A 55,004-nucleotide genomic window follows, 5' to 3' on the forward strand; every position below is an offset into this window, starting at 1 on the left:
CGAGTTGGCCGGGGAGTCAGTCATAAGTCGAAATACTAAGGCCTAGAAAAGGATTCTGCTTGACTTAGGGAAAATAGCTAGCCTGGAGGTTCACAGGTTGCGTCCAGAGTCTCTTCAGTGCCCTTGGATGACGAGGTGCCATTATCTAAAAGAAGCTCAAGAGAGAAACATTTAATCCGCAATCTCCCAACATCTGCCAAACGCAGCCGCTTAAGGAAGTTACAAGAAACAATGGACGATAGTAAAGAAGTAAAAGTCCTCGTCGTTGACGATGAGCCAAATATCGTGGAGTTACTCACCGTATCCCTGAAGTTCCAGGGATTCGAAGTATTTAGTGCTAACTCAGGCACCGAGGCGCTGCGCGTGGCCCGCGAAGTCAACCCCGACGCCTACATCATGGACGTCATGATGCCCGGCATGGATGGCTTCGAGCTCCTAGGCAAGCTGCGCCAGGAAGGCCTCGACGGCCCGGTCCTTTACCTGACCGCCAAGGACAGCGTGGATCAGCGCATCCACGGCCTGACCATCGGCGCCGATGACTATGTGACCAAGCCATTTAGCCTAGAAGAGGTCATCACCCGCCTGCGCGTCATCCTGCGCCGCGGCGCCAACGTGGACGACGTTAACAATGACGCCACCATCTCCTATGCGGATCTGACCCTCAACGATGACACCCACGAGGTCACCAAGGGCGGCGAGATCGTCGAGCTTTCGCCCACAGAGTTCAACCTTTTGCGCTACCTGATGCAGAACAAGGAAGTCGTGCTTTCCAAGTCCAAGATTCTGGACAACGTGTGGCACTACGACTTCGGTGGTGACGGCAACGTCGTCGAATCTTATATTTCCTACCTGCGCCGCAAGATCGATACCGGGGATACCCAGCTCATCCACACCGTCCGCGGTGTCGGCTATGTGCTGCGTATGCCGCGCTCCTAAGCGTCCTCAAAGTCCGAGAAACTAAAACCTAATGAGCACTTCTGATTCCGCGGCACCAAAGGTACCGCTTGATTCGCCTGAAGCGGTGGTAACTACGGGCGCTGCGGTTCCCGTCGGCGAGCCTGCTAAGCGACGCCGCGTGCAGCGACCCAAGGCGATGCCTTTGCGCACTTGGTTGCTCGTGCTCATGGTCTTGGTCTCTGGTCTGGGTCTTGCCGGTTCCTCGTTGGCTGTTTCCTCGATCATGACTGACGTCATGTACGCGAACGTGGACGAGCAGCTCAAAGAGGCCACCAATGGCTGGGTTCGCAACCTGAGCAACGATTCCTACGCGGGCGACTACTCCCGGCGTCCACCGACGGAATACGTTGTTTTGTCCTATCTGCCGGACGGAACCATTCTCTACACCGGCCCCAATGCCAGCATGCCGGACGCCAAGAAGCTCTATATCGATGACGAGCCGGCAACCATCAATTCAGTGGGAGATTCTGAAACCAAGTGGCGTGCCGTGGCCATCAAGCAAAACGGCACGGTCACCATCGTGGCCAAAGACCTGACCCGTGAGACGATCATGCTGCGCGGTCTCGCGATCGTGCAGATCATCATTACAGCGGTGGTCATGGGCATCATCGCTGTAGTCGGTATGTGGTTCATCCGCCGCGCGCTGCGCCCATTGCGAGTGGTGGAGAAAACTGCCTCGCAGATTGCGGCGGGAGACCTCGACAAGCGTGTCCCGGATTGGCCGCTACACACCGAGGTGGGCCAGCTTTCGGCCGCCCTCAACATCATGCTGGGGCAGCTGCAGCGTTCCGTGGTGCAGGCGCAGGAGAAAGAGGAACAGATGCGCCGCTTCGTGGGCGATGCCTCCCACGAGTTGCGCACCCCGCTTACCAGTTTGCGTGGCTACACCGAGTTGTATCGCTCCGGCGCCACGCAGGACGTGGACATGGTCTTTTCCAAGATTGATGATGAGTCCAAGCGCATGTCCCTGCTGGTTGAGGATCTCCTCGCGTTGACCCGCGCGGAGGGTTCGCGCCTAGACATGGGCACCGTGGATATGCTTGAGCTAGTGCTCTCAGCTGGTTCTTCGGCCCGCGCGGCCTTCCCTGGTCGCCAGATCGATGTGGTCAATGAGGCCGCCGATATCCCGCTGGTTAAGGGTGATCCTGACCGTCTGCACCAGGTGCTGCTCAACCTGGTCTCCAACGCGCTTCGCCACGGTGGCGAGGAGGCGAAGGTCAAGCTCACCATCCGCGAGGAAGCGGGGGAGAAAGGCACTGATGTGCTTATCGACGTCGCGGATGATGGCAAGGGCATGGCCCCCGAGGATGCCAGCCACATCTTTGAACGCTTCTACCGCGCGGATACCTCGCGTACCCGCGATACAGGCGGCTCCGGTTTAGGCCTGGCCATTGTGAAGTCCCTTGTGGAACAACACGGAGGCAGGATCTCTGTGGAGTCTGCGCTGGGCGAAGGCTCAACGTTTACGTTGCGCCTGCCCGCGCTGGCTGCCTAGCGGCGGCCTTCCTCGTCAGTGCCGAGGTGCTGACGGATGCGGGCTGCTGCCTCATCCATGGCGGCCGGGTCGGTGGCGTCGGCAGCATAAGCCTTGGCGAAGTCATACTCCTCCATCTTCTCGGTGGGGAAGAGGTGGATGTGGGTGTGTGGCACATCGAAACCCGCGATGATGTAGCCGGTGCGTGGGGTGTCAAAAGCGGTCTTGATAGCAGCGCCAATTTCCAGTGCCACCGCATTGAGGTGCGCCCACGTAGCTGGGTCAAGGTCAGTCCACTTATCTACTTCCTCGACTGGTACCACGAGGGTGTGGCCGTAGCGCAGCGGTTCGATGGACAAAAAAGCCACGCAGGTTTCATCGCGGTAGACAAAGCGACCTGGCAGTTCGCCATTAATAATCTTGGTAAATACAGAAGACATGGTGACTAGGCTACCGCCAGTTAAGATAGACGGCATGCGCATTCTCGTAATTGGCTCGGGCGGCCGCGAACACGCCCTGCTCAAAGGTCTCAAGGCAGATCCACTGACCACCGAACTTCACGTTGCCCCTGGCTCGCCTAATTTCGCGGACTTGGCCACCGTGCACCCTGCGTACTCCAAGGTTGATGACCCAGCTCAGATGCTTCAGCTGGCGAAGAAGATTGACGCTGAGCTCGTCGTCGTCGGCCCCGAGGTGCCGCTTGTGGCCGGCGTTGCCGACGAGCTGCGTGCCAACGGCATCGCCGTGTTTGGCCCCAACAAGTCCGCAGCTCAGATCGAGGGGTCCAAGGCTTTTGCCAAGGACATCATGAATGCAGCTGGCGTGAAGACGGCACGTGCGGAGCAGCTCGTGCCGGGCACTTCCGACGCCGAAATCGAGGCAGCACTCGACCGCTTCGGCCCGCCCTTCGTGGTCAAGGATGACGGACTTGCCGGTGGCAAGGGTGTTGTGGTCACCGATGATCGCGCTGCTGCCAAGGAGCACGTGAACGAGGTTCACGCGGCAGGAAACCCGGTCCTGCTCGAATCTTTCCTCGACGGCCCTGAGGTCTCCCTGTTCTGTCTCGTTGACGGCGAGACTGTAGTCCCGCTGCTGCCGGCACAGGACCACAAGCGCGCCTACGACAATGACGAGGGTCCCAATACCGGTGGCATGGGTGCATACACTCCGTTGCCGTGGCTGCCTGCCGACGGCGTGCAGCGCATCGTGGATGAAGTGTGCAAGCCGGTTGCCGCAGAAATGGTCAAGCGCGGCAACCCGTACTCGGGCTTGCTTTACGCCGGTCTGGCGTGGGGCAAGGAAGGCATTGCCGTCGTTGAGTTCAATTGCCGCTTCGGCGACCCAGAAACCCAGGCTGTTTTGTCCATGCTGGAGTCCCCGCTGGCGGAGGCGCTGAACGCCACCGCTACTGGCACGCTCGCGGAGCTGGACGAGCTGAAGTGGAAGGACGGCTACGCCGTTACCGTCGTCCTGGCAGCAGAGGGCTACCCGGCCTCCCCACGCAAGGGCGACGTCATCACTGGCCCAGGTCTGGATGACCCGAACAAGGTTCTCCACGCGGGCACCTCGCAAGCCGAAGGCTCGCCAGGTGTTGAAGAGGAAGTCGATGTCATCTCCAACGGCGGCCGCGTGCTCAATGTCTTGGGCCAGGGCGCCACGCTCGCCGAGGCACGAGCTGCCGCCTACGAGGTGCTAGAAGGCCTCAAACTGGAAGGCAGCTTCTACCGTCGCGACATCGGAAAGCGTGCCGAAGACGGCGAGATTTCTATCTAGCTTTTTCTAACGCACCCCCGTATAGCCCAGCTTGCTTCCAAAAGGTTCAGGCTGGGCTTTATACGTGGAATAATGTTTCCCGTGGCTGATAAGAAGAACATTTCCAACGTCCTGTCCTCTCGTTATGCTTCCGCTGAGTTGTCCAACATTTGGAGCCCGGAGCACAAGATCATCCTCGAGCGCCAGCTGTGGATCGCTGTCATGCGCGCGCAGAAGGATCTGGGAGTAGACATCCCCGCCGAAGCTATCTCGGCATACGAGTCCGTGATTGACCAGGTTGACCTCGAGTCCATTGCCGCTCGCGAGCGCGTCACGCGCCACGACGTCAAGGCCCGTATCGAGGAGTTCAACGCGCTAGCTGGCTACGAGCACATCCACAAGGGCATGACCAGCCGCGACCTCACGGAGAACGTCGAGCAGCTGCAGATTCACTCCTCCCTGCGCCTCATCCGTGATAAAGCCATTGCTGTGCTTGCGCGCATCGGCAAGCACGCCGCCGATTACCAGACACTGGTGATGGCAGGTCGTTCGCACAACGTTGCCGCCCAGGCCACCACCTTGGGCAAGCGCTTTGCTTCCGCAGCTGATGAAATGCTGCTGGGCATCGAGCGCGTGGAGTCCCTGCTCGCGCGATACCCGCTGCGCGGCATCAAGGGCCCGATGGGCACCTCCCAGGACATGCTCGACCTCATGGGCGGTTCCGAGGACAAGCTTGCTTCCCTGGAGACCGCAATTGCGGATCACCTGGGCTTCCACCGCATCTTCAACTCCGTGGGCCAGGTCTACCCACGCTCCCTCGACTTTGACGCAGTTTCGGCTCTGGTGGAGCTCGGCGCTGGTCCGTCCTCGCTGGCTACCACCATCCGCCTCATGGCCGGCAACGAGACCGTGACCGAGGGCTTCAAGGAAGGACAGGTTGGTTCTTCTGCAATGCCGCACAAGATGAATGCTCGTTCTTGTGAGCGTGTGTGCGGTTTCCAGGTCATCCTGCGCGGCTACCTGACCATGGTGGCCGATCTGTCTGGCCAGCAGTGGAACGAGGGCGACGTGTTCTGCTCCGTGGTTCGCCGCGTGGCACTTCCGGATGCATTCTTCGCTCTCGACGGCCAGTTTGAGACTTTCCTGACCGTCCTGGACGAGTTCGGTGCTTTCCCTGCCATGATTAACCGCGAGCTGGAGCGCTACCTGCCGTTCCTGGCCACCACCCGCATCCTCATGGCCGCCGTGCGCGCTGGCGTGGGCCGCGAGACCGCACACGAGGTCATCAAGGAAAATGCTGTGGCAGTTGCACTCAATATGCGTGAAAACGGTGGCGAGCAGGACCTCGTCGAGCGCCTTGCAGCCGATGAACGTCTGCCGATGAACGCAGCGGATCTTGAGGCCGCATTGGCTGACAAGCACGCTTTCATTGGGGCTGCTGAGTCCCAGGTTAATCAGGTTCTCACCCGCATCAACAACCTGGTCAGCGAGCACCCGAAGGCCGCCGCTTATACCCCAGGCGAGATTCTCTAAAAGCGAATTAGGATAAGACTCATGCGCCCAGAACTTTCTTCTTATAAGCACCTTGCATCAGGCAAGGTCCGTGACATTTATGACGTTGACGAGAACACCTTGTTGATGGTCGTCTCCGACCGCATCTCGGCCTACGACCACTCCCTGGACCCGGCTATCCCGGACAAGGGTCGTGTGCTGACCGCGACCTCGAAGTTCTTCTTCGACGTCATTGACTTCCCGAATCACCTCGCTGGCCCGCTCGATGACGAGCGCATCCCGGAGGAGGTGCTGGGCCGCGCCATGGTGGTCAAGAAGCTGGATATGCTGCCTTTCGAGTGCGTCGCGCGCGGCTACCTCACCGGCTCGGGACTTAAGGAATATAAGGAAAGCGGCACTGTCTGCGGCATCGAGCTGCCGGAGGGCCTCACCGAGGCCTCCCGCCTGCCGGAGCCGATCTTTACTCCGGCCACTAAGGCGGAGCAGGGCGAGCATGATGAGAACGTGTCTTTTGACGCGGTCGTCGCCAAGCTGGGCAAAGAGCGCGCGGAAGAGCTGCGCGCTGCCACCCTGCGCATCTACTCCGAGGCCGCCCGCATCGCGGAGGAAAAGGGCATCATCCTGGCCGATACTAAGTTCGAGTTCGGCATGGATGAAAACGGCACCCTCATCCTCGCAGACGAGGTGCTGACCCCGGATTCCTCCCGCTACTGGCCAGCCGATACTTATGAGGAGGGCAAGGTACAGCCTTCCTTTGACAAGCAGTACGTGCGTAACTGGCTGACCTCCCCGGAGTCCGGTTGGGATCAGGCTGCTGACACCACACCGCCGCACCTGCCTGACGACGTCGTCGAGGCCACCCGTGCTCGCTACGTCGAGGCTTATGAGCGTCTTTCGGGAAACTCCTTCTAAGGTTACTTCTAGCCGCAGATTGCGTAAAGTGGGGCGGCATGACTGAATTGACCCCGCCGATTGCCGCAAAACACCCCATCACCCGCGAGTTCCATGGCCGCAGCTTCGTGGATGATTACGAATGGATGCGGGATAAAGAATCCGCAGAAACGCTCGATTATCTGCGCGCGGAGAATGCTTATACTGAGCAGGAGACTGCGCACCTTAAAGAGCTGACTGAGAACATCTTCCAGGAAGTAAAGTCGCGCGTGAAGGAAACGGATATGTCCGTGCCTTCGCGCAGGGGCCAGTACTGGTATTACGGCCGCTCTGTCGAGGGCAAGAACTATGGCATTAGCTGCCGCGTTCCGGTGGCCGAAGGTGCTGACCCGTGGACCGCTCCCGTTATTCCAGAAGAAGGCGCGCCTGAGGGCGAGGAAATCCTCCTAGATGCCAACGAGCTAGCAGAAGGCACCGAATTCTTCGCGATGGGTGCTTCCACCGTCTCTGACTCCGGCAACCTTCTGGCTTATTCCGTGGATACCGCTGGCGACGAGCGTTTTTCTCTGGTCATCAAGGACTTGCGTACCGGCGAGCTGCTCTCCGACCGCCTCGAAGGCATCTTCTACGGTGCGACCTGGGTTGGCGACGACTACATCTTTTACACCACGGTCGATGATGCGTGGCGCCCAGATACCGTCTGGCGCCACAAGGTGGGAACTGAGCAGTCCGAAGACGTGCAGGTCATGCATGAAGCCGACGAGCACTTCAATATCGGCGTCGGCAGTATTCGCAGCGAGAAGTACCTGTTCATCGTCATCGGGTCGAAGCTGACCTCAGAGACCTGGGTGCTGGATCGCACGGACCCGGAAGGCGAATTCCAGGTTCTGTGGCAGCGCGAAGCAGGCGTTGACTACGACGTCGACTATGCCGAGATCGATGGCCAGGCCTATTGGTTTGTTACCCACAACGCCTCAGGCCCGAACTTCACCCTGGTCACCACGCCGCTGGCCGTAGGGGAGGACCTCGCACCGCTCCGCGAGCTCGATGTGCTGATTCCGCATCGCGAGGATGTGCGCCTGGAAGGCGTGGATACCTATCGCGACCAGGTCGTCGTAGGCTACCGCCGCGGCGGCATCGGGCGTGCCGCAATCATGGATGTACGCCATGGTTGGTCCGAATTTAAGGAATTAAACTTCAACGAAGAGCTCTACACCGTGAGCGTTGGCGGCAACCCAGAATGGGATGCGCCGGTACTGCGCGTGAGCTACACCTCCTTCATCCAGCCTTCGCAGCTTTTCGATTACCGCGTTGAGACTGGCGAGTACACCTTGCTCAAGGAACAAGAAGTCCCGGGCGGTTACAACAAGGATGACTACGTTGCCTACCGCATGTGGACGCAGGCTTCCGACGGCACCCAGATTCCGGTCTCCATCGTGCACCGCGCTGATCTTGACCGCACCAAAGCTAATCCGACGCTTCTCTACGGATACGGCTCTTATGAGACCAGCATGGACCCATACTTCTCCGTCTTCCGTCTGTCATTGATGGATCGCGGCATGATCTTCGCCATGGCGCACGTCCGCGGCGGCGGCGAAATGGGCCGCACCTGGTACGACGACGGCAAGCTTCTACAGAAAAAGAACACCTTCATCGACTTCATCGCGGTGGCCGATGACCTCATCGCGCGCGGCGTAACCACCGCAGATCAGATGGTGGCTGAAGGCGGCTCCGCCGGCGGCCTGCTGATGGGCGCGGTGGCAAACATGGCCCCGGACCGCTTCACGGCCATCCAGGCTTCTGTACCATTCGTGGATCCGCTGACTTCCGTCCTGAAGCCGGAGCTACCGCTGACGGTTATCGAGTGGGAAGAGTGGGGCGACCCGTACCACGACCCAGAGGTCTATGACTACATGAAGTCCTATGCGCCTTACGAGAACGTCACTGCGCAGAATTACCCGGACATTTTGGCGATTACCTCGCTCAACGACACGCGCGTGCTCTACGTGGAACCAGCGAAATGGATTGCCAAGCTGCGTGATACCGCAAAGGGCGGGCAGTTCCTCCTCAAGACGGAGATGGTTGCTGGCCACGGTGGCGTTTCAGGGCGTTATAACAAGTGGCGCCAGAATGCCTTCGAGTACGCGTGGGCCATTAACAAGGCCACGGGGTTGAAAGCCTAGAAGCTCTTCGCCGCGCGGACTCGCGGTGGCTGTGCGATAATTGCACTTATGCATGGCCACCTTCTAGTTTCGATTTCCAGCATCTTTTCTGACACGCGGAAACAAGCTAGTAACCTCATCAAAGAGCTCGACCGGGAAGAAATCCCGGTCTCTTTGCTGGTTGCACCACATATCGACGGCAATTGGCACCTGGCCAAGGATGACAAGACCTTAGGCTTTCTCAAAGAGCAGGAATCCGCGGGTAGGTTGCTCATCCTGAATGGCTTCGACCAAGCGGTGCAAGGCCGCCGCGCCGAGTTCGCTAACCTCGACTCGCACGAGGCCAATCTCCGTCTGAAGGGCGCCACGCGGCAGATGGCCAAGCTGGGCTTCGAGCCGAGCATCTTCGCACCTCCACGCTGGCGTATGTCGCCTGGCACCTTGGAGGTCCTGCCGAACTTTGCTTTCGATGTCGCGGCCTCCACGCGTGGCATCCACGAGTTGCGCTCGGGCAAGTTCCACCAGACCCGCAACCTCTCCTTCGGCGAGGGCTTCGGCGCGGCGAAGTGGTGGCGCCGCAACATTATTCGCGCAGCTGAGCGCTCCGCGCTGCGTGGCAACACCGTGCGTCTTTCCATCTCTGGCCGCAACCTGAATGACAGGAAAGTGGTATCGGACTTCATCAAGGCGGTTGACCGCGCCGCGAGCGCCGGCGCGCAGCCCGCGGACTATGGAGTCTTTTTGGCGAAGCGTTAAAAGCCTCCCGCGGAATTGCACGTCAAGCGTGCACCGAACGCACGCCGAACGCGCAAAAGCGTGCACCGAACGCGCTAAAGCGCACAATTTGCCAATTAGACTGCCGAATCCGCGCTAATTCAGGGCACTATTTGGCAAATTGTGCGTAAGGGGAAACGCTCCGGGGAAGACGCCCCGGAGGAAACGCTCCCGGGAGCCTAGAGCTTGAGGAAATCCCGGACCTGCGGTGGCAGGGCGTCGATGAGCTGGGGTGTCAGGAACTTCAGCGAACCGCCGAGCAACATTGCGATGCCGGGGACGGCAACCGCAAGGATCAATGCGATGATGCTGCCGGTGCTCGAACCAGAGCTAGAGCCGTTACTGGAGCTGGAGCCTTTGTTGGTGCCGGGCTTGCTGTCTGGGTCGGTGTCTGGTTCTTCGTCTGGGGTAGCGGCCGCCTCGCCCAGGCTGAATCCGACCTTGACCGGGTCGTGGTCGGAGGCGCGGAACGGGGAATCGTCGTAGAAGTCCACGATGTTGTAATTGCGGCGAGAGTACTCAAAGGCCACCGGCTCGTCGGCATTGATGTTCCACACCTGGGCGTCGGTTACCTTGCCGGATACAACCTCGTTTGCCAGGACGTGGTCGAGGGAACCCAACAGGCCAGAGAACTGGTAGGAGGCATCCGCGTGGTAGTCCTCAGCGGGAACGGTGTAGCCGCTGTCGCGGAAGACATCGATGGCATCGCCGTGGGTATAGGTGTTGAGGTCACCCATCACGAAGGTGGCCTTGTCCTGCCAATCTGGCTGCTTAGCCAGGTGCTCAAGAACGGCTTCGGCCTGTGCCTTGCGCACGTTGGGGTTGTTGCCCTGGCCGTCGCCGGTGTCGGCGTCACCCTTAACAACGGAACCCTTGGACTTGAAATGATTGGCCACGGCCACGAAGGTCTCGTCATCCGCGGCGTCGACTGGCGCGAACTCCTGCGCTAGCGGCTCACGGGCCGTTCCAGTGAAGCGGTCGTCGACGAAGATGCGGGATTCACCAACCGGTTTGACGCGTTCCCTTTTATAGATGAACGCGGTGCGAATGACGTCCACGGTGTCCGGCAGCTTCTCCGGGGAGGCCACGTAGGCCCACTTCTCGGAACCAGCGGCCGCGTTGAGCTCGTCGGTCAGGTGCGCCAAGGCTTGGTCGCGCTTGGACTTGTCGCCGGTGACGCCGTAGCCGTCTTCGATTTCAGAAAGGGCGATGACGTCGGCATCAAGACCGTTTACGGCCGCGACAATCTTGCGCTGTTGGTTCTCGAAGGCCTCCGCGGTATAAGCACCGCGGGTCGTGCCGCGCTTGACGGTGACTGGGTTGCCGTCCATGTCATCGTAGGAGCTGCCGCCGTACTCCTCGCCAAGGGAGGTGAAGTAGTTCAATACGTTGAAGGCACCAATGGTGTATTCTCCTTCGACGTCGAGTGCGTGCAGTTCCTTTTCGCGGGAGTCTTCCCAGGTAATCGGCAAATCGCTGCCTGCCGTATTGCCCGTTACCGGTGCGGTGGGCTGGTAGCGCCACTGTTCATGGGAGTAACCCACGATGACCGGGTGCTGGAAAGTTACCTGGTCAGTGGTGCGCAGGGACTTGATGGTCTGCGCGTTGTCCTGCGCGATATATGGCAGCGGGGTGGATTGGTCAGACTCGAGGTAGTTTTTCGTGCGGCCATCGTCCAGCGTGACCAGCTTGGCGGCGTTGGAAGCGGCGAGTTTCTGTAAGTCGGAGTCTGGGTCTGTCGACGGGTCATAAAGGTCCGACGGCTGGCGGAGTGCCTCAGTGCCCGGCGCCAGGCCTACCTCGCCATACTGGTTGAGCGCGTAGTTGTTGGTCACGGTGTGGGTGCCAGGCAGCACCAGCATGTGCTCGTAGGCCTCACGGGCGACGTCGCCTTCCGGCAGGGCCTCCAGTTCGAGCGCGGTGACCTCCGGCAGGGGAGCATCGAGCTTCTCGACGGCATCTGCGGTTAGCTGGGTGGCGTCAAAGAACTCCGAGACCTTGCCAGAAACCTGCACGGAATCCCCGAGCTGCGGATAAGCAGAGGCTTCCTTGCTACCCATGTAAATAAACAGCGCCGGGGAAGCAGCAGGAGCCTCGTTTCCGGTGCCGCCGGTCTGGATAGTGAAGCCGTTGATGCCGCCCTCGGACCACACGCCAGTGACGACGCCCTTGGTCGTGACGTTCTGGTCTTTAACCGGAGACTGAGCGCCGGTTCCCTGGATTTCTTCGATGCTTAGCTCGCGGCCGGGGTCTGCAGGCTGCGTTGGTTCCTCTGGCTCAGCGGGCGTGGTTGGTTCGTTTCCGGAAGGCGTAGGAGTTGGCGTGCCGACATGGAAATCGGCAGCGTTGTCGTCGGTATCGGTGCCCGCCTCATCGCGAGAGACTGACTCTGCATTGGAGGTGCATGGGGCAGGGGTGCCTTCTGCCAGCTGGGCGGAACCGTAACCGGCGAGGTCAACCTCGTTGCCGGAGGCGTCGTAAAGCTTGACCGATCCCTTCGAACCGGACAGGTTCAGGGAGGACTCCGCGTCTGGGGTAGGCAGTGGCGTGGAGCCGCCGTTGCCCTGGCCAGCCTGAATCAGGTAGTGCTTGCCAGCCGGAATCGCGCCGCTGAGAGCAGCCTTGCCGCCCGAGTTGCCACCGGCGGAAAAGTACTCGACGGACCAACCATCCAGCGAGACCGCGGCTTCGGTGGGGTTGAAGAGCTCGATGAAGTCGTGGGTAAAGGTCGCACCAGAGTTTCCGCCGCCGCCGTAAACCTCAGAAAGGACCACGGCATCACCTGCGGGGGCTGCATGGGCGGGGACGGTGAGAGTGGAGAAAGTGGAGATGAGCGCGGTCAAAGAAAGCGCGTGGAGAGAACGAGAGCGCATGAGAAACCTTGCAATAGGAGATATATGACCATTTGTTTCTAAGGCACCGCGTCGGGCTTGCCAAGCGTTCATCCCCCAGATGTCTTGGGGGTTTACCTGCATGCCCAAAAAGTTTGTCTTGCGGTTCATCGGGTGTTTACGTGGGCTTCGCGGGGCAGGGGCGTGCGAACTGCGCACAATTTGCCAAGCAAGCCCGGAAAATCAGCAAATTTGGGCGCACTATTTGGCAAATTGTGCCCACGCGAGGCCTCGGTGCCAGTAATCCTCCAAACCGAACCACCCCCAACCCGCCGCCCTATAGAATTGGTTTTCGTTCCCCGCGGGAAATACTGTGGGCACTAAGTCGACTACCGAGTTAAAACTTGAGCTTAAAGAAAACTGGAGGCACGATGGTTCAGCGCGTGTACGTGGAAAATCGCGAGGGTGGGCATGCCGCGGCATTGTCGAAAGAGTACGGCGTCAAAGTGCGCCTGCTCAACCGCTATGACGTAGAGGGCACCACGGATGAGGAGTTCGCCACCGCGGTTCAGCTGGTTCTCTCTGAACCGCAGGTAGACACAACCTATTCCACGTTGGACGAGGCCGGCGTCGACGGCGAGGTCCTCGCGGTCGAGCCGCTACCTGGTCAATTCGATCAGCGCGCGGACTCCGCTGCACAGTGCATTCAGTTCCTCTTTGAAAAGGAGCGCCCGCGCGTTCGCACCGCTGTGGTCTACGCAGTCGAGGGCACCATTCCGGAGGCCATGCGCGTAGGCCTCATCAACCCAGTGGAGGCCCGCGAGGCTTCCCTGGAACTGCCTGAGACGCTGGCACTGCAGGTGGCCACGCCCGCTGACGTGGAGACCCTCGAGGGCTTTACTGCGCTTTCCGACGCCGCCCTCCCCGAATTCGTCGCATCCCACGGCCTGGCCATGGACGCTGACGACGCCACCTTGATTCGTAACTACTTTGCTTCCGAAGACCGCGAACCCACCATCACCGAGCTCAAGGTAATCGACACCTACTGGTCCGATCACTGCCGCCACACCACTTTTGAGACGGTTCTCGACTCCATCACCTTCAACGAGCCAGCCGTCGAGGCTGCTTACCAGGACTACCTCGCAGCCCGCGAGTCCATCGGCCGCACCAAGCCGGTGACCCTGATGGACATGGGCACCATCGCGGGCAAGGTCCTGCGTGCCACGGGCAAGCTCGACGCCATGGACGTCTCCGAAGAGATCAATGCCTGCACCGTGCACGTCACCATCACCGTTGACGGCAAGGAAGAGCCATGGCTGCTGCTCTTTAAGAACGAGACCCACAACCACCCAACCGAGATCGAGCCTTTCGGTGGCGCCGCTACCTGTATCGGTGGCGCTATCCGTGACCCGCTGTCCGGCCGCGGCTACGTCTACGGCGCCATGCGCATCTCCGGCTCCGGCAACCCACTGGAGACCACCACGCGCCCGGGCAAGCTGCCGCAGAAGACCATCGCGCGCGTAGCCGCTGCCGGTAACTCCTCCTACGGCAACCAGATCGGCCTGGCCACCGGCCTCGTCGACGAGCTCTATCACCCGGGCTATGTGGCCAAGCACCTCGAGATGGGTGCAGTTGTCGCGGGCGCACCAGCCGCTAACGTGCGCCGCGAGGTGCCGGCCGCAGGTGACCTCGTGGTCTTGGTCGGAGGTGCAACCGGCCGCGACGGCATCGGCGGAGCCACCGGTTCCTCCAAGTCGCATACCGTGGAATCCCTGACCACCGCGGGCGCGGAGGTGCAGAAGGGTAATGCGCCGGAGGAGCGAAAGCTGCAGCGTCTGTTCCGCAACCCGGAATTCTCCAAGCTCATCAAGCGCTGCAACGACTTCGGCGCCGGCGGCGTCGCCGTGGCTGTGGGCGAGCTGGCTGATTCCCTCGAGATCAACCTGGACGCCGTCCCAAAGAAGTACGAGGGCCTCGACGGCACCGAGCTGGCACTGTCTGAGTCCCAGGAGCGCATGGCTACCGTGATTGAGGCAGGCGACGTCGACAAGCTCATCGCCCTCGCCAACGAGGAGAACCTCAACGCCGTGGTCGTTGCGGAGGTCACTGACTCTGGCCGCATGCGCATGCACTGGCGCGGCACCACCATCGTGGATCTCTCACGCGAGTTCCTCAACACCAACGGCGCGGACAAGCACGCCACCGCTGACGTCGCCCCTGCTGGTGATTGGCGCGGCGCGTCCCGTGAGTGGGCGCGCCAGGAGGACTTCAACGCGTCCTTCCTCGGCATGGCCTCCGACCTCAACGTTGCCTCCAAGCAAGGCCTCTCCGAGCGCTTCGACTCCACCGTCGGCGCGGGTACCGTGCTCATGCCTTTCGGCGGCACGCGTCAGGCCACCCCGATCCAGGCAATGGCCAACACCCTCCCGGCGCTGGGCGAGACCACCAACTGCTCCGTGATGTCCTGGGGCTACAACCCATACGTCACCGAGGCCAGCCCGTACCACGGCGCCTACCTCGCCGTTGTGGAGTCCGTGTCCAAGCTGATTGCCACCGGCGCCTCCTTCGATGAGACCTACCTGTCCTTCCAGGAGTACTTCGAGCGCATGGACTCTGCCTCCGCGTGGGGTAAGCCAACTGCTGCGCTGCTGGGCACCATCAAGGCCCAGCTTGGCCTCGGCGTCGCCGCGATCGGCGGCAAGGACTCCATGTCCGGAACCTTCGAAGAGCTGCACGTTCCACCAACGGTTATCTCGGTTGCCGTCAGCCACGACGACGCGGGCAACATGGTCCCTAACCACTTCAAGGCCGCAGGCCACCAGGTGACGCTGCTTTCGCCTGCGCTTGCCGACGTCTCCGATACCGCCCTCGCCGGCCTGCCTACCCCAGAGTCGCTGGTGGAGAACTTCCGTACCGTGACTGAGCTGCTGCGCTCAGGCAAGGTCGTCTCCGCGTACACCCCCGGCTTTGGCGGCCCTGCCGAGTCCGTGCTGAAGATGGGCCTGGGTGAGGGCATCGGCTTCGCCTTCGCTGACGACGCCCCTCTCTACGATTACGCCTACGGCGCCTTCGTCCTCGAGTGGGCAGAAGGCCAGGAGCCCGTTGCCGGCTCTGCCCTGGGTACCACCACCGCTGGCGGCTTCAGCTACCGCGGCGCGGAGGTCAGCTTTGCTGACGCTGAGGCTGCCTACTTGGGCACCCTGGAAGAGATTTACCCGACCACGGTGGAGCAGGCTGGCTCTGTTGACCTCGGCGCTGCTGCTAAGGGGGAGACGGTCGCACGGACCATCACCCCGACCTTCGGTGGGGCAAAGGCCACGGCGCTCATCCCGGTCTTCCCGGGCACCAACTGCGAGTACGACTCTGAGGCAGCGCTGCGTCGCGCGGGTATCGAGTCTGAGATTCTCGTGGTGCGCAACCGCACCCCTGAAGACATTGCTGAGTCCGTGGACCGCATGGCGGCTGCACTGGACCGCTCGCAGATGCTCTTCCTGCCGGGCGGCTTCTCCGGTGGTGACGAGCCGGATGGCTCCGCGAAGTTCATCACCTCCTTCCTGCGCAACCCGTCCCTGTCCGCAGGCGTGCAGGGCCTCCTCGACGAGCGCGGCGGCCTCATCCTGGGCATCTGCAACGGCTTCCAGGCGCTCATCAAGCTCGGCCTGGTTCCGTTCGGAGCCATCTCCGAGCCAGGCACTGAGACCCCGACCCTGACCTTCAACAGCATCGGCCGCCACCAGTCGCGCATCTCCCGCGTCCGCGTGGTCAACAACGATTCGCCATGGCTGTCCAAGGTCAATGAAGGCGACGTCTTCTCCGTCCCGATTTCGCACGGCGAGGGCCGCATCACCGCTGGTGAATCTGAGTGGGAGCGCCTCAAGGCTGCCGCAGTGACTCAGTACGTGGACGCTGCAGGCAACCCGCTGATGGATATCTCTGTGAACCCGAACGGTGGCCTCTTCGCCCTTGAAGGAATCATGTCCGAGGACGGCCGCGTCCTGGGCAAGATGGGCCACTCTGAGCGCATCTCGCCGTCGACGTACAAGAACGTGCCGGGCGAGTACGACATGTTGCTCTTTGAGTCCGCGGCGGACTTCTTCCGCAAGTAGTTCCGAGCCCGGCTGGTTGGGTCCTCCTGGTTGGGTCCCATTCCTTGGCTCCCTTTGCTAGCAAAGGGAGCCTTTTTCATCCCAAAACACAAAACTTCACTCGCAATAGGACCCAACCAATGGGACCCAAAGACGGGGACCCAACCGGTGTGGGAGCCTCAGAGCGAGCGATGGTCTGTGCTCAGCTGATCTTCATCTGTTGCTCGAACCAGCCGAAGGAGTGCGCGCCCTGGTCAGTGGAGACAGCTCCTGGGTCATCCGGTTTATGCGCTCTTGGCCGCCCTGTACACCTGGCAAGAGATAGAAGCTCGGGCGTGGCTGGTCACCACCGGGGAGCAGAGCATTGTTGGAGATCCCCTTGAACCCCTGAGGCTAGGCCCGTATAGTTACGGAAACGTAAGTTTAGTGTTGAGGCTAAATAGATTCCCAAAGTAAGGCTTTCTTGATGGCGATCCAACATAGGGTCACGACCCCCGACGAAAAATGCGAAAACGGCGCTTTAGAAAAACTCATTGAGCGCCGCTATTTCGTGGCAGACCGCGGCGAACGCCCACTAACGCGTGGGTGGGGTCATCTCTTCGCGGCTATTGCTTCCGTGATTGCCTCCACTGTCTTAATTACGTTTGCGTGGATGAGCATCTCGTGGGACCAGGCGCTTGCAGTGACCGTCTATGGCGTTGGGGTGGTGGGGCTCTTCGGCGTTTCGGCCCTCTATCACCGTTGGCCATGGCCCACCGCGCGGGCGGTGCGATGGTGGCGGCGCGCTGACCATGCCACCATCGCGGTGTTTATTGCTGCCACCTATACGCCGCTCTGTGCGATTGTGCTTGAGCCGGTCCAGGCTGCTTGGATACTGGGCATAGCGTGGGTTGGTGCAATTATGGGCGTCATCCTGAATCTGGTGTGGATTGACCACCCACGCTGGCTCGATGTGGTGGTGTACCTGACCTTGGGATGGTTGGTGTTGCCTTTGATTCCAATGTTGTGGACTGAGGCGGGGCCCGCTGTGGTGTGGCTGCTGTTCGCAGGCGGCGTCATCTATTCCGTGGGCGCGTTGGCCTATGGCTTTAAATGGCCAGGCCGCAACGCCCGGTGGTACGGCTACCACGAGCACTTTCACACGGCGACTATCGCCGCCGCCGTTGTACACATGGTCGCTGTCTGGATGGTCGTTGCGGCCTAACTAGTGGTGCGGCGCTTTAGTTAGTGGCGAAGCGGGTCTACGCCTGTCTCGGTGAGCATCGGAATGTTGGATACCTCGGAAGGCAGGCCGAAAGCGTCTACCAAGACCACCGACCAGGGCGCCAGGGAATCGACGAGGTCGTTGATGGCGGCGCGAGCAGCCTTCATACGGCCTGCGGGAAGCAGGTTGTGCTCCTGATACCAGCCGGCGTGCTCGACCAGCGTGGACAGAACGAACAGGTGACGTAGCTGCTCGAATACCTGGCGCGCCAGCGAACCCTCTTCCAGGCGCTCCTCTGCTTCGATCATGGCCTGGACCAGCAGGGTATCCACGCGGGCCCAACCAGCCGCGATGAGGTGGTCCTGGCACTTGTCCACGATGGCGGCCGCCTGCACCTTATCCGCCTTGCGGGCTGGCTGGATGCGGCGCACGAGGGAGAGGAGCACGGACTGGGCGCGATCGTCGATGAGCTTGGCCTGGTACACGGCGTCGAAAAGCGATGCCTCATTCGGGTTCACCAAGTCCACCAGCCCCTGCAAGCGAGTGGTGAAGCCGGTGCGGCGGCGGACCACTTCGGTGGCGGTCGTCGCGGCGTAACGCACGGTGTCCCATGGGGACATGTCGTTCATCGCGCGGCCATATGCCGTGAGTAGATTCTTGCCCACCATCTGGATGAGGACGGTGTTGTCGCCCTCGAAGGTGGCGAAGACATCGGAGTCGGCACGGTAGGTGGTCAGGCGGTTCTCCGACATGTAGCCGGCGCCGCCGCAGGCCTCACGGCATTCTTGAATGGTGCGGATGGCGTGCTGGGTTTGCGCTGCTTTGATGGCGCCGGCGAGGGACTCCATCTCGCGGGAGGCGAACTTCTGCTCCTCATCCGGGGTGGTCACGGACCATGTGCCGGACTCCTGCTGGTCGTTCATTTCCTGGTAGCGCTCCAGGATCTGATTGTGTAGCAGGTGCAGCGCATAGGTACGTGCGAGCGGGATGAGCAGGCGGCGGCGGTGCTGGCGGTGATCGATGAGACGCTTTTCGGAACCGGTTGCGCCTTCGAACTGGCGACGTCGGTTGGCGTAGCGCAGCGCAATATCCAACGAGGCTTCAGTCGCGGCACCGGCGGCGCCCGCCACGCCCATGCGGCCGCGGATGAGCGTGCCCAGCATGGTGAAAAAGCGGGCGTTGGGGTTCTCAATAGGGGAGGTGTACTTGCCTTTCTCGTCGACATCGGCGAAGCGGTTGAGCAGGTTCACGCGGGGGACCCGGACATTGTCGAAGCGCAATGTGCCGTTGTCTACGCCGACCAGGCCGCCCTTGTGGCCGTGGTCGCCCACGGTGACACCCGGCAGGGAGTTACCCTCTTCGTCGCGAATCGGCACGATGATGGCGTGCACGCCGTGGCTGCGGCCATCGCTGCCCGGGGTGTAGAGCTGTGTAAAGACCACTGCGGCGCGGCCGTCCTTTGCGGCGTTGCCGATGTAGTTCTTTACCGCGGTGTCCTTTGGAGTGTTGATGATGAACTCATCAGTCTCCGGATCATAGGTAGCGGTAGTCTCCAGGGACTGGACGTCAGAACCGTGACCGCGCTCGGTCATGGCGAAGCAACCAGGTAGTTCAAGGCTGCTTGCCTTTTCTACCCATTCGAGGTGGCGTTCGGTGCCCAGCTGGTCGAGTGCGCCTCCCCACAGGCCCCACTGCACGCCGGACTTGATGGCCAGGGAGCCGTCGGCCCATGCCAGGCCTTCCAGAGTGAAGGTGGAAAGAATCGGCTTGCCCGGACCGCCATAGTCGCGGCGCAGTCCCTTCTGGAAGCCGCCGAAGTCGCGGACCTTTGTAAGGTTGTTAAAGGTGTGCTCGCGCTGCTCGGCAACCGAGAGCTCAGGACGTGGGAAGAGGCTTGGATCGTCGATGAATTCGCGCAACTCGTGGCGGAAAGAGGCGTGTGGGCCGTCGAGAAGCGCTCCCAGCTCGGTGGCCACGGAAGGCTTCGGAGTGGTGGGCAGGCGGCCTGGGCTGCGCGGCTCGGCTTGGGCTGGTGCAGAACGGCCGTCGCCGCGGCCAGGGTTTTGTTCCTTGTTGGAGTCTCTGCTCAGAGTCTTGGTGAGTGCCATGATGGGTTTCCTTAATTGATTGGGGAGTTTGGGCAGGTGGTCTCGTTGGTGTTCTAGTGCTCGACGATGGCAGCCACGCCCTGGCCGCCGGCTGCGCAGATGGAAATCAGAGCGCGGCCGCCGCCGTTTTCTTCCAGAATCTTGGCGGTGGTGGCCAGGATGCGGGTGCCGGTTGCGGCGAACGGGTGGCCCGCTGCCAGGGAGGAGCCCTTTACGTTGAGCTTGGTGCGGTCGATGGGGCCGAGCGCGCCGGGCAGTCCGAGGCGCTCGCGGCAGTAGGTCTCGTCTTCCCAGGCGGTCAGCGTGGCTAGTACCTGGGAGGCAAATGCCTCGTGGACCTCATAGAAGTCGAAGTCCTGCAGGCTGAGGCCGTTGCGCTCAAGCAGGCGAGGAACCGCGTAGGTCGGTGCCATAAGCAGGCCGTCGCCGCCGTGGATGAAGTCCACTGCAGCGGTCTCGGAGTCCACCAGGTAAGCAAGCGGTTCGAGGTTATGCTGTGCGGCCCAGTCCTCGTTGCCAAGCAGCGCCACCGAGGCGCCATCGGTAAGCGGCGTGGAGTTGCCTGCAGTCATCGTGGCCTGGGTGCCGTGCTGTTGGGCGTCGCGCTTGCCGAAGACTGGCTTGAGTTGTCCGAGCTTTTCCAAGGTGGAGTCCGCGCGCAGGTTGGTGTCGCGGTTGACGCCCAAGTAGCCGGTGGTCAGGTCAGTAAAAAAGCCCTCTTCCCAGGCCTGGTGTAGCTTCTGGTGGGACTCCAACGCCAGCTGGTCTTGGTCGGCGCGGGTGACCTTCAACTCGCGGGCGGTGATGGCTGCATGGTCACCCATGGAAAGGCCGGTGCGTGGCTCGCCGTTCTGGGGCTGCTCGGGCGCCAGCTGTCCCGGGCGAATGGAGCCAATGAGCTGTGCACGCTGGGCCACGGTCTTGGTGCGGGAGAGGTTAATGAGGGTCCGGCGCAGAGAGTCGTTGACGGCGAGCGGTGCGTCCGAGGTGGTGTCGGTGCCACCCGCGATGCCGGAGCTGATGCGGCCCCGGGCGATGGCGTCACCGACGTGGATGGCCGCTGCCAGCGAGGTGCAGCATGCCTGCTGGAGGTCGATGGCTGGGGTAGTGGAGTCGAGCGCAGAACCCAGGACCACCTCACGGGTGAGGTTGAAATCGCGGGAGTGCTTGAGAACTGCGCCGGCGGCGACGAGTCCTAGGCGCTCGTCGTGCAGTCCATAGCGAGCGACGAGGCCGTCGAGCGCGCTCGTCAGCATGTCTTGGTTGGAGGCATGCGCGTATTCCTTGTTGGAACGAGCGAACGGGATGCGGTTGCCGCCTAGGATTGCTACGCGGTGCGAAGTGGTGGTCATTGCGACTCCTTGGTGGGAAATCCTTGCTAGGAACGTGCTAGGAAAAGTTTTCACTCAAATGCTCTACATCACAGGCTGAATGATATTGTTAGTTCTATCACTTAATTAACTAAACTTGCAAGCTACTTCATAAAGGCTTGCAACCTTGTTAAGGGAAGGAATTGAAATGCCAAAAATTAACTTCGCCGAGAAACTGATCAACTCCCCTGTCGCGGCCAAGGCAGGCGTGCCGCAGGGGTATCCATTGCGCCGCTTCACCCCCGGCGAGCCAGCTCTCGACGGCCCGGTTGTCATCGGCGCAGCAGGGGAGGGACGCATCGCCGCATTTCTTAACTCGCATTTAGCGGTGGACTATCAGCTGCTGTCCGTGACTGCGGGGTCCAAGCGCGCTGCGCTCGTCTTCGATGCTACCGAGATCCACAAGCCGGAACAGCTGCGCGAGCTCTACGACTTCTTCCACCCGCAGCTGCGCAACCTCACCGCCAACGCGCGCCTGCTGGTCATCGGCACCACCCCGGAGGCCGCCGATACCGTCGACGCCCGCATTGCGGCCCGTGCCCTCGAAGGTTTCACGCGCTCCCTCGCAAAAGAAATGCGGAAGGGCGGCACCGTAAATCTGGTGTGGGTCGACCCAGCAGCCACCGCTGAGGTGGAGTCCACCGTGCGCTTCTTCCTCTCTGGCAAATCTGCGTTTGTGGACGGCCAGGTGGTGCGCGTCAAGGCTGGTTCTAGCGGCGAGGACCATGATTGGTCCGCCCCATTGGCTGGCCGTTTAGCCGTGGTCACGGGCGCTGCGCGCGGCATCGGAGCCACCATCGCGGAGGTCCTCGCTCGCGATGGCGCAGACATTATTTGCATCGATATTCCGGGCGCCAGCGAGCACCTCAGCGCCACTGCCAACAAGGTGAAGGGCACGGCGCTGCCGCTCGACGTCACGGATGCCGGTGCCGCCGCGGCCATCGCCAAGCATGCGCAGGATCGCTACGGCCGCGCCATCGACGTTATCGTCCACAACGCCGGCATCACTCGCGACAAGCTGCTGGCCAACATGAACGAAGGCCAGTGGGATGCAGTGTTGGCCGTCAACCTCCTGGCACCGGTGCGCATCACCGAGGAGCTCATCGAAAATGGTGACCTCGCCTCGGGCGCAGCCGTTGTGGGCGTGTCCTCCATGGCGGGTATTTCTGGCAACCGCGGCCAGACCAACTACGCCACCACCAAGGCGGGCGTCATCGGGCTTGTCGACGCCCTCCAACCGCTCCTCGCCGAGTCCGGTTCCACTATTAACGCGGTGGCCCCTGGCTTCATCGAGACCGCGATGACCGCCGCCATGCCTACCGGCCCGCGCGAGATTGGCCGCCGCATCAACTCGCTGCAACAGGGCGGTCAGCCTGTCGACGTCGCTGAGACTGTGGCTTACTTCGCGGCCGCCTCCTCCGCGGCCGTTTCCGGCAATACCGTCCGCGTCTGCGGCCAGAACATGATGGGAGCCTAAATGACTGCGCTCAACGTAGTGAACCTGCCCGCCGTTCCGGAGCTCAGCGAGCTCTACCGCAAGCAGGTGACCAAAGCGGTTCCCGCCATGGTGCCGGGCCTGAAACCCAAACGCACAATCGATGACCCGGCAACCGCCTTCCGTGTTGATGACGTCTGCATCGATCCCGTCCACCTCGCCCGCTACTGCCCGGCAGTGGGATTCCGCCTTGGCAACGAAGCGCCAGTGACCTACCCCTACGCCCTGGCCTTCCCCTTAGCGGTGAAGGTAATGGACTCACCGGGTTTCCCATTCCCGGCGATGGGTATCGTGCACCTGTCCAACAAGATTGAACAGTTCCGCCCCCTCCATGTTGAGGACACGTTCACCATCGATGTCCACGCGGAAAACCTCCGCCCGCACCGCAAGGGTTTGGTCCTGGACATGATTACGTCCATCTACGTCGAGGGCGTGTTGGTCTGGCAGCAGACCTCCGCCTTCCTAGGCCCTGGCGCTAAGTTCTCTTCCTCCACCCCAGAAGTAGTTGCATCCCGCCCAGAAGCCACCCGCTTCCTGCCGCAGCCGCAGGCCCCAGCTGCCGGAACGAACCCCGTTTCGACCCTGCGCTTTAGCACCGAGTCCACCAAGGTCTATGCGGAAGCGTCCGGCGATAAGAACCCGATTCACACCTCACGGGCGGGTGCCAAGCTCTTTGGCTTCCCCAATACCATTGCCCACGGCATGTACACGCATGCCTCGATGCTCACCGCGCTGGAGGGGCGGCTCCCCGAAGCCGTCCGCGTCCAAGCCGACTTCTACAAGCCGGTCATTCTTCCCGCGGCCACTGCGCTCTTTGCCAGCGCGCACGACCGTGCGTGGACGCTCGAACTACGCAAGGCCAAGGACGTCGACAAGCTGCACGTGGCGGCCGCCGTTGAGTCGCTCAGCTAATCAAAACCTAGCTGGGCTCACCGCATGGCTAGTCTAGGTGCTGGTGCTGCGGTGCCACCACGAGAGGCTTCGGGGAGTACTGTCCGCGCAGGTTACGCAGAATGCCGGCGTGCTCCCACAGCGCCTTGTCTTCGGCCGTCTTCGGCGTGAACTGGCGTGCTGCAATCGGCTGCCAGTCCGCGTCCATCGCCATGTAGGATACCGTGGCGTGGATGGCGGTCTCCAAGTTCTGGCGTCCGCCGCGTGGGTTGCCCGAGCGCACGTGAATGGACATCTGCATTGAGCGGGCGTCGGTTCGCATCATGCGGGCGTCGACCTCGATGAGGTCACCGATGGAAATCGGGCGGTAGAAGCGAATGCCGCCGGCGTAGACTGCCACGGTGTGCTCGCCGGACCACTCCATGGTGCAGGCAGCGCCCGCCTCATCGATCCACTCCATTGCCGTGCCGCCGTGGACCTTGCCGCCCCAGTTGACGTCGGTCGGCTTGGCCAGGAAGCGGTTGATCATGCGCGGGGCGTCGGAAGGCCCGTCATAAGTCTGCTTCTCCATCTCTTCCTCGATGGCCTTGCGCAGCTCAATGCGGGATTCCGCGGCTTCCCACACGCGGCGGTGATCGTCGGAGGAAGGTTCAAAGGAAGGAACTGGGGTGGACTTGCCGGTTTCCGGGTCCTTGGCCACGAAGATGACCAGGCAGTCGCACGCGCGGGTGAAGATGCCGTCGCGCGGATCGGCAGATAGCACCTCGTTCACGATGTGCATCGAAGAACGGCCCGTCATTGCGATGCGCGAGCGCACCTCTACCAGGTGGCCCGAAGGGATCGGGCGAGTGAAGTGAATGTGTCCCACATAGGCGGTCACGCAGTACATTCCGGACCACTGCACCGCGCATGCGTACGCGGCCTTATCGATCCACTCCAGGACGCGGCCGCCGCCAATGCCCTGCGCGCCAGCGATGGTCATATCCGTTGGAGCAGCCATGAATCGAAGCGTGATCGATGGCGACTTCCCGGTTTCAGTATTCTCTTGTTCCGGAAGGGTAAGTGACATGCATAGAAAGTTATCAGGGAGGCCGAATTAGCGCATGAAAAATAAGGTAGACCCAGCGGCCACGCGCGCTGCCGTGGTGGCGGTCCAAGACTGGATAAAACACCCCGATGAGGTGGAAAAACCAGGTAGGGCATTGCTTGCCGACGCCGTCCGTCGCACCGCCCGCACCCTCGAAGCCGACGCGCCGGGGCACTCGGTGGAACTGCGGGTGCCCCCATTCGTGGCAGTCCAGTGCATCGAGGGTCCCCGTCATACCCGCGGCACACCACCCAATGTGGTGGAGACCGACGCTTTGACATGGTTGCAGCTGGCTACAGGCTTGCTCAGCTGGGAGGATGCCGTTAGCGCAGCTCAGGTGGATGCCTCTGGCTCGCGCTCAGGGGAAATCGCTGGATGGCTGCCCATCATTCCGTTAGTTTCTCCTGCCCACAACGACTAGGATTGCAGCCGTGGTAGCTGAACTAACTCCCCATATCGCCAATCTCGATGATCACAGCGAGACCGAACCGCGCGAGGAATGCGGCGTCTTTGGCGTCTGGGCCCCGGGCGAAGAAGTCTCGAAGTTGACCTACTTCGGTCTGTTTGCACTGCAGCACCGCGGCCAGGAGGCTGCCGGTATCGCTGTGGGTGATGATGACAGCATCGTCGTATTCAAAGACATGGGCCTCGTGGCCAACATCTTTGATGAATCCATCCTCGCGTCCCTGCAGGGCAACGTCGCCGTGGGACACACGCGCTACTCCACTGCGGGCGGTAAGGAATGGTCCAACGTGCAGCCCATGTTCGGCACCTCGCCGAGCGGCGTCGATATCGCGCTGGGCCACAACGGCAACCTAGTCAACTACCTTGAGCTGCGCGCTGAGGCAATCGAGCGAGGGCTCATTAAGCCGCATGAAGAGTCGGTTTCTGACTCCATGTGCTTGTCCATGCTGCTTGCCGACGGCGTGAGTGAGGACGTTAGCGTCTTTGAATCGGCGCGCGCCCTGCTCCCTCGTGTTAAAGGTGCATTCTGCCTGACCTTTACTGATGGCCACACTCTCTACGCTGCGCGCGACCCGCACGGCGTGCGCCCGCTGGTGCTGGGCCGTTTGCCAAAGGGCTGGGTCGTGGCTTCGGAGACTTGTGCGCTCGACATCGTCGGCGCGCAGTTCATCCGCGAGATTGAACCGGGCGAGCTCATCTCCATCAACGAGGCGGGTATCCGATCGGAGAAGTTCGCGGAGCCAACTCACCACGGTTGCGTCTTCGAGTACGTCTACCTGGCACGTCCTGATACCGACATCAAGGGCCGTTCGGTGAACGCGACGCGTGTGGAAATTGGGCGTCGTCTAGCGCGGCAATACCCGGCCCCAGATGCGGACCTAGTCATTCCTGTGCCTGAGTCTGGTAACCCGGCGGCCGTGGGCTATGCCCGCGAGTCCGGCATCACCTTCGCGCACGGCCTGGTGAAGAATGCGTACGTTGGTCGCACCTTCATTCAGCCCACACAGACCCTGCGCCAGCTGGGCATCCGTCTGAAACTGAACCCGTTGCGCGAGGTCATCGAAGGCAAGAGCCTCGTGGTGGTGGATGACTCCATCGTCCGAGGCAACACCCAGCGTGCGCTCATCCGCATGCTGCGTGAGGCAGGCGCTGCCGAGGTGCACGTGCGCATCGCCTCGCCACCGGTGAAGTGGCCGTGCTTCTACGGCATTGACTTCGCCTCCCCGGGCGAGCTCATCGCTAACGCCAACCCGTCTGATGACCCGGAAGTAGTCTGCAAGACTATCTGCGACGCCATCGGTGCGGACTCCCTCGGCTTCGTCTCCATTGAGGAGATGGTCGCCGCGACCGAACAGCCGCAACACGAGCTGTGCACCGCTTGCTTTGACGGTGTCTACCCACTCGGCCTCCCGGCCGGCAACCCGAACGCTGAGGCCGTGCGCTCCTTGCTCGGCTCTGAATCTTAAAAGACTTGAAGGACTCAACAATGAGCGAGAACACTTACGCCGCAGCAGGCGTCAGCATCGAAGAAGGCGACCGTGCCGTTACCCTGTTTGCCCCGCACGCAAAGCGTGCCTCCCGCCCGGAGGTCATGGGCGGTCTCGGCGGTTTCGCCGGCCTGTTCAAGCTGGGCGATTACAAGGAGCCGGTCCTGGCCGCGGGTTCCGACGGCGTGGGCACCAAGCTGGCTGTGGCGCAGGCCATGGACAAGCACGACACCATCGGCATCGACCTCGTGGCAATGTGTGTGGATGACCTCGTGGTCTGTGGCGCTGAGCCGCTGTTCCTGCAGGACTACATCGCTGTGGGCAAGGTCGTGCCGGAGAAGGTCGCGGAGATCGTGAAGGGTATCGCTGAGGGCTGCGTCCAGGCTGGCGCTGCGCTCCTCGGTGGCGAGACCGCTGAGCACCCGGGCGTAATGGATCCGGAGGAGTACGACGTTTCCGCAACTGCAGTCGGCGTTGTTGAGGCGGACTCCATCCTGGGCCCGGACAAGGTCCGCGACGGAGACGTCCTCATCGCCATGGCTTCCTCTGGTCTGCACTCTAACGGCTACTCCTTGGCTCGTTACGTCCTGCTGGAGCAGGCTGGCCTGCCTCTTGACGGTCACATCGAAGAGCTTGGCCGTACCCTGGGCGAGGAGCTGCTTGAGCCGACCCGCATTTACGCCAAGGACTGCCTGGCGCTGACCGCTGAGTGCAACGTTTCCACCTTCTGCCACGTCACTGGCGGTGGTCTGGCTGGCAACTTGGAGCGCGTTATCCCTGAGGGCCTGACCGCTGAGGTCAACCGCTCTACGTGGACCCCAGGCCAGATTTTCAAGACCATCTCCTCCGTGGGCAAGGTTTCCCTCGAAGAGATGGAGAAGACCTTCAACATGGGCGTTGGCATGATTGCGGTTGTCTCCCCGGAGGACCGCGAGCGCGCTATGGCCATGATGGCTGCCCGCCACGTGGATGCCTGGGAGTTGGGCACCATTCGCGCTGCTGGCGAGGGTGAAGCTCGCGTCATCATGAATGGTGAGCACCCGAACTTCTAAGCCCGTCCAACCACTTCTGCTTTCGGCCTTCCAGTCTCTGCCACATCGCGGTGGAGGAGGGGAGGCCGTTTGTGGTTTGCCATTTGGGGCGTCTGTCCCGCGGCAGCCAAATGCAGTCGGAGCCTAGTGTGGCTCCAAATGGTGAGGTTGCACTGTAATCACTGTGACTGCAGTGAGCTCCTGGGGCGGGTGACGCCTCACCTCACCATTTGTTCCTCACCATTTGGAAATGCCGGCCGAGGGAAGGCCGAGGGAAGGCCGAGGGAAGGTCGAGGGAAGAGCAGGGGCGGCTCAGGCAGACCAGGGAAGAGGCCGTGAAGAGCAGGACAGTGCGGGTAAGAGCAGGGCAACGCGGGAAAGAGCCGGACAGCGGCCAAAAGCAAAAGGCCGCAACCGCGCGAAGCGGCTGCGGCCTACAGCTGGAGTTCCAGCGGCGAAAAGGAAAGCGCCTTAGCGCTTGCCCTCGTCGTCTTGGTCGTCTTCGTCCCACTCGTCGACGTAGTCGGCATAAGGATCTTCGTCCTCATAATCGTGGGAGTTATTCGGGTTTTGGGAGGCGAGCTCCCGCTGGAGCGAATCCAGATCCATTTCGGGCGAATTGTACTTCAGCTGGCGTGCAACTTTGGTCTGCTTTGCCTTTGCGCGTCCGCGTCCCATGTGCATGACCCCCTTGAGGTGAGTAGGGCGTTCCAGGGATTCTTGGACGCCCCATCGGCTTAAATCTAAAAGTGAATCTTCCTGTTAGACACAATAGCCTGTGTGACGAAAAAATTCCGAACCACCCCCTAGTTATTGCAAAAGTAGTGGTATAACTCGCCTCTTTCGGCCATTGAGTTAGCGGCCACGCAGCTTTTCCACGGCCGCGCGCCCAGCCTTGGACCCTTCGTCGGTAGGCAAGGAGTCCTCTTCCACAGACGCGGCAACGTCGCCGATCGTTAGCGTTCCGCCCGTGAGCGCGGAACGCTTGATCAATGCCAGGGCAATCGGGCCATAGTCGCAGTCATCGACAATGGTGCCCAGTCGCCCCACACGGCGCCCGCCCAGTGTTACCTCGTCACCAATCGCAGGCCGGTTCGGAGCCGAGCCATCGAGGTAAAGCATCACCAGCAAGCGCGGGGAACGGCCGAGGTTCTCCACGCGGGCCACGGTTTCCTGCCCGCGGTAGCAACCCTTGTCCAAGTGCACAAAGGCCGGTCCCTGCGAGCGGCGAATCCAGTGCGGTACCTCATGCGCGATTGCTTTGTCGTCCAAGTCCGCGGCGAGCTCAGGTTCCAACGCGCGCACGCGCTCCGCGGTAAATGCCATCAACCCCACGAGGGTTCCGCCGGCTGCCTCCAGCTCTGCCACGGCCTCAGCGAGGCGCGAGCGCGGAATCAGGTGGTCGGTGCGATGGGGCCCGCGCCAGACGACCTCCCGGGAAAGTACCGCATCAGCCGGTGCGGGAAGCTCTCCGCCCAGCACAGTCACCACGGCTAGATCCGCCTCTTCCACGGTTACCTGGGACCAGAAGATCATCTTGGTCAAAAAGCTCAGCAGCGAATCGAACTGCGCTGCAGGCACGTCGAGATAGAAGGCATCCTCGACACGGGAGAGGTCTATCTGGTGGAGTACGTGGCCCTGTATATCGAGGTCGAGTGCGCCGGCGTGGAAGCCAGATGAGACGTCGTCTAGCTTCTGCGAAAGCAGATTGTTTAGGAACGTTGCGGCTTCAGGTCCCGCAACTTTGATGACGCGGCGCTGGGATCGGTCCACAATTGCGGAACCGGTCTCTACTGATCGCTGCTCCACGAGCGGATCGCCATAGTGCCAGGCGATACCGACGGCATCGATAAGCGTGGCGTCTTGGATTTCTGATGCGCCGGGGCGCTGAAGAAGTGGCGAAGAATAACTCACGGGTTCCGATGGTAGGGCATAATGAAAAATATGGAGTTCACGCCTCGAAAAGAGCCGGTCATCTACGTTGTTGAGCCTTATGGCGGCTCGGTGCGCAAGCATTTGCCGTCGTTGCCGCTCGTCTATTGGGATGACGCCGCAGTTACCCGGGGAGACGGAATCTTTGAGTCTCTGCTTATCCGCGATGGCAAGGCCGCGAACCTCGCGCGCCATGGCCAACGATTTATTAACTCGGCGCTGGCTCTCGAGCTCCCCGAGCCACAGTTGGAGAAGTGGGAAGAGGCCACCAACCTGGCTATCGCCGACTATTTCGGGCCTGATGGCCAAGGCGAGGCCAAGTGCACCTGGACCTATACCCGCGGGCGCGCCTCGACCGGACACCCCACCGCGTGGGTAGTGGTGCAGCCCATCGACGCCAAGATTATTGAGCAGCGTGCCAAGGGAGTGAAGGTCATGACCACCCCGCGGTTGTGGCAGGTGGCTGAGGAGCTTCCCGCCAAGACCCTGAACTACGCGGCCACAATGGCCACGCTGCGCCTGGCGCGAGGCAAGGGCTTTGAGGACGTGATCTTCACCGACCCGGAGACGGGCTTGGTGCTGGAGGGCGCGACGTCGACAGTCGTGGCGGTACGCGGTGACAAGCTGCGTACCCCGGCGGGCAAGGGAATCCTGCCGGGCACTACCCAGGCCGCGCTTTTCGAGTACGCCACGGAAAAGGGCTATCGCTGCAAGGCCAAGGAGATCACCCCTGGATACCTGGAGCGCTCTGACTCTGTGTGGTTGGTCTCCTCGGTACGTACCGCTGTGCGTGTGACCAACCTTGATGGGACAAAGCTAAAGGCCCCAGATAACGCTGCGGAAATCCGGGACCTCTTGGATGCTGCTCTGGCGCGTTAGCCTGCCACGCGGGTGAGCTCAGCGGACATGTAAGGGCGCATCTCGCCGTCGACCATGCGCTCGTCAACCCAGCCGAGGTTGTTGTTCGGCATCAAGCCGTACATGCGCTTGCCCGGGCCAAAGTTCTTCGGGCCCGTCTCCGTGACCATGGTGGAGGCGGATTCCAGCTGCCATGCACGCTCGTTGAAAGGCTCGCCGTAGAAGATTTCCACGATGCCGTTGGAGGAGGTGTAGGTCATTTCGATCTCGTCCTTGAGCGAGATGCGCCAGAAGCCGCTTTCACGGATATCCGCGCCGCTTGGCTTGCCTACGGAATTGATGCGCCAGGTGCGGGAGCTAAAGGTGAGGTAATTTTCGCCGTCGTGGCTCACGATGAGCTGCTGGCCAAAGCTGTACTGCTCGCCGGTGGTGTCATGTGCTTGGCCTTCGCCCTGCCACACGCCCACGAGGGGAAGGAGAGCCAGCAGGCCGTCGTGCAGGGAAGGACCCTGGCGCAGGTTAGCGGTCTCTTGCGCGAGTGGGTTCTCCACGATGTCTACTGCAGGGATATTGCGGGAAGCTGCGTCTTTCCACGCCTCCGCGGCGTGGTTTACGGCGTCGTTGCCGTTGATCTTCTGGGGGCTATTTTCGTTGCTATTTTCGCTCATGACGCACCAGCCTAGTCGTCTATGTAGGTCAACAACCACTAGGCTGGTTCGCTGTGCGAGTACTAGCAATTTCGAATCCGAACTCGACTTCTCAGAGCGATGCCTTGTTCCGGCAGGTCATTCCGCTGCTTCGCGACGTCGAAGGCGCTCACATGCGCATGCAGTTCACCCATTACGCGGGGCATGCGGAGGAGATCGTGCGCGGAATGACACGCACTGATTTCGACGCCATCGTGGTCTTTGGCGGCGACGGGACCGTTAACGAGGTGGTCAACGGCCTGTTGGGGCCGGCTGACCGAAAGGACCGTCCGCGACCTGAAGAGCTTCCTGTCCTCGGCGTAGTCCCCACCGGTTCCGCGAACGTCTTTGTGCGTGCACTGGGAATTCCCAATACCCCGGTGGAGGCGGCCCACGTCTTGGCTCGCCTCATGGAGCGCGACACCCGCCGCAAGATTCACCTGGGTACGTGGAACGACCGTTGGTTTGCGGTCAACGCTGGTTTTGGTTTGGACGCCGACGTTCTTGCCCGAGTCGATCGCGCACGAGAGATGGGCTTTTCGGCCACGCCGCTGCGCTACCTCGCGGTTTCCGCGCAGGCTTACCTGCGGGCGCGCGTCATCCCACCGGAGATTTCCGTGCACGCCGTCAGCCGGGCAGGCGAGCAATTCACCGCGCACAAGGTTCCGCTGATGTTTACCTCGAATACCAACCCGTGGACGTTCCTGGGCCCGCTTCCCGTGGTGACCAACCCGCGCAACTCCTTCGACGCGGGCCTGGGGCTATTTGGAGTGTCTGACTTGGGCGGCATCCATGCCTAGTGGGCATGCTGCACCTGATGGGCGTGGACCGTCGGCGCATGCTGTCCAAGATCACCCAGGCGCGTGCGCTGCAGTTCGATGATGCACAATCGGTTGATTTGGAGACGCCAACTCCGAAGCGCTTCCAAGCCGACGGCGAGTCCGTGGGCAAGTTCACCGAGGTGCACCTCGAATCGGTGGCAGATGCCATTGAGGTCTTCGCGCCCCTGCAGCCGCGCCCGCCCCACGAGCGGAGCGTGCGAGAGATTCTGCGCGACTTGATTCGCATCAAGTAGGCGCTGCCAGGCAACCGAGTCGCTAGTCCGCGAGCCACCCCCAGGGCTAGCTGCCCTCGTTAACCTTCTCCGCAGTGTCCTCCGCCTTTTGCTCGGCGTCCTTAACGGCCTTCTCCTCTGAGCCCTCTATTTCGAGAGGGGACAGCTGCGTGGACTTGAGCTTGATGTTGCGGCGTTGGACCTCGAAGGTGATCGAGCCGCCGTGGAGCTTGACGGACGTCGCCTGTGCAGGAAGTGGCAGCTCGCGGGTATCGAACTGGAGGGTAAAGGCCTTGATAAGGCGCGGGTCTTCGGTGTCGTAGACGTTCATGTGGAACTGCTCGCCGACCAAGCGTAGCGCCACCTTAGCGGTGGACTTCTTCGTATCGCCCGGCAGCGTGCCCGTCAGCTCAGCCTCTGCCGCGGTGCCTCCGATGGGGGAGATGTTGTCGGGGTTGGCAATCGAGAGATCCGTAATCCCTAACAAACGTCCGAGCGCTACGCCGTCGAGGCTGATACCGCGCGTGTACGTGGATACTGGTGCGCCCTCAAACTTGCCGCTGAAAACCTGCTGCGGCGTGATGGTGATGTCACGCATTGTGGTTGAGGCGTTGACCATGCCGAGCTTGGGTACCTCGACGTCGAGCGACTGCACCTCGAGATAAGGAATCTCCTTGGTTAGCGCAGCCAATGTATAAGGGATGCCGCCAATATAGACGTCGGGAGTGTTCTCCAGGCGCGAGACCGCCTTCGATTCCTGAGCCACTGTGTGCTCAGCGTGCATGGCCACTGCGGAGTCGCTAAGCCAAGCGATGCCGCCCACCAAGGCGACGACACCAAGGCGGACAATATGGCGGTTGATTTGGAGAACAGTCACCCCTCTATTCTTACCGCACGTACCCTGGTGGGCATGAATATCGAATCCCTGAATCTCACCCAAGACGCCGATCTCGCAGACAAGGTACGCGCTGGTGCCGAGCAAGCGCGCCGGGCAGATGGCATCGCGCCCTTGTCCGAGCAGTTCCTGCTTGGCCTGAGCGATGCGCGCTTGGAACACCAGCATTACCTCGCCAAGGAAGGCGAGCAGGTAGTCGGTATCGCCGCTGTGGCCGGGCAGGATGTGGAGCTTTTTGTTCACCCCTCTCATCGCGGGCACGGCCTGGGCCAGGACCTCATTGAACACGTTCGCGCCGCCCAGCCGCACGCCCAGTTCTGGGCGCACGGAAACCTGCCGGCAGCACGCGCGTTGGCGGCCCGCAACGATCTGCACCTGGTGCGACAGCTGCTGGTGATGGAGGTAAACGGGCAGAACCTGGCCAAGCACGCCGCGCTTGACGACGCCCCCTTTACCCACCTTAACTACACCGATTCCGTTCAGCGGTGGGGCAAGGACTGGGCGGAACAGGAATGGGTGCGCGCCAACAACGAGGCATTCTCGTGGCACCCCGAGCAAGGTGGCTGGGATCTTGAGCGCTTGCACCGTGGAATGGAGGCGGATTGGTTCGATCCGGCGGACGTCCAATTCATGTGGGATGAGGAGAAAACCTCACCTCAGGGTGCTCCAACGATGGTCGGATTCCACTGGACCAAATGGCACACAGAAGAAACTCCTGAGTTTGGTGAGGTCTACGTGATCGGTCTTTCGGAGGCTTATCGCGGTCAAAAGCTAGGCGGTCCATTGCTCCACGACGGCCTTCACCGCATGGTGGAAAAGGGAGCTGAGCGGGTAATTCTCTATGTTGAGGCGGATAACGAGCCGGCCGTGAGGGCGTATGAACGTTTGGGCTTCGAAGTTATTGAAGACCATTCCGTCTATTCGGATCGTGATTAGCCTCACGCGGATTGGGGACATGTTCACTTTTTGTTCACCTGAAACTACTACTGCGGTTAACCCGCTCCGGTTAGCTTTACATCCCGTGAGTTAACCGCGGTGTTGGTAATCATCTTTCAGCTCTTTCGCGAAATGCCAATGCGAAGTGCGGTTTCCTCGGACTAACAATCTCTGTTCTTCGTTGAAAGGTTTCCCCGTGACCCGCAACTTCAAGCGCACTGCTGCAATCTTCGGCATCATCGCCGCAACTTCCACCGGCCTCGTCGCCTGCTCTGAGTCCGGCTCCGGCTCTGAGGGCGGCTCTGAGGTCTCCGGTGACCTCACCGGCGAGGGTGCTTCTTCCCAGAAGAGCGCAATGTCCGTCTTTGAGAAGGCATTCCTGGCTGACTACCCAGACGCTAACTTCTCTTACACCTCTTCCGGTTCCGGCGCGGGTGTTGAGGCCTTCACCAACGGCACCGTTGACTTTGCTGGTTCCGACTCCGCTCTGAAGGAAGACAAGGGTGAGGTTGAGGCTGCCAAGGAGCGTTGCGAGGGCAACGACGCATGGCACCTGCCAACCACCATCGGCCCAGTTGCTATCGCTTATAACCTGGGTGACACCGAGGTCAACCTGAAGACCGAGACCCTGGCAAAGATCTTCAAGGGCGAGATCACCAAGTGGAACGACAAAGAGATTAAGGCTGCCAACGAGGGAACCGAGCTTCCTGACACCGACATCACCGTCATCTTCCGTTCTGACGAGTCTGGTACCTCTGACAACTTCCAGAAGTTCCTGAAGACCGCTACCGGTAACTGGGACGACGAGGGCAAGCAGTTCCCAGACGCTGTCGGTGAGGGCGCAAACGGCTCCTCCGGTGTTGCTGACCAGGTTGCTTCCATCGAGGGTGCAATCACCTACGTTGAGGCTGGCTACGCACACCAGAAGGAAGGCGACGGCGTTAAGATTGCCAAGATCGACTTCGGCAACGGCCCTGTAGAGCTCTCCAACGAGTCCGTCGGCGTTGCACTCGACAACCTGGCATTCAAGGAGACCGGCTCCGAGCACAACATGGTTGTTGACTCCGAGGCTCTCTTCGGTTCCGACACCGCTGGTGCTTACCCACTCATCCTCACCACCTACAACATCGTTTGCTCCGCTGGTTACGATGAGGAGACCTCCGCTCTGGTGAAGGCCTTCATGAACACCGTTCTGGAGAACCAGAACGCTGACCTCGAGGCTGCTGGCTTCATCCCAGTCGCCGGCGACCACCTTGACCGCCTGAAGGCTGCGGTCGAAGCAATCCAGTAATCCTCTGGGCCCATACACTGCTTGCCCCCAAATCCGTTCCACTGAGCGCCTTTGGGGGCTGCGGTATGTCTTATAATTTCCAAACTTTCCGTTGAAAAGGATTTCGTAGTCTCATGGCAGACAACAATCTCACCACGGCGCCGGTCGATGAGCAGGACGTAATCACAACGTCCCAGCCTGCACTCGGCACTGACGGTCCTGAGGTAGCTTCCGTTGCTACCGGCGCGGGCGTAAAGCGCCCCGGCGACCGCGTCTTTGAGTTCCTCTCCACTGCTTCCGCAACGCTCATCACGGTGATGATTGCGGCTATCGCTGCCTTCCTGATTTGGCGCGCAGTTCCTGCGCTCAACGTCAATGAGGGCGGATTCCTGGGATTCTTTACCTACGGTCAGCGTTGGGAAACCAACGACACCGACGCAATGAAGTTCGGTATCCCGACCATGTTCGGATCGACGATCCTCATCTCCGTCGTGGCTTTGTTGATTGCCATGCCGATTGCACTCGGTATCGCCATCTTCCTTTCCAACTACGCTCCGGCACGCGCGGTTAAGCCACTGGGCTTCCTCGTTGACATGCTCGCAGCAGTTCCTTCGATTGTTTACGGTCTGTGGGGCTGGCAGGTGCTCGGCCCAGCTTTGTCCGGTTTCTACACCTGGCTGCACTCTTGGGCTGGTGGCTTCTTCCTCTTCACGACGTACGACAACTCGCCGTCCTTCACTACCGGCCGCAACATCTTTACCGGTGGCATCGTGCTGGCAGTGATGATTCTGCCGATTATCGCTGCTACCGCACGTGAGGTCTTTGTCCAGACGCCTCCGGGCCAGATCGAGTCCGCTTTGGCACTCGGCGCGACCCGGTGGGAAGTTATCCGCATGACCGTTCTGCCATTCGGTATGTCCGGCTACATCGCAGGCTCCATGCTGGGTCTGGGCCGTGCACTGGGTGAGACCATGGCTCTGTACATGGTTGTCTCCCCGCTGATTGACTTCCGCTTCTCGCTCTTCGACGGAGGTACTACCTTCGCAACGGCGATTGCTCTAGCAGCTTCCGAGTTCGGTAACGAGATGCGTGCAGGTGCATACATCGCGGCCGGTCTCATGCTGTTCTTCCTGACCTTCGTGGTCAACGCCATTGCCCGTTCCATCGTGAAGAACAAGTAGGAGGAAGAAAACAATGTCTACTCCAGTAAAGACTCTGCCTCAGAATTCCGGTTCTGTCTTCCTCGATATCTCTGCAGGCCGCAAGACTGCCAACAACGTCGCCACCATCATCGTGTGGGCCACGATGATTCTGGCTATGATTCCGCTCGTCTGGGTTCTGTGGGAGCTCTTCTCCCGCGGTGCTGGTGCCATCCTCACCCCCGAGTGGTGGACCCTTTCCCAGCGCGGAATCCTCGACACCGAAGCTGGTGGTGGTGCACTACACGCCATTATCGGTACTTTCGTGCAGACGATTCTCGCGACGCTTATCTCCGTACCAATCGGAATCTTCACCGCTATCTATCTGGTGGAGTACTCCCGCGGTGGCCTGCTTAGCCGCCTGACCACCTTCATGGTGGACATCCTCTCTGGTGTTCCTTCCATCGTTGCTGCACTGTTCGTCTTCGCAATGTGGATTACTCTCTTCGGCTTCGAGCGCTCCGGTATGGCTGTGGCACTTTCTTTGGTTCTGCTGATGATTCCAATCGTCGTCCGCAACACCGAGGAAATGCTCCGTGTGGTCCCAATGGACCTGCGTGAGGCCTCTTACGCCCTGGGCGTTCCAAAGTGGAAGACCATTGCGCGAATCGTTCTGCCGACCGCCCTCTCCGGCATCGTCACCGGCATCATGCTGGCTGTGGCCCGTGTTATGGGTGAATCCGCTCCGGTTCTGGTCTTGGTGGGTTCCACCTCTTCCATCAACTGGGATGCAATGGACGGCGCTATGTCCTCCTTGCCGCTGATGATGCTCGACATGTACAAGTCCGGTGCACAGCCGGCTGTTCTGGACAAACTGTGGGGCGCTGCGCTCACCCTGGTCCTCATCATCGCAATCCTCAACATTGGAGCTCGCATCATTTCTGCGAAGTTCTCCGTCAAGAAGTAAAACGCCGTCCCACTTAAAACCTCTCAACAGGAGTATCTTTCAATGTCAAAGCTTGAGCTCAATGACGTGAACATCTACTACGGTGACTTCCACGCCGTACAGAACGTCAACATGCAGATCCCAGCACAGGCAGTCACCGCATTCATTGGCCCTTCTGGCTGTGGCAAGTCCACCGTTCTGCGTACCCTCAACCGCATGCACGAGGTCATCCCAGGTGCATCCGTGAAGGGTGAAATTCTTCTCGACGGCCAGAACATCTACGGCCCGAAGGTTGACCCAGTTTCCGTTCGCAACACCATCGGCATGGTGTTCCAGAAGGCGAACCCATTCCCAACCATGTCCATCGAGGACAACGTCGTGGCTGGCCTGCGTCTGTCTGGCGAGAAGAACAAAAAGAAGCTGAAGGAAGTCGCTGAGAAATCCCTGCGTGGCGCAAACCTCTGGGACGAGGTTAAGGACCGTCTGGACAAGCCGGGCGGCGGCCTCTCCGGTGGTCAGCAGCAGCGTCTGTGCATCGCTCGTGCGATTGCAGTCGAGCCAGAGGTTCTCCTCATGGATGAGCCTTGCTCCGCACTTGACCCAATTTCCACCCTGGCGGTGGAGGACCTCATCCACGAGCTGAAGGAAAACTTCACCATCGTTATCGTTACCCACAACATGCAGCAGGCAGCTCGTGTCTCTGACAAGACCGGTTTCTTCTCCCTCGAGGCGACCGGTAAGCCGGGCCACCTCGTAGAGTTCGATGACACCACCACCATCTTCAAGAATCCATCCAAGAAGGACACCGAGGACTACATCTCCGGTCGCTTCGGCTAAAGACACCAGTCTCACTTCTTGCTCGTTCCTGTGAATGAGTGGGGCTCTCGCACTCCTGCGGCTATATTGCTGCGGAATGCGAGGGCCCCTTTTATTCCCCGGATTGCGTGATACCGAATCCTGAAGTGTATTTAGACTTGCGTAGATAATTTATGTGCAAAACGCAGAAACCCGACTTATCCTCTCCATTTGCGGCTTGAAAAGGTCTAGTCGGGTTATTGCTTTTAGCGGCGGAACTGACGCTCCAATTCGGCCATGCGGGATTCGAATTCCTTATCCCGCTCCTCCTCGCTTAGCTTGGCCATGTATTCCTCTGGCGCCAAGCCTGTGGACAGGTAAATGATGCGGCCTGCCACAGCGACGCAGTGGTCCGCGAAGCGCTCGTAGTAGCGCGTCATTTGTGCGGTTTCAACTGCTTCGCGCACGCTTGCTTTCCACTCTCGTTGCGTTAAGTAGGAGAGGAGATAGTGGTTTATGTCGTCGACAGCGTCATCCTCAGAAGCCATCTTCAATGCGGTGTCGGGATCCGGCGTAACGAGGATTTCGCGGAGCATTTTACTCATGTCAGCGACGAGTCGGTAGAGCTCCTCGAAGTAGCCGATGCAGTCAGCAGGGAGGACGGACTCGGGGTGGCGGCGCCGCGCGGCGGAGGCGACGTGCTGCGCCAGGCGGCCCATGCGGTAGAGATCCTCGACGATGTAGATGGAGGAAACTACCTGGCGAAGATCCTTGGCCATGGGGTTTTCGAGGGCGAGGAGTAGCACTGCGCGTTCCTCGCAGCGAGTGCGAACCTCGTCGAGGTCATCGCGCAGCGACAGGGACTCCTCGGCCGACTGGAGTTCGGATTCTAGAAGGGCTTCGGAGGCTTTGGTCATGATGGTGTGGACGATGTCTCGCATGATGATGAGGTCATGTGAGAAGTCGTCGAGGTGTTCGCGATAAGCGGTACGCATGTCGAAAATAATAGACCAATTTTTGGTCTAGCGCTCGTTAAGGTTTTATTTATCCACCGGAGTGCATGATTTCCGCGCCCTCCGGCACGGTAGCGTCCTCTGGGTCGTCCAGCCAACCTTCCGGAAGGACCACCTTGGCGGGTGAGCCTTGACGCCCACGGGCGCCATCCGCGTCGTCGGCAAGCGCCTGCGAATTAGCCCACGGTGCCAATAGTTCCCGCAGGTTATCCACGGATTCGACGCGCGCCAGGCCCGAGCGAACCTCGCCGCCGACTGGGAATCCACGCAGGTACCAACCCACGTGCTTGCGGATATCGCGGCTTGCCTGGCGCTCGCCGTCGTGCTGTGCAAGTAACTCTGCGTGGCGAATCATAGTCTTCGTTACTTCGCCCAGTGTCGGCTCTGCCGGGATGGGCTCGCCGCGCAGCTCGGCGGATAGTTCTGCAAAGAGCCACGGGCGGCCCAAGCAGCCGCGACCGACGACGACGCCGTCGCAGCCTGTCTGCTCCATCATCGCGCGCGCATCGGTGGCCTTGAAGATGTCGCCGTTGCCAAGCACGGGAATGCCCGAGTCGGCGAGATGTTCCTTCAGGCGTGCGATCTCGTTCCAATCGGCATGACCCGAGTAGCGCTGCGCGGCAGTGCGTCCGTGGAGTGCAACCGCGGCTGCACCTTCCTCGACGGCGATACGGCCGGCGTCGAGGTGCGTATGGTGCTCGTCATCGATGCCCACGCGCATCTTTACGGTAACCGGGATGTCGGTTCCTTCAGTTGCCTTTACCGCTGCTGCGATAATGTTGCCGAAGAGGCGGCGTTTGTAGGGCAGGGCGGAGCCGCCACCACGACGGGTCACCTTAGGTACGGGGCAGCCGAAGTTCATGTCGATGTGGTCTGCCAAGTTCTCGTCCACAATCATCTTGGCTGCTTTGTATGTGTACTCCGGATCGACGGTATACAGCTGCAATGAACGGGGGTTTTCTTCCGGCCCAAAGGTGGTCATGTGCATGGTCTTTTCATTGCGCTCCACGAGGGCGCGCGCCGTCACCATTTCGCACACATACAGGCCTGAGACGGTGCCTGTTTTCTCTATTTCTTGTTCGCGGCAGAGCGTGCGGAAAGCCACGTTGGTCACGCCCGCCATAGGGGCTAGGACAACGGGGGAGTTGAGCTCGATTTTTCCGATTGCAAGATTCACGCAGCCAATTGTGCTCTTTTAGCAGGTTGGGTGGCAAGTTGTGGAAGACGGTGTGACGGGGGTGTGTAAGTTTGCGAAGATTTCGGTAAAACCTCAACAAGTTCGCTAATGTGGTGCATGTAACTCGCAGGGGTGGACCGTTACCTAGGTCTTTTCCCGTATAAAAAGGAGGATTTACCTTGTCCGATAGGATCGCATACGCGCCATTTAAGGACCTCGTTGTTTCGGCTGACGAGGCTGCAAAGTTTGTCAACAACGGTGACCGCGTCGGAATCTCCGGCTTCACCGGAGCTGGCTATCCAAAGGCGCTGCCGACCGCCATCGCTGAAAAGGCTAAGGCTGCACACGCAGCTGGCGAAGAATTCAAGATCGATCTCTTCTCCGGTGCTTCCACCGCTCCGGACTGTGACGGTGTTCTGGCGGAGGCAGACGCTCTGCGCTTCCGCTCCCCGTACAACTCCGATCCGATTCTGCGTAACAAGGCAAACGCCGGTGAGATTCTTTACCAGGACATCCACCTGTCCCACTCTGGCCAGCAGGTTGAAGAGGGCTTCTACGGTGACTTCCAGGTCGCAATCATCGAGGTTGTCCGCATCTTGGAAGACGGCAACATCATCCCGTCTTCTGCAGTGGGCAATAACCTGGAATACATCGAGGCTGCAGACAAGATTATTCTCGAGGTAAACACCTGGCAGTCCGAGAACCTCGAGGGCATGCACGACATTTACAAGATCGAGAAGCTGCCTAACCGCCAGCCAATCCCGATCACCAAGGTTGATGACCGCATTGGTACCCCGTACATTGAGCTGCCGACCGAAAAGGTCGTCGCAGTCGTTGAGACCAACGCTCCGGACCGCAACGCGCCATTTAAGGCTCCGGATGAGGTTTCCGAGAAGATCGCCGCTAACTTCATCGAGTTCCTCGAGGGCGAGGTTGCAGCTGGACGCCTGGAGTATGACAAGTTCATCATGCAGTCCGGCGTGGGTAATGTCCCTAACGCTGTGATGGCAGGCCTGCTGGAGTCCAAGTTTGAAAACATTCAGGCATACACTGAGGTCATCCAGGACGGCATGCTTGACCTTATCGACGTCGGCAAGATGACTGTCGCTTCCGCTACCTCCTTTGCACTTTCCCCGGAATACGCAGAGAAGATGAACGCTGAGGCAGAGCGCTACCGCAAGCACATCATCCTGCGTCCGCAGCAGGTCTCCAACCACCCGGAGGTTATCCGCCGCGTGGGTCTTATCTCCTCCAACGGCATGATTGAGGCCGATATTTACGGCAACATCAACTCCACCAACGTTGGCGGCTCCCGCATCATGAACGGCACCGGCGGCTCCGGTGACTTCACCCGCAACGGTTACATCACCACGTTCGTTTCCCCGTCTGTGGCAAAGGACGGCGCAATCTCCGCGATTGTTCCTTTCGTTTCCCACACTGACCACACCGAGCACGACACCATGGTCATCATCACCGAGTACGGTGTCGCTGACTTGCGTGGTCTCGCACCGCGTGAGCGCGTGGAGAAGGTAATCGCCGTGGCACACCCGGATTACCGTCCGATGCTGGAGGAGTACTTTGAGCGCGCGAAGGCGAACAAGTTCGTCCACACCCCGCACGATCTGAAGACCGCATTCGATTTCCAGATCAACTTCGCTGAGAAGGGCGACATGCGCGGCTAATGTGCCCTCGTTGCTCATGCTGATGCCCGTCCCGGAACCTTCGGGGCGGGCGTTTGCGCGTCAGTAGGCAATCGCGTGCCGCGGGGCTAGTGAGCACAGGGGCGAGGAAGTACCGTCACGCTGGGAGTGGCAAGCGCCGCCGAGGCGCCTGGCACGGGAGAGTGGGTGACGAGAATGACGGTGCGCTCTGCACGTGCGCCGGGCAGCGGCCCGCAGGCGAGTATGCGCAGCAGGGATGTGGCATCGGCATCAGCAATGTGCTCGGTGGGCTCGTCGAGAAGCAGGACTTGTGCATCGCTGCACAGCGCGCGGGCGAGCAACAGACGGCGACGTTGGCCAGCGGAGAGCGAGCCGGGGCCATCCGCGAGCACAAGATCTAAGTCGAGTTCGAAGTCGAGGGCGGCAAGCACGCGGCGCATGAGCTTCTCGCTGGCCGCGGGAGCGGCGACGCGCAGGTTCTCGCGCACCGACGTAGCGAAGATCCATGCGTCCTCCGCGCAATAATGACACGAGTTCGGCACGGTAACGGTGCCCGCCCGCGGGGTACGCAGTCCGGCAATGGTCTCGAGGAGCTGCGTCTTGCCCACCCCAGAGGGGCCACGCACGATGACGCGGGAATTTTCAGGGGCATGAAAGTCCCAGGTGGCCTGACCAAATTCGGTGCGCAACCCCGATACTGTGACTGCTGCGGTGCGCTCGCGCGGGATCTTTGTGTGGCGCGGGGTTGTCAGTAGCGTGGATACGCAGCGGAGAGAGGGCGCGGCCTCTACACCGGCGAGAGTTGCTGCCGCGAGTTGGCCGTGGGCCTCGAAGGCCGCGAGCGGCATGAGTACGAGCGCGCCCAACCACATTGGGTTGCCAGCATAGAAATGCACAGCGCAGACCAGCACGCCCCATGCCGCGAGCCCCGTAGCGAGGGTGAAGAGGCTGGTGGCGCGGGCCAAGGGGGCATCGGCAGCAACGCGTGCGGAGCTATCGCTTTCCGATGCCGCCGCGGCGTGGTCCAGCAGCTCTTCCGCGCGCCCCAAGGCCGTGAATTCGACGCGGTGTTCAAGTACGAGATCGAGGCGCTCGATGAAGCGGGCGCGCTCGCGGGCAGCACGGTTGCGGGTGGCAGCGCGAGCGACGAGCCCCGGCACGGCAATGCCGGTGACGAGGAAGGCCGCAAGCATGATCGCCGCTGCATGCAGACTCAGCAGCGCCGTGGTGATGACCGCGAGCACGCTCATGGCGGCGGCGGTACCGGAGGGGAGGAGCCCCCGCACGAGGAAATCGGTGATGGCGTCAGCGTCGCGGACAAGCCGAACGTGGGCGCGTCCGCGGCTGAAGGACGGGGACTCACGTTCGACGAGCGCGGTGAAGATGGCGCTGCGCAGACGCGTGAGGGCGCGAAGCGCCATGTGGTGCGCGTAGAGACGGTCGACGTAGCGGAAGAGAGCACGGGAGATGCCGAGCGCGCGCACGCTCGTCACGGCGACAGAGAGCACCAGCACGGGCGGCATCTGCCAAGCTCGGGTGATGAGCCAGCCAGAGGTGAGCGTGAGCGCTAGCGCCGCAGTGAGCGTTACCGTGCTGAGCGCGATGGCGGCGATGAGTTCGCGTCTGCGCACGCCAGCTGCGCGCAGGATGAAGCGGAGATCGGAGACGAAAGAAGAAGTCATAGCTCAATCACCTCGTCGGCTTTCGCGATAAGGCGCGGATCATGGCTGGCCACGAGCACAACAGCGCCCGCGTGTGCCCGCGCCTGGAGGGCCGCGATGACGTTGGTGACGAGCTCGGGGGAGAGGTGGGCGGTGGGCTCGTCGAGGAGATAGCACGGTGCGTCCACCGCGAGGGTGCGTACGATGCCCACGCGTTCGCGCTGGCCCGCGGAAATACCTGTGCCGCCGGTGGCCACGTCATGAGCGTGCCCCACCCCGAGCGGGACAGCATCCTGCGCGGCGGCGAGCGCGGAATCGGTGGCATCGGTGAGCGCCAGGTTCTCAGCGACCGTGCCAGTAACCAGCGCCGGGCTGGCGGCAAGATATGCGGAGCCTGGAGGCAGGCGGACGGTCCCGGTAACGGCGGCGTCTGGAAGTGCGCCCAGAAGAGCAAGCAAAACGGTGGATTTTCCAGAGCCGTTGGCGCCGCTGAGCACCGTGAGCGCGCCAGGCCGTGCTTTAAAAGTCAGATCCTGAGGCCGCATGCCATCACGGCCAGAGATACTCACGTGAGAGACCGAGACTTCCGAACCAGCCAGCGTGCGATATCCACCCGTGACCTCTGGCTTTGCGGCGGCGCTGTCGATGACCCCGAGGAGCATCTGGGCGGCTTCTAAGCCATCGGCCGCGGCATGGAAGCTGGAACCCACCGCGCGCACCGGGTTGAAGACCTCAGGCACGATGATGAGCACGACCAGCGCGGGGAGTAGCTCGATGGAGCCAGTGACGAGGCGCAGGCCGATATTGACGGCAACGAGTGCCACGGAGAGCGTAGCCAGAAACTCGAGCGCAAAGGATGATAGGAAGGCCAGACGCAGCACGCCCATCGTGGCCTTGGAATGGCGCTCGCCCAGACTTCCCACGGATCGCGTTGGCTGCTTGGTCGCGTGCAGCGCCCGCAGCGTGGGCGCACCTCGCACGAGATCCGCGAGCTGGCCGCCGAGCCCGGCGGTGACGGCTAGGCGTCGCTGCGTGTGTTGCGCGGTGAGCGCGCCGATGAGCACCATAAACGCCGGGATGAGGGGCAGCGTCACTAGAGCGAAGACAGCAGAGACCCAATCGAAATAGGCTATGGTAACAAGCGCCGCAGGGGTCGCGATGCAGACCGCCACGAGAGCGGGCAGAAACTGCGACAGATACGGCCGGAAGTCCTCCATGCCGCGGGTGAGCACGTGGCGCCACTGTCCGGACTCTTCTTGCACGACGCGTGGGTCGCGAGTAGCCAGGGCGCGCAGGGTACGCATGCGCAGCGCGTCGACGGTCTTGCCCACCGCGTGGGCCTGCGCGCGGGAACTCGCCCAGGCAGCGGCCGCATGGAGCAGTACCACCGCGAGTACTGCCAACAGCAGCGGCCACAGTTCACGAAGGTGAGCGTCGGACGTGATGGTTCGCGCGGCCACTGTGCCGATAAGCACGCCGCGCGCGATGACGAGCACAGTATCGAGCGCCTGAAAGCTGCCGGTACGCAGAATGAGGCCGCGCACTGGCGGCACGAGGCGCATAAGCCGCGGATCGAGGGGAGCAGCCATGGCTGGGCTCGCCTTAAGCGTCGACGCCGATGCGCGCGCGGAACTGCCAGTAGGTCCAGCCTTGGCCGATGAGGACGGCTGGCGCGAGCACCACCGCAGCCCACGTCATGATCTTCAGGGTGTACGGGCTCGCGGACGCAGTGTAAATATCCAGGCCTGCCACGTCCGTGACGGAAGGCAGGACGTTGGGGAAGAGCGCTCCGAAGAGCGCCAATCCCACCGCGATGATCGCCGCGGCGGTGCCGAAGAACGCCGTACGATCACGACCGCTCCACAGGCCCGCGAAGGCGGCGACGAGCGCGAGCGCGACGGCCGCAAGGGCAATCCAGGTCCAGGATTTGCCGAAGTTTAGCTGCATCCACACGAGGTAGATCGCACCGACCGCAAGTGTGGCGATGGCCAGCCAGCCCCGCGCGATGGCGTGGACTTGCGTGCGAACCGGTGCGTGGGTCTTGAGCCCCAAGAAGAGAGCGCCATGGAAGGCGAAGAGCAGCAGAAAGGCCGCGCCGCCCAGCAGGCCGCGCGGGTTAAGCAGCCCCAGGAAACCATCTATCACCGAGTCGACATGACCGGGGGACGAGAAAGCAACGCCCGCCACGATGTTGGTCATGGCTACGCCCCACAGTAGAGCGGGGAGATAGGAGCCGAGCGCGATGCCGATATCGCAACGTTTGCGCCAAGCGAGGGTGTCGACCTTAACGCGCCACTCAAGGCTGACGCCGCGGATAATGAGTGCAGTAACGATGAGTAACAGCGGCAAATAAAAGCCCGAGAAGAGCGTCGCGTACCACTCCGGGAAGGCCGCGAAGATGGAGGCACCAGCGACGATGAGCCAGACCTCGTTGCCGTCCCAGACAGGACCGATGGCGCGCACCGCGGCGGTACGGCGCGCATCGCTGTCCGCGGCGGATTCCCCGCGCAAGAAAGGCAAGAGCATGCCCACGCCGAAGTCGAATCCTTCAAGCACGAAGTAGCCCGTGAAGAAGAAGGCGATGATGATAAACCACACGGTGTTGAGATCCATGACTACTTCCCCTTCTTGTTCGTGGCACCGGCTGCAGCCGCGCCCGCAGCAGAATCGCTAAAGCTCAGAGGCTGTAGCTCAGTATCTTCACCCGGCCCATAAAGAGCCGCAGCCAGGTCTTTTTCATCCCCGTCGCGCAGGCCCGGCTGATTGAGCCCCATCACTGCGTAGCGGCGCATGAGCCAGAACCAGATGACGGCCAAGATGCCGTAGAGCAACGTGAAGACAATGAGACTCGTCCACACCACCCACTCCGGGTGATCGGAGGCGCCAAAGTCCACGATGAGGTGAATCTTTTCTGCTGAACCGGCGGCTTCCGGATTGGGAGCGACGATCCATGGCTGGCGGCCCATCTCGGTGAAGATCCAGCCCGAGAAGTTCGACAGCCACGGTGCGGGCAGCGCCAGTAGTGCCGCGCTGGACATCCACTTCGCCTGCGGCACGCGGTGGCTCCGCGTGGTCCACAGTGCGACGAGAGCCAAGATGACCGGCACCGCGAGGAAGCCGATCATGAGGCGGAAGGACCAGTACGTCACGAAGAGATTGGGAGTGTAATTGCCTGGCCCGTAGAGCGCTTCATACGTTTGCTGCAACTCGTTGACGCCGCGCAGCTCGACGCCGCTGAAGGTTCCCTTCGCCAGGAAAGACAGAACGTAGGGCACGTCGAGCATATGCACGGCGGTCTCACAGTTGTTCATCGAGGAAAACGACAAGATGGAAAATGCTGGGTCCATTTCGGTCTCGCACAGTGCTTCGGCGGAGGCCATCTTCATCGGCTGTTGGACGAACATGAGCTTGCCAAGGAAGTCACCCGTGAGCGCAACGGCTGCCGTACCGACCAGGATGACCCAGGAACCGAAGCGGGTGAGGCTGCGCCAGATTCCTGCTGCGTGCCCATGGGCATCGCCTGCGCGGGTCTCGCGCAGCATCCACCATCCGGCAACGCCGGCAACAAGCGTGCCGCCCAGGATCCAACCGCCGGCGACCGCATGTGGGAAGGCCTGTAGCGCGGTGGGGTTGGTAAGCAGTGCCCAGAAATCCGTGAGTGTTGCACGGCCCTTGACTTCGTCAAAAGCAGCGCCCACGGGGTGCTGCATGAAAGAGTTGGCGACGATGATGAAGTATGCGGAGACATTCACCGCGATAGCGACCGTCCAGATGGCGGCGAGGTGAGCCCATTTGGGCACGCGGTCCCAACCGAAGATCCACACGCCCAGGAAGACGGATTCGAAGAAGAAGGCCGCGAGTCCCTCGAATGCGAGCGGGGCGCCGAAAACATCGCCCACGAAGCGGGAGTATTCGGACCAGTTCATGCCGAATTGGAATTCCTGCACAATGCCGGTGACTACGCCCATGGCGAAGTTGATGAGGAAGAGATTTCCGAAGAACTTCGTGGCCCGGAACCATTCAGGGTTGCCGGTGCGGTGCCACACAGTCTGCATGATGGCCACCATCGGCCCTAGCCCCAGGGTCAGCGGCACAAAAATGTAGTGGTAGACAGTCGTAATGCCGAACTGCCACCTCGAGATATCAACGAGATCCAAAACGCACCCGTCCTTTAATTCCGAATGCGCGCCCCGCATTTTGTGCGGACGTGCGCATTAGTATCAACCCGTGGTGAAAATCCGCGGTTATTTAATATAGTCGCTCCGGAAGTGCGGATAGTTCCGGGCCATGAGCAAAAGCACATTATCGGCGACGTGTTTGCGTCACGCTGGTGTGTAACCCGGAGAAAATACCCACGTTCCGATTGGCTTCTTCTAGAACGAGACGGCCTTGAGATTGAAGCCGTTTGTGCCATTTTTTACGGCAATACTTCCGGCTGTATGTAGCGGGGCCGAAAACATGGGGGCGAATTTCAATCCAACGCGTGCTGCCGGTACACTAACTATCCATTGGGCCTTTAGCTCAGTTGGTAGAGCTACGGACTTTTAATCCGCAGGTCCCGGGTTCGAGCCCCGGAGGGCCCACAAAACGGCGTTTCCCCTAGAAGACTTACTTTCTAGGGGAAACGCCGTTTTCTAGCTCTGGCGAAGTTATCGAGCTAGCGAGAGGGTTTCTGACGCTTTGGTTCTAATGCGCACTAAATCGTGCAAAGAGGGCGAACGTCGTCTTGCCCGCCGTCGACCGGCGTGGTCAGGAAGGCACAGTCCCACCAACCGCGGTTAGTCACGATGAACTTTACGGTGGCCCATTGCTCTGGCGTTAGGTAGGGGGGTGCGGGAGAGAACGAAACCCGAAAGACGATCTGGGTCTCCGATAATGGTGAGGGAGTAGTCCTCGGCGAGGTACGTGACTCGGTAGTTGACCGGTCCGTTTTCGTTCTGGAAGGGAATTCCGGAGAAGTTTACGCGCAACGAAGCGTCACTACGCACACTTGCCGTGCCGTGGATTCCGGATCGCCCGCCCAGGTAGGTTCGGCAGGAATTGTCCACGGAATCGTGCGGGCGTCGATGACCGAATACTTCGCAACAGAGTTGGAGCCGCACTGTAGCTGCGCTGGTTGCGGCAGGGCAGCTACTTAGTACCAGGTTCCTTGAAACTTGTTTAGATTAACCTGACCGCCGAATTCCGGCAGAGGATTAGCGCTGCCGGGAAGGTTCTCTGCGGTGAACTGAGAGGAACCGCCGCCCAACCTGCCGCCGTCAAAAATATCTTGGGCCGAAGCTGGAGGGGCGTTGGCAAACGAGCTAAGCATGGCCAAAACGAGAACAGAAATTTTAAACGCATCGTTGCCCATCGAGGGCTCTCCTAGAGATGGAAAGAGTGGGTGTAGAACTGTCTAGTTCTTTACCAACTTGCGGATAGCCGTCATGGCCTCTTCTAGCTTCTCCTTGGCCAGTTCACCGTCTTCGGCGGCGGCACCGGCTACGCAGTGCTCAATATGGTCTTCGAGTAAGGCCAAAGAGGCATTTTCCAGCGCGGAGGTCACCGCGGAAATCTGCGTGATGATGTCGATGCAGTATTTGTCTTCTTCGATCATGCGGTGGATGCCGCGCGTTTGACCCTCGATGCGCTTTAAACGCGCCAAATACTTCGCTTTGTTTTTGCTATCTGCGTTATATCCGTGCACGTGAGGCTCATGGCAGGCGCAGGTATGTTGCTGGTCAGACATGGTTTTCTGCGTTCATCTAGGGGTTCCTTTCAGGGCGATTTTGTATCGTTCGACATCTCCAGTATATTTTTAAAACGTTGCTTCAAGGCAACGGGCCCCCATCGTCTAGCGGCCTAGGACACCGCCCTTTCACGGCGGCGGCACGGGTTCGAATCCCGTTGGGGGTACGAAGCTCTTTCGCTTCATACCGGTCTTTTTTAAGGCCACAATTCAATATGGCCCTGTGGCGCAGTTGGTTAGCGCGCCGCCCTGTCACGGCGGAGGTCGCGGGTTCAAGTCCCGTCAGGGTCGCCATATTGCAAGCCGGTTCCAGGATTGGGGCCGGCTTTTGTCATGTCCAAGTCCCATTCCGGTGGCGCAATTGTGTTCTGTGTCATGCGCTCTTTGCTTAGATCTTTAGTCGGTATCTGCGTGCAGTGTGTGCCTGAGATAATCGGTGAACAAGATAGGTATGGCAGTGGAGCACGACTAGGCCTGCTAGACGCGGTGGCTGCGCTGGTGCTTGCGCTGACTGGGGTTGCTACCTGGCCGACGCGTGCGGAGGGTGCTGGCGCGACGTCGGAAAGCGCGGCGTTAATTTTGGATGCATCGAGCTCGATGACATAGCCAGGGTCAAAGTCGACCTTCGAGCCAATGGGTTTCGATAGGCCGCAAGTCGCGACCAACGCCGCACGGTCAAACGAGACTCAACGCGAGACCTATGGCGAGGATCGTCCTAACTGACAATTTGAGCATCTCTGTTCGACGATCTGGAGCCTTCGTTGGCAACTGTGCAGGTTTCTTTTTCTTGGCCGAGCGCTGGTCGCGTTAGCCCCGCCGTGGAAGCAAAGCAGCGCCAAATAGCCCTAAAGAATTGTCCTGAAATTGCTGTTAAGGTGCGGATTTGTCTAGCTTTAAGAATGTTGTGTAGAGTAATTATTCGTGCCAGAGAGCACAGCAACAATAGAATATGGCCCTGTGGCGCAGTTGGTTAGCGCGCCGCCCTGTCACGGCGGAGGTCGCGGGTTCAAGTCCCGTCAGGGTCGCCGAAGTCCTCAGTGGCTTCTGGCCAGATAGCTCAGTCGGTAGAGCACACGCCTGAAAAGTGTGGGGTCGCCAGTTCGATCCTGGCTCTGGCCACAAATCAACCCCCTTCTTCAGAAGGGGGTTCTTTTGGTTTTGCAGAAATGGTTTAATGGGCCACATGACTACTTCTGTTGCACACCAAACTGACACCTCCCGCTTCGTAATTACCGTCGATGGGGAAGAGGCCGGCTTCGCGGAGTACGCCGACACCGCAGAAACCCGCGATTTCCACCACACCGTGGTCCACAAGGGCTTCCAAGGCCAGGGCCTGTCCAAACCACTCATCAAGGCCGCCCTGGAGGATGAATCAACCGCCGGCAAGCGTGTCATCGCCAGCTGCTCTGCCGTCGCGGGCTTCATCGAGAAGAACCCGGAATACCAGCACTTGCTCGAGAACTAAAACCTAAAAGTGGACCCCACGTTCGTCTGGGGCCCACTTTGCCGCGCTTGGCGACGTCGCAAAGCAACAGCTAGATGTAGTAGTCTGGGTCGACCAGTTTGATGCACTCGTCCTTCTTGCGCGGCCTATTTGTGGCCGGAATGCCGATGGCAATGTGCTGTGCCGGCACGTCCTTGGTGACGACCGCGTTTGCACCGATAGCGGAGCCCTCACCGATGGTGATAGGGCCCAGCACCTTGGCACCAGCACCGATAGTGACGTTGTCCTCAACGGTGGGGTGGCGCTTGGTCTGAGTAAGAACCTGACCACCCAGGGTGACGCCGTGATAAATCATGACGCCGTCTCCGATTTCGGCGGTCTCACCAATCACGATGCCCATGCCGTGGTCAATGAAGAAACGGCGGCCAATGGTGGCTCCAGGGTGAATCTCAATGCCGGTGAAGAAGCGGTTAATCTGCGCCAGAATTCGTGCAGGGCCACGCCATCCGCGCTTCCACATCCAGTGACAGATCCGGTGAACCCAAATCGCGTGCAAGCCTGAGTAGACAATGGCATTTTCTGCATCACCACGGGCAGCTGGATCATGATCACGGGCGTTCGCCAAATCCTCGCGGATCATCTTCAGGATGTTCATGTGGTTCATACTACTGTCATAGAAAAAGCACCCACCAAGAAGACGGGTGCTTTAAATTCAGAAAGCTTTTGCTTCGCGGATGTCCTCGAAGAGGACGGTGGAGACGTAGCGCTCACCGAAGTCCGGCAGGACGACCACGATGGTCTTGCCCTTGAACTCTGGGCGTGCAGCCAGCTTCAAAGCAGCGGAGACGTTCGCGCCAGCGGAGATGCCAACGAGCAGACCCTCGTCGGTTGCCAGCTTGCGGGAGGTTGCGATTGCCTCCTCGTTGGTGGCGGTCAGGACCTCGTCGAGAAGCTCGCGGTCGAGAACCTCAGGGACGAAGTTAGCGCCGATGCCCTGGATCTTGTGCGGACCTGCGTGACCCTCGGAAAGAACAGGGGAGTCAGAAGGCTCGACTGCAGCCAGGTGCAGGTCCGGGTTCTGGGACTTCAGGTAACGGCTCACACCGGTAACGGTGCCGCCGGTGCCCACGCCTGCGACGAAGGCATCAACCTTGCCCTCTGCGTCCTTCCAGATCTCCGGACCGGTGGTTGCCTCGTGGATCTTCGGGTTTGCCTCGTTGGCGAACTGGGAAGCGAGGATGGCGTTGTCGGTGTTGGCGATAATCTCGTTTGCCTTGTCGACTGCGCCCTTCATGCCGGCAGCACCTGGGGTGAGGACAATCTCTGCACCGTAAGCGCGCAGCAGAACCTTGCGCTCGTTGGACATGGTCTCCGGCATAGTGAGGATGACCTTGTAACCCAAGGTGGCGCCAGCGAAGGCAAGTGCAATACCGGTGTTGCCGGAGGTTGCCTCAACGATGGTGCCGCCTGGCTTCAGCTCGCCGGATTCAACGGCGGCGTCGATAATGGCCTTGCCAATACGGTCCTTAACGGAGTTAGCAGGGTTAAAGGACTCAACCTTAACGAGAATCTCGGCGTCGAGGCCCTCGGTGAGGCGGTTGAGGCGTACCAGCGGAGTGTTACCGATGGTTTCCAGAATGTTGTTGTAAACAGCCATTTTGTGGACTCCTTTGGAAATTTGTTCTTGCGTACCCCAGTCACTGTACACCACGCCACTAGACCAAGTGGTATATAAATTCTGTACCGATCATTCGGGCACCGTTTGTTGGATTCCGATCAATGTTTAATGGTAAGGCGATTTATTATTACCCCCGTTCGCCGGTTATACTGCGGTGAAGGTGTTCTTTTACCCCCGAATTGTGTGGTGGGTATGGGTGCACCTACTGGTTACCCCCAACTAGGAGAGATTCTCATGGAGCCGCATCGCCTCAAAGATGATGACGAAGCCGTACGCGCCGCCCTGTCTTCCCTGAAGACCGCAACCGGCATTCCCGTCACGATGTATGGAACCCTACTTCCTGATAACCGCCTGCAAATCACTCAGTGGGTTGGGCTTCGCACTCCCGCTTTGCAAAACCTCATTATCGATGCCGGTGTAGGCGTCGGTGGTCGCGTTGTTAGCACGCGGCGCGCGGTTGGTGTCTCGGACTACTCTCGCGCGACGACCATCTCGCACGAAAATGACCGTCACATCCAGGACGAGGGCCTGCACTCCATTGTTGCTGTTCCCGTTACTGTACATCGCGAAATCCGTGGAGTGCTTTACGTGGGTGTCCACTCGCCGGTGCGCCTGGGTGACAAAGTCATCGAAGAGGTGACCATGACTGCCCGCTGCCTGGAGCAAGATTTGGCAGTTAACTCCGCTATGCGTCGCGCCGACGGCGGCAAGAGTGGCGCAGCGCGCGGCCATGTCATGAACGGTGCGGAGTGGGAGCAGGTTCGCTCCACGCACTCCAAACTGCGCATGTTGGCTAATCGGGTTGAGGATGAAGACCTGCGCAAGGAGCTTGAAGCTCTGTGCGACCAGATGGTTTCCCCGGTGCGGGTCAAGCAGTCCACCAAGCTTTCTGCTCGCGAACTCGACGTCTTGTCCTGTGTCGCGCTCGGTCATACCAATGTGGAGGCCGCAGAAGAAATGGGCATTGGTGCCGAGACCGTTAAGTCTTACTTACGCTCTGTGATGCGTAAATTGGGCGCACACACTCGCTACGAAGCGGTCAATGCTGCCCGTCGAATTGGCGCTTTGCCCTGATAGATTCAACTTTTTAGACCGGATGCCCCTGAAGCTCGCAGAAGTTTTTCAGGGGCATCCGGTAGTTTAGGGAGATGTGAAAGACCAATTTATTGTCTCCGGCGGTGCTCGACTCGAAGGCACGGTTGTGGTTGATGGCGCCAAGAACAGCGTCCTCAAGCTCATGGCCGCAGCCCTTCTCGCAGAGGGCACTACGACGCTGACCAACTGTCCGCAAATCCTCGATGTGCCCCTGATGTGCAAAGTTCTTGAAGGTCTCGGCTGTGAAGTGGAAATTGACGGCTCCGTCGTTTCCATCACGGTCCCAAAGAAACCGCAGTCTAATGCTGATTTTGATGCAGTCCGGCAGTTTCGCGCTTCAGTTTGCGTGCTCGGCCCACTGACTGCTCGGTGTGGTCATGCCAAGGTAGCGCTGCCTGGCGGAGACGCTATTGGTTCGCGACCACTCGACATGCACCAATCGGGTCTGGAAAAGATGGGTGCCCGCACACGCATTGAACATGGTGCTGTGGTTGCGGAAGCTGATGGACTTCATGGTGCAAGCATCAAGCTCGACTTCCCTTCGGTGGGTGCTACGGAAAATATCCTTACCGCCGCAGTTTTGGCAGACGGAGAGACCGTTCTTCACAACGCAGCGCGCGAACCCGAGATCGTCGACCTGTGCACGATGCTCAAGGAAATGGGTGCAAATATCGAGGGGGAGGGAAGCTCTACCATCACGATTCGGGGTGTGGAGAAGCTGCATCCAACCGAGCATAAGGTCATCGGAGATCGCATCGTTGCGGGCACGTGGGCCTATGCGGCGGTTATGACGCAAGGCGACATTACGGTCGGTGGAATCGCTCCGCGCCATCTTCACCTGCCGCTGGAGAAGCTGAAGTCCGCCGGCGCGGAAATCGAGGCTTATGACAACGGTTTCCGTGTCTGCATGCGCAAGCGCCCAGTAGCGGTGGACTATCAGACTCTGCCTTACCCGGGATTTCCTACTGACTTGCAGCCGATGGCCATCGGTCTTTCTGCGATTGCGGATGGTACCACCATCATCACCGAGAACGTCTTCGAGTCCCGCTTCCGCTTCGTGGACGAGATGCTGCGCCTTGGCGCCGATGCACAGGTGGACGGTCACCACGTGGTCATCCGTGGCCAGGAAAGGCTGTCGTCCACGCATGTGTGGAGTTCCGATATTCGGGCGGGCGCCGGTTTGGTTCTATCCGCACTGTGCGCGGATGAGGTGACTACGGTGCATGACGTCTTTCATATTGACCGCGGGTATCCCAATTTTGTGGAGAACCTGACGCGTCTAGGGGCTACCATCGAGCGCACCCAAGAGCCGGAGCTTTATTAAACGCTTGACGACGTCTCTTTCACTCCCCAGCATGCACGCCAAAAGGCGTTGTGTGCTGGGGATTTGTGTTGGTTGGATGTGGTGTGTAACTTTATGTGAGTCAGCGCGACCGACAGCGCCCCACAGTCACATAGTG

44 protein-coding genes, 5 tRNA genes and 1 pseudogene are annotated in these 55,004 nt (G+C 60.5%); 30 read left to right on the plus strand and 20 right to left on the minus strand.

The genetic code is table 11. The features are described from left to right. The first annotated feature begins 231 nt into the window (after nt 1-231). Nucleotides 232-936, plus strand: coding sequence for a response regulator transcription factor (locus HMPREF0308_RS10175; RefSeq protein ID WP_005531315.1), 705 nt, complete (start codon nt 232-234; stop codon nt 934-936). 157 nt (nt 937-1,093) lie between these two features. Then, on the plus strand, nt 1,094-2,452 hold the full coding sequence (locus HMPREF0308_RS10180) for a sensor histidine kinase (protein WP_005531317.1): 1,359 nt from the start codon (nt 1,094-1,096) through the stop codon (nt 2,450-2,452). On the opposite strand, the gene HMPREF0308_RS10185 is transcribed toward HMPREF0308_RS10180, so the two are convergent. Next, nucleotides 2,449-2,871: an HIT family protein gene (locus HMPREF0308_RS10185; RefSeq protein WP_005531319.1), complete on the minus strand. Its 423-nt coding sequence runs from the start codon at nt 2,869-2,871 to the stop codon at nt 2,449-2,451. The two genes, HMPREF0308_RS10180 and HMPREF0308_RS10185, sit on opposite strands and share 4 nt — an antisense overlap. A gap of 34 nt (nt 2,872-2,905) precedes the next feature. On the opposite strand from HMPREF0308_RS10185, the gene purD reads away from it, so the two are divergent. From purD to HMPREF0308_RS10210, 5 genes are all read left to right on the plus strand, one after another. Continuing rightward, nucleotides 2,906-4,204, plus strand: coding sequence for a phosphoribosylamine--glycine ligase (gene purD, locus HMPREF0308_RS10190; RefSeq protein ID WP_034657460.1), 1,299 nt, complete (start codon nt 2,906-2,908; stop codon nt 4,202-4,204). 72 nt (nt 4,205-4,276) lie between these two features. Further along, entirely contained in the window at nt 4,277-5,716 is a 1,440-nt protein-coding gene (purB, locus tag HMPREF0308_RS10195; RefSeq protein WP_005531323.1) for an adenylosuccinate lyase, read from the plus strand. Between the two features lie 21 nt (nt 5,717-5,737). Further along, entirely contained in the window at nt 5,738-6,607 is an 870-nt protein-coding gene (locus HMPREF0308_RS10200; RefSeq protein ID WP_005531325.1) for a phosphoribosylaminoimidazolesuccinocarboxamide synthase, read from the plus strand. A 38-nt stretch (nt 6,608-6,645) separates the two neighbouring features. Beyond that, nucleotides 6,646-8,769 carry a S9 family peptidase gene (locus tag HMPREF0308_RS10205; protein WP_005531326.1) on the plus strand — a complete coding sequence of 708 codons (2,124 nt, stop codon included), beginning with the start codon at nt 6,646-6,648 and terminating at the stop codon, nt 8,767-8,769. Nucleotides 8,770-8,817: 48 nt separating this feature from the next. Beyond that, the gene (locus HMPREF0308_RS10210; RefSeq protein WP_005531329.1) at nt 8,818-9,504 is read left to right on the plus strand and encodes a DUF2334 domain-containing protein; all 687 of its coding nucleotides are present in this window, start codon (nt 8,818-8,820) and stop codon (nt 9,502-9,504) included. A 197-nt stretch (nt 9,505-9,701) separates the two neighbouring features. Here HMPREF0308_RS10210 and HMPREF0308_RS10215 read toward each other — a convergent pair whose 3' ends face one another. Continuing rightward, nucleotides 9,702-12,395: an ExeM/NucH family extracellular endonuclease gene (locus HMPREF0308_RS10215; protein ID WP_034657461.1), complete on the minus strand. Its 2,694-nt coding sequence runs from the start codon at nt 12,393-12,395 to the stop codon at nt 9,702-9,704. A gap of 362 nt (nt 12,396-12,757) precedes the next feature. Between HMPREF0308_RS10215 and HMPREF0308_RS10220 the strand changes: the two genes are divergently transcribed. Continuing rightward, nucleotides 12,758-16,459, plus strand: a complete 3,702-nt coding sequence (locus tag HMPREF0308_RS10220) for a phosphoribosylformylglycinamidine synthase (protein WP_211205702.1) — start codon at nt 12,758-12,760, stop codon at nt 16,457-16,459. Between the two features lie 445 nt (nt 16,460-16,904). Beyond that, entirely contained in the window at nt 16,905-17,642 is a 738-nt protein-coding gene (gene trhA, locus HMPREF0308_RS10225) for a PAQR family membrane homeostasis protein TrhA (RefSeq protein ID WP_005531334.1), read from the plus strand. 20 nt (nt 17,643-17,662) lie between these two features. On the opposite strand, the gene HMPREF0308_RS10230 is transcribed toward trhA, so the two are convergent. Then, nucleotides 17,663-19,750 (minus strand): acyl-CoA dehydrogenase family protein, encoded by a 2,088-nt coding sequence (locus HMPREF0308_RS10230; RefSeq protein ID WP_005531336.1) that lies wholly within the window; start codon nt 19,748-19,750, stop codon nt 17,663-17,665. 53 nt (nt 19,751-19,803) lie between these two features. Then, on the minus strand, nt 19,804-21,102 hold the full coding sequence (locus HMPREF0308_RS10235; RefSeq protein WP_005531337.1) for an acetyl-CoA C-acetyltransferase: 1,299 nt from the start codon (nt 21,100-21,102) through the stop codon (nt 19,804-19,806). Between the two features lie 166 nt (nt 21,103-21,268). On the opposite strand from HMPREF0308_RS10235, the gene HMPREF0308_RS10240 reads away from it, so the two are divergent. Then, nucleotides 21,269-22,597: a 3-oxoacyl-ACP reductase gene (locus tag HMPREF0308_RS10240; protein WP_005531339.1), complete on the plus strand. Its 1,329-nt coding sequence runs from the start codon at nt 21,269-21,271 to the stop codon at nt 22,595-22,597. Continuing rightward, nucleotides 22,598-23,527 carry a MaoC/PaaZ C-terminal domain-containing protein gene (locus tag HMPREF0308_RS10245; RefSeq protein ID WP_005531341.1) on the plus strand — a complete coding sequence of 310 codons (930 nt, stop codon included), beginning with the start codon at nt 22,598-22,600 and terminating at the stop codon, nt 23,525-23,527. It begins immediately after the preceding gene. A 28-nt stretch (nt 23,528-23,555) separates the two neighbouring features. Here HMPREF0308_RS10245 and HMPREF0308_RS10250 read toward each other — a convergent pair whose 3' ends face one another. Then, the gene (locus HMPREF0308_RS10250; protein WP_236081438.1) at nt 23,556-24,506 is read right to left on the minus strand and encodes an acyl-CoA thioesterase; all 951 of its coding nucleotides are present in this window, start codon (nt 24,504-24,506) and stop codon (nt 23,556-23,558) included. A gap of 103 nt (nt 24,507-24,609) precedes the next feature. Between HMPREF0308_RS10250 and HMPREF0308_RS10255 the strand changes: the two genes are divergently transcribed. Genes HMPREF0308_RS10255 through purM form a run of 3 tightly spaced genes read left to right on the plus strand, consistent with a single transcriptional unit; the run spans nt 24,610 to nt 27,597 of the window. Beyond that, nucleotides 24,610-25,014: a sterol carrier family protein gene (locus HMPREF0308_RS10255; protein WP_005531345.1), complete on the plus strand. Its 405-nt coding sequence runs from the start codon at nt 24,610-24,612 to the stop codon at nt 25,012-25,014. Between the two features lie 10 nt (nt 25,015-25,024). Further along, nucleotides 25,025-26,524, plus strand: a complete 1,500-nt coding sequence (purF, locus tag HMPREF0308_RS10260; RefSeq protein ID WP_005531347.1) for an amidophosphoribosyltransferase — start codon at nt 25,025-25,027, stop codon at nt 26,522-26,524. A 20-nt stretch (nt 26,525-26,544) separates the two neighbouring features. Beyond that, nucleotides 26,545-27,597 carry a phosphoribosylformylglycinamidine cyclo-ligase gene (gene purM, locus HMPREF0308_RS10265; RefSeq protein WP_005531349.1) on the plus strand — a complete coding sequence of 351 codons (1,053 nt, stop codon included), beginning with the start codon at nt 26,545-26,547 and terminating at the stop codon, nt 27,595-27,597. Between the two features lie 450 nt (nt 27,598-28,047). Here the strand turns inward: purM and HMPREF0308_RS10270 are convergent, their stop codons facing one another. Next, nucleotides 28,048-28,254: a DUF3073 domain-containing protein gene (locus HMPREF0308_RS10270; protein ID WP_034657466.1), complete on the minus strand. Its 207-nt coding sequence runs from the start codon at nt 28,252-28,254 to the stop codon at nt 28,048-28,050. A gap of 177 nt (nt 28,255-28,431) precedes the next feature. Then, nucleotides 28,432-29,490: a CAF17-like 4Fe-4S cluster assembly/insertion protein YgfZ gene (gene ygfZ, locus HMPREF0308_RS10275; RefSeq protein WP_005531353.1), complete on the minus strand. Its 1,059-nt coding sequence runs from the start codon at nt 29,488-29,490 to the stop codon at nt 28,432-28,434. Nucleotides 29,491-29,520: 30 nt separating this feature from the next. On the opposite strand from ygfZ, the gene HMPREF0308_RS10280 reads away from it, so the two are divergent. Continuing rightward, the gene (locus HMPREF0308_RS10280) at nt 29,521-30,387 is read left to right on the plus strand and encodes an aminodeoxychorismate lyase (RefSeq protein ID WP_236251973.1); all 867 of its coding nucleotides are present in this window, start codon (nt 29,521-29,523) and stop codon (nt 30,385-30,387) included. Here the strand turns inward: HMPREF0308_RS10280 and HMPREF0308_RS10285 are convergent. Further along, nucleotides 30,384-31,034, minus strand: a complete 651-nt coding sequence (locus HMPREF0308_RS10285; RefSeq protein ID WP_005531357.1) for a heme-binding beta-barrel domain-containing protein — start codon at nt 31,032-31,034, stop codon at nt 30,384-30,386. The genes HMPREF0308_RS10280 and HMPREF0308_RS10285 overlap by 4 nt on opposite strands. Before the next feature lie 53 nt (nt 31,035-31,087). Here HMPREF0308_RS10285 and HMPREF0308_RS10290 point away from each other — a divergent pair. After that, a pseudogene (locus HMPREF0308_RS10290) lies at nt 31,088-32,127 on the plus strand (diacylglycerol/lipid kinase family protein). Between the two features lie 46 nt (nt 32,128-32,173). Here the strand turns inward: HMPREF0308_RS10290 and HMPREF0308_RS10295 are convergent. Next, a complete protein-coding gene (locus HMPREF0308_RS10295) occupies nt 32,174-32,983 on the minus strand; it encodes an LmeA family phospholipid-binding protein (RefSeq protein ID WP_005531363.1) in 810 nt (269 codons plus the stop codon). Nucleotides 32,984-33,016: 33 nt separating this feature from the next. On the opposite strand from HMPREF0308_RS10295, the gene mshD reads away from it, so the two are divergent. The 5 genes from mshD (at nt 33,017) to pstB (ending at nt 38,129) form a co-directional block, all read left to right on the plus strand. Then, nucleotides 33,017-33,937 carry a mycothiol synthase gene (gene mshD, locus HMPREF0308_RS10300; RefSeq protein ID WP_034657467.1) on the plus strand — a complete coding sequence of 307 codons (921 nt, stop codon included), beginning with the start codon at nt 33,017-33,019 and terminating at the stop codon, nt 33,935-33,937. 196 nt (nt 33,938-34,133) lie between these two features. After that, complete coding sequence (pstS, locus tag HMPREF0308_RS10305; RefSeq protein ID WP_005531368.1) at nt 34,134-35,228, plus strand: phosphate ABC transporter substrate-binding protein PstS; 1,095 nt, start codon at nt 34,134-34,136, stop codon at nt 35,226-35,228. A gap of 113 nt (nt 35,229-35,341) precedes the next feature. Continuing rightward, nucleotides 35,342-36,388 (plus strand): phosphate ABC transporter permease subunit PstC, encoded by a 1,047-nt coding sequence (gene pstC / locus HMPREF0308_RS10310; RefSeq protein ID WP_005531370.1) that lies wholly within the window; start codon nt 35,342-35,344, stop codon nt 36,386-36,388. A gap of 13 nt (nt 36,389-36,401) precedes the next feature. Next, nucleotides 36,402-37,313, plus strand: coding sequence for a phosphate ABC transporter permease PstA (pstA, locus tag HMPREF0308_RS10315; RefSeq protein WP_005531373.1), 912 nt, complete (start codon nt 36,402-36,404; stop codon nt 37,311-37,313). A gap of 42 nt (nt 37,314-37,355) precedes the next feature. Beyond that, nucleotides 37,356-38,129, plus strand: coding sequence for a phosphate ABC transporter ATP-binding protein PstB (pstB, locus tag HMPREF0308_RS10320; protein WP_005531374.1), 774 nt, complete (start codon nt 37,356-37,358; stop codon nt 38,127-38,129). Between the two features lie 224 nt (nt 38,130-38,353). Here pstB and phoU read toward each other — a convergent pair whose 3' ends face one another. Continuing rightward, on the minus strand, nt 38,354-39,082 hold the full coding sequence (gene phoU, locus HMPREF0308_RS10325) for a phosphate signaling complex protein PhoU (protein WP_005531377.1): 729 nt from the start codon (nt 39,080-39,082) through the stop codon (nt 38,354-38,356). 49 nt (nt 39,083-39,131) lie between these two features. Continuing rightward, the gene (dusB, locus tag HMPREF0308_RS10330; RefSeq protein ID WP_005531378.1) at nt 39,132-40,277 is read right to left on the minus strand and encodes a tRNA dihydrouridine synthase DusB; all 1,146 of its coding nucleotides are present in this window, start codon (nt 40,275-40,277) and stop codon (nt 39,132-39,134) included. A 179-nt stretch (nt 40,278-40,456) separates the two neighbouring features. Between dusB and scpC the strand changes: the two genes are divergently transcribed. After that, nucleotides 40,457-41,959: a succinyl-CoA:acetate CoA-transferase ScpC gene (gene scpC, locus HMPREF0308_RS10335; protein ID WP_005531380.1), complete on the plus strand. Its 1,503-nt coding sequence runs from the start codon at nt 40,457-40,459 to the stop codon at nt 41,957-41,959. A gap of 86 nt (nt 41,960-42,045) precedes the next feature. On the opposite strand, the gene cydC is transcribed toward scpC, so the two are convergent. Genes cydC through HMPREF0308_RS10355 form a run of 4 tightly spaced genes read right to left on the minus strand, consistent with a single transcriptional unit; the run spans nt 42,046 to nt 47,756 of the window. Beyond that, a complete protein-coding gene (gene cydC, locus HMPREF0308_RS10340; RefSeq protein ID WP_005531382.1) occupies nt 42,046-43,620 on the minus strand; it encodes a thiol reductant ABC exporter subunit CydC in 1,575 nt (524 codons plus the stop codon). Then, on the minus strand, nt 43,617-45,188 hold the full coding sequence (locus HMPREF0308_RS10345) for an ABC transporter ATP-binding protein/permease (protein ID WP_005531384.1): 1,572 nt from the start codon (nt 45,186-45,188) through the stop codon (nt 43,617-43,619). The genes cydC and HMPREF0308_RS10345 overlap by 4 nt, the downstream gene beginning before the upstream one ends. Before the next feature lie 13 nt (nt 45,189-45,201). Then, the gene (gene cydB / locus HMPREF0308_RS10350) at nt 45,202-46,212 is read right to left on the minus strand and encodes a cytochrome d ubiquinol oxidase subunit II (RefSeq protein ID WP_005531386.1); all 1,011 of its coding nucleotides are present in this window, start codon (nt 46,210-46,212) and stop codon (nt 45,202-45,204) included. A gap of 2 nt (nt 46,213-46,214) precedes the next feature. Next, on the minus strand, nt 46,215-47,756 hold the full coding sequence (locus HMPREF0308_RS10355) for a cytochrome ubiquinol oxidase subunit I (protein WP_080548657.1): 1,542 nt from the start codon (nt 47,754-47,756) through the stop codon (nt 46,215-46,217). Nucleotides 47,757-48,109: 353 nt separating this feature from the next. Between HMPREF0308_RS10355 and HMPREF0308_RS10360 the strand changes: the two genes are divergently transcribed. Then, nucleotides 48,110-48,182 (plus strand) — tRNA-Lys (locus HMPREF0308_RS10360). 195 nt (nt 48,183-48,377) lie between these two features. Here HMPREF0308_RS10360 and HMPREF0308_RS14235 read toward each other — a convergent pair. The 3 genes from HMPREF0308_RS14235 to HMPREF0308_RS10370 are packed head-to-tail and all read right to left on the minus strand — an operon-like array spanning nt 48,378 to nt 49,327. Next, nucleotides 48,378-48,701 (minus strand): lipocalin family protein, encoded by a 324-nt coding sequence (locus tag HMPREF0308_RS14235; RefSeq protein WP_005531388.1) that lies wholly within the window; start codon nt 48,699-48,701, stop codon nt 48,378-48,380. A gap of 32 nt (nt 48,702-48,733) precedes the next feature. After that, nucleotides 48,734-48,952 (minus strand): hypothetical protein, encoded by a 219-nt coding sequence (locus tag HMPREF0308_RS14240; RefSeq protein WP_005531389.1) that lies wholly within the window; start codon nt 48,950-48,952, stop codon nt 48,734-48,736. A gap of 42 nt (nt 48,953-48,994) precedes the next feature. Then, nucleotides 48,995-49,327, minus strand: coding sequence for a metal-sensitive transcriptional regulator (locus tag HMPREF0308_RS10370; protein WP_005531390.1), 333 nt, complete (start codon nt 49,325-49,327; stop codon nt 48,995-48,997). Between the two features lie 94 nt (nt 49,328-49,421). On the opposite strand from HMPREF0308_RS10370, the gene HMPREF0308_RS10375 reads away from it, so the two are divergent. From HMPREF0308_RS10375 to HMPREF0308_RS10395, 5 genes are all read left to right on the plus strand, one after another. After that, nucleotides 49,422-49,494 (plus strand) — tRNA-Glu (locus tag HMPREF0308_RS10375). A gap of 50 nt (nt 49,495-49,544) precedes the next feature. Beyond that, nucleotides 49,545-49,621: transfer RNA gene (locus HMPREF0308_RS10380), tRNA-Asp, on the plus strand. Between the two features lie 657 nt (nt 49,622-50,278). Continuing rightward, nucleotides 50,279-50,352, plus strand: a tRNA-Asp gene (locus tag HMPREF0308_RS10385). A 21-nt stretch (nt 50,353-50,373) separates the two neighbouring features. After that, a tRNA-Phe gene (locus tag HMPREF0308_RS10390) sits at nt 50,374-50,446 on the plus strand. Between the two features lie 55 nt (nt 50,447-50,501). Further along, entirely contained in the window at nt 50,502-50,792 is a 291-nt protein-coding gene (locus tag HMPREF0308_RS10395; protein WP_005531391.1) for a GNAT family N-acetyltransferase, read from the plus strand. A 70-nt stretch (nt 50,793-50,862) separates the two neighbouring features. Here the strand turns inward: HMPREF0308_RS10395 and epsC are convergent, their stop codons facing one another. Both epsC and cysK read right to left on the minus strand, forming a co-directional pair. Beyond that, nucleotides 50,863-51,426 carry a serine O-acetyltransferase EpsC gene (epsC, locus tag HMPREF0308_RS10400; RefSeq protein ID WP_100087528.1) on the minus strand — a complete coding sequence of 188 codons (564 nt, stop codon included), beginning with the start codon at nt 51,424-51,426 and terminating at the stop codon, nt 50,863-50,865. A gap of 57 nt (nt 51,427-51,483) precedes the next feature. Continuing rightward, nucleotides 51,484-52,428: a cysteine synthase A gene (cysK, locus tag HMPREF0308_RS10405; protein ID WP_005531393.1), complete on the minus strand. Its 945-nt coding sequence runs from the start codon at nt 52,426-52,428 to the stop codon at nt 51,484-51,486. A gap of 255 nt (nt 52,429-52,683) precedes the next feature. On the opposite strand from cysK, the gene ramA reads away from it, so the two are divergent. Together ramA and murA are read left to right on the plus strand one after the other, a co-directional pair. Continuing rightward, on the plus strand, nt 52,684-53,523 hold the full coding sequence (gene ramA, locus HMPREF0308_RS10410; protein ID WP_034657468.1) for an acetate metabolism transcriptional regulator RamA: 840 nt from the start codon (nt 52,684-52,686) through the stop codon (nt 53,521-53,523). A gap of 76 nt (nt 53,524-53,599) precedes the next feature. After that, entirely contained in the window at nt 53,600-54,868 is a 1,269-nt protein-coding gene (murA, locus tag HMPREF0308_RS10415; protein WP_005531396.1) for a UDP-N-acetylglucosamine 1-carboxyvinyltransferase, read from the plus strand. Nucleotides 54,869-55,004 lie beyond the last annotated feature (136 nt).

The organism is Corynebacterium striatum ATCC 6940 (genome assembly GCF_000159135.1).
Classification (GTDB): domain Bacteria; phylum Actinomycetota; class Actinomycetes; order Mycobacteriales; family Mycobacteriaceae; genus Corynebacterium; species Corynebacterium striatum.

What these genes read in the sequence shown, in the direction of transcription:
- HMPREF0308_RS10175 (WP_005531315.1), top strand. Translation starts at nt 232, where the DNA reads ATGGACGATAGTAAAGAAGTAAAAGTCCTCGTCGTTGACGATGAGCCA.
- HMPREF0308_RS10395 (WP_005531391.1), top strand. Translation starts at nt 50,502, where the DNA reads ATGGGCCACATGACTACTTCTGTTGCACACCAAACTGACACCTCCCGC.
- HMPREF0308_RS10200 (WP_005531325.1), top strand. Translation starts at nt 5,738, where the DNA reads ATGCGCCCAGAACTTTCTTCTTATAAGCACCTTGCATCAGGCAAGGTC.
- HMPREF0308_RS10240 (WP_005531339.1), top strand. Translation starts at nt 21,269, where the DNA reads ATGCCAAAAATTAACTTCGCCGAGAAACTGATCAACTCCCCTGTCGCG.
- HMPREF0308_RS10230 (WP_005531336.1), bottom strand. Translation starts at nt 19,750, where the DNA reads ATGGCACTCACCAAGACTCTGAGCAGAGACTCCAACAAGGAACAAAAC.
- HMPREF0308_RS10245 (WP_005531341.1), top strand. Translation starts at nt 22,598, where the DNA reads ATGACTGCGCTCAACGTAGTGAACCTGCCCGCCGTTCCGGAGCTCAGC.
- purD (WP_034657460.1), top strand. Translation starts at nt 2,906, where the DNA reads ATGCGCATTCTCGTAATTGGCTCGGGCGGCCGCGAACACGCCCTGCTC.
- HMPREF0308_RS10270 (WP_034657466.1), bottom strand. Translation starts at nt 28,254, where the DNA reads ATGGGACGCGGACGCGCAAAGGCAAAGCAGACCAAAGTTGCACGCCAG.
- cydB (WP_005531386.1), bottom strand. Translation starts at nt 46,212, where the DNA reads ATGGATCTCAACACCGTGTGGTTTATCATCATCGCCTTCTTCTTCACG.
- mshD (WP_034657467.1), top strand. Translation starts at nt 33,017, where the DNA reads ATGAATATCGAATCCCTGAATCTCACCCAAGACGCCGATCTCGCAGAC.
- HMPREF0308_RS10210 (WP_005531329.1), top strand. Translation starts at nt 8,818, where the DNA reads ATGCATGGCCACCTTCTAGTTTCGATTTCCAGCATCTTTTCTGACACG.
- pstC (WP_005531370.1), top strand. Translation starts at nt 35,342, where the DNA reads ATGGCAGACAACAATCTCACCACGGCGCCGGTCGATGAGCAGGACGTA.
- HMPREF0308_RS10370 (WP_005531390.1), bottom strand. Translation starts at nt 49,327, where the DNA reads ATGTCTGACCAGCAACATACCTGCGCCTGCCATGAGCCTCACGTGCAC.
- HMPREF0308_RS10285 (WP_005531357.1), bottom strand. Translation starts at nt 31,034, where the DNA reads ATGAGCGAAAATAGCAACGAAAATAGCCCCCAGAAGATCAACGGCAAC.
- HMPREF0308_RS10250 (WP_236081438.1), bottom strand. Translation starts at nt 24,506, where the DNA reads ATGGCTGCTCCAACGGATATGACCATCGCTGGCGCGCAGGGCATTGGC.
- HMPREF0308_RS10235 (WP_005531337.1), bottom strand. Translation starts at nt 21,102, where the DNA reads ATGACCACCACTTCGCACCGCGTAGCAATCCTAGGCGGCAACCGCATC.
- HMPREF0308_RS10345 (WP_005531384.1), bottom strand. Translation starts at nt 45,188, where the DNA reads ATGGCTGCTCCCCTCGATCCGCGGCTTATGCGCCTCGTGCCGCCAGTG.
- HMPREF0308_RS10215 (WP_034657461.1), bottom strand. Translation starts at nt 12,395, where the DNA reads ATGCGCTCTCGTTCTCTCCACGCGCTTTCTTTGACCGCGCTCATCTCC.
- trhA (WP_005531334.1), top strand. Translation starts at nt 16,905, where the DNA reads ATGGCGATCCAACATAGGGTCACGACCCCCGACGAAAAATGCGAAAAC.
- phoU (WP_005531377.1), bottom strand. Translation starts at nt 39,082, where the DNA reads ATGCGTACCGCTTATCGCGAACACCTCGACGACTTCTCACATGACCTC.
- HMPREF0308_RS10180 (WP_005531317.1), top strand. Translation starts at nt 1,094, where the DNA reads ATGCCTTTGCGCACTTGGTTGCTCGTGCTCATGGTCTTGGTCTCTGGT.
- purM (WP_005531349.1), top strand. Translation starts at nt 26,545, where the DNA reads ATGAGCGAGAACACTTACGCCGCAGCAGGCGTCAGCATCGAAGAAGGC.
- ramA (WP_034657468.1), top strand. Translation starts at nt 52,684, where the DNA reads ATGGAGCCGCATCGCCTCAAAGATGATGACGAAGCCGTACGCGCCGCC.
- HMPREF0308_RS14240 (WP_005531389.1), bottom strand. Translation starts at nt 48,952, where the DNA reads ATGGGCAACGATGCGTTTAAAATTTCTGTTCTCGTTTTGGCCATGCTT.
- HMPREF0308_RS10255 (WP_005531345.1), top strand. Translation starts at nt 24,610, where the DNA reads ATGAAAAATAAGGTAGACCCAGCGGCCACGCGCGCTGCCGTGGTGGCG.
- HMPREF0308_RS10205 (WP_005531326.1), top strand. Translation starts at nt 6,646, where the DNA reads ATGACTGAATTGACCCCGCCGATTGCCGCAAAACACCCCATCACCCGC.
- HMPREF0308_RS10280 (WP_236251973.1), top strand. Translation starts at nt 29,521, where the DNA reads ATGGAGTTCACGCCTCGAAAAGAGCCGGTCATCTACGTTGTTGAGCCT.
- pstA (WP_005531373.1), top strand. Translation starts at nt 36,402, where the DNA reads ATGTCTACTCCAGTAAAGACTCTGCCTCAGAATTCCGGTTCTGTCTTC.
- epsC (WP_100087528.1), bottom strand. Translation starts at nt 51,426, where the DNA reads ATGAACATCCTGAAGATGATCCGCGAGGATTTGGCGAACGCCCGTGAT.
- cydC (WP_005531382.1), bottom strand. Translation starts at nt 43,620, where the DNA reads ATGACTTCTTCTTTCGTCTCCGATCTCCGCTTCATCCTGCGCGCAGCT.
- HMPREF0308_RS10185 (WP_005531319.1), bottom strand. Translation starts at nt 2,871, where the DNA reads ATGTCTTCTGTATTTACCAAGATTATTAATGGCGAACTGCCAGGTCGC.
- pstB (WP_005531374.1), top strand. Translation starts at nt 37,356, where the DNA reads ATGTCAAAGCTTGAGCTCAATGACGTGAACATCTACTACGGTGACTTC.
- purB (WP_005531323.1), top strand. Translation starts at nt 4,277, where the DNA reads ATGTTTCCCGTGGCTGATAAGAAGAACATTTCCAACGTCCTGTCCTCT.
- cysK (WP_005531393.1), bottom strand. Translation starts at nt 52,428, where the DNA reads ATGGCTGTTTACAACAACATTCTGGAAACCATCGGTAACACTCCGCTG.